This is a genomic window from Pseudomonas sp. O39 (genome assembly GCF_045447295.1).
Lineage (GTDB): Bacteria > Pseudomonadota > Gammaproteobacteria > Pseudomonadales > Pseudomonadaceae > Aquipseudomonas > Aquipseudomonas antarctica_A.
This window is the reverse complement of the sequence record NZ_JBJGXV010000035.1, coordinates 1-46,802: the sequence shown is the minus strand read 5'-3', so window position 1 is coordinate 46,802 and position 46,802 is coordinate 1. Positions and strand designations below refer to the sequence as shown.

Below are 46,802 nucleotides of genomic sequence, written 5' to 3'. Positions count from 1 at the left end.
ATTAGCCGGGGTATCGACCACAACAGTGCCAACCGACTCGCCAGCCTTGATGGTAATCACCGAGCCATTGCTCAAGGTGACAGTTACCGGAGTCTGCGCAGGATTGGTCAACGTAGCGGTGTAGGTGATCTGCCCACCTTCGGTCACGTTTTGACCTGCGGTCAGCGTAACGGTAGTGGTATCGATGGTATCGGTAATCTGAGTAACGGCCGGATTAGGGTCGAGGGTCAGTACCAGGTTGTTGCCGCCGGTGGTGCCGGTGACGTTGACGGTGATCTGGCTTGCGTCGATGTAGGGGCTGTCATTCGGTGCCAGCGGTACGTTGACGGTGCCGGTCAGCTGGCCGGCGTTGATCGTGATCACCGCGCCATTGGACAAGGTGATGCTCAGGTCGCTGGATGGCGCCTGGGTCACGGTGGCGGTGTAGGTCAGTACGCCGCCGCCTTCGGTGATGGTTGGGGTCGCGCTCAGGCTCAGCGTCGAGGCCTGCAAGGCCAGGTTGCCCGTATTGGCGGCGGCCTGGGCGCCCGTGAGTTGGGTCAGTGTCGAAGCGCCCTGGCCCAGCGGGCCGGTCGGGAAACCGATCGTGGGGTCGACACGGCCAGCGGTTGCATCCAGTACAACGAAACTGTGGCCCCCGCCTGCAGCGCCGTTACCGGCCGCAGTCGCGCCGGCAGCGGTAGCTTCCAGGTCGGTGGTCGGGTCGGCGCCCGCGACGATGGCTTGTTGCAGCTCGGCAACCGACGGCGCAGCGTTTTCAGCGGCAGCAGCCAGGTCGGCGCTGGAGTCCGGCAAATCGGCGCTCCATTGGGTATCACGGCCCAGGTCCAGTGTGCGGCCGTCGGCCAGCTCCAGGCTGACAGCGCCAGACAGGCCGGTGTCTACCTGGTCGCCTGCGAACAGGCGGTCGCCCTCAACGAGGACTCGGCGCGTTCCTTCCGGAGAAATAACGAAAACTTGACCAACAATGCTTTTGACGATGGCAACAACACTGCTCATTAAAATTTTCTCCGGCGTTCCGTTCTGATGAAATCCATGTGGCAGCCCAAGTTAGGGCGCCAGACAGTAGGGGCGTAGTCTATGGTGTTAATGACGTCAAATATTTGGCTATATTTTTTAGCGATCTAGTTTATGCCAAACTATTGACCTTCTGGTCGCCATCCTAAACAATCGCCTCCGTAATGTCACATTGATATTTATGCGGCGAACCGTCCTACATGTGTGAAGCAGTTCCGCTTTTTGAACTTTCCGACGTACGGTCATAACGGTAGCCATTATCCGACGCAGCGAGGCCAATCGCTGTGATTTGAGACAAGAAGTCCTGGGGAATTTTTTAATGCGTCTGCACCTGTTTAAGGCAATACCGTTCGTCCTCGCCGCCAGTTTTGTACAAGCCCAAACATTGCCCCAGGCCATGCAGCAGGCGCTGGATGTGCACCCGGAAATTCAAGCCGGTGTAAATAGTCGTATCGCCGCCGATTACCAATTGCGCGCCGCCCAAGGTGGTTACCTGCCGCGCGTTGACCTGAACGCCGGTTACGGCCGTGAAGGCACCGATAACTCCACCACCCGTGCCGCCAACGGCCCAAACGGCAACCACTGGGACACGCTCAATCGCGGCGAATCCAGCCTGCGCCTGCAACAAATGATTTTTGACGGTTTCGCCACCTCCAGCGAAGTCGGGCGTCAACAAGCCAACGTTAATTCTCGTGCTTACTCTTTGCTGGGTACCTCCGAGCGCACCGGGTTGACCGTTGCCCAGGTGTACCTGGATGTGCTGACCCGTCGCGAGTTCGTGCGCCTGGCTGAAGAAAATCTGCGCAACCACGAACGCATCTACGACCAGATCAAATTGCGCACCCAGCGCGGCGTTGGCAACGGCGCCGACCAGGACCAGGCCGAAGCGCGCCTGGCCCAGGCCCGCAACAACCTGATCACCGAGCAGACCAACCTGGCCGACTCGCAGGTCAACTACCTCAGTGCCGTCGGCCAGATGCCCGACCAGCTCGAACGCCCGGCCCCGTTCATGGCCATGCTGCCGGCAGACCTGAATGAAGCGCGCCGCCAGATGCTCGACAACAGCCCGATCCTGCGTTCGGCCGAGTCGGACATTTCCGCCGCCGAGAGCCAGTACGAAGCCGCTAAATCCACGTTCTACCCGCGTTTTGATGCCGAGCTCGGCACCAACGCCGACAACAACGTGTCCGGCGACGCCAGCCACAACAACGGCTGGGAAGCCATGGTGCGCATGCGCTTCAACCTGTTCGCCGGTGGCAGCAACAAGGCTGACCTGCAATCCAAGTCGTACCAGGCCAGCCAGGCACTGGATATCCGCAACAACGCCTTGCGCCAACTCAATGAAGAACTGGGCCTGGCCTGGAACGCCTTGAACAATGCGAATGCGCAGTTGCCGGTAGCCCAGCAATACGTGGATCACAGCACCCGGGTGCGCACGTCCTACCAGCAGCAGTTTAGTCTGGGCCAACGTACCCTGCTGGATTTGCTCGACAGTGAGAACGAATTGTTCACCGCTTCCCGTCGCTTGGAAGAGATCAAGAACATTCAGTTATTTACTCAATATCGAATCAAGGCGACCATGGGCGAATTGCTCAAAAGCCAGGGAGTGGTCGCACCGATGGCCTCCGTCGTGCAAAACGACGTGAAGCCTAAAGTCCAACTGCCTGGGATGAATTGAGTCACCCCAATAGCCCCATCTGTTAGTCGAGAGTGCAGCGCGTGGAATCCGAAGTCAGTCGAGTTCATCTCAGTCATGATCCACGCACGCTGCACGACGATCCGTTACTGGACGGGTTGTTGGCGCTCTGTGCCCTGCATCAAAAACCCGCCAGCGCAGCCATGCTCACCACCGGCCTGCCGCTGCCTTCGCAGCGGTTGAGCGCTGAGCTGCTGCCTCGCGCCGCCGCGCGTGCCGGGCTGCAGGGGCGGTTGCTGCAACGCAAGCTCGAACAGATTCCGACAATTGCACTGCCAGCGCTGCTGCTGCTCAAAGACGGTCGCAGTACGGTGCTGGTCGGCTGGCAAGGCGAAGACGAAGCGCGGATCCTGCTCAGCGAAAGCGACGGCGGTGAAGTGCTGATCAAGCGTGAGCAGTTGGCGGACGACTACATCGGCAAGGTCTTCTTCGCCCAGCCTCAGCACAAATTCGACGTCAACCACGGCTCCCTGATTCCCCGGGCGCGTTCGTGGTTCCGTGACACCCTCATGCGCTCACGCTGGCTCTACACCGATGCCATCGCTGCGAGCTTCCTGATCAACATCATCGCCATGGCCGCGCCGCTGTTTGTGATGAATGTGTACGACCGCGTCGTGCCGAACCAGGCCACTGCCACCCTGTGGGTGCTGGCCGTGGGCATCTGCGGCGCTTACCTGTTCGACCTGATCCTCAAAAGCCTGCGCAGCCTGTGCCTGGACCTGGCCGGTAAAAAGACCGACTTGATCATCTCGGCCACGCTGTTCGAGCGCATCGTCGGCATGTCCATGAAGTACCGCCCGGCGCGGGTCGGCAGCTTTGCGCAGAACATCCATGAGTTTCAGAGCCTGCGCGATTTCCTCGCGTCGCTGACCCTCACCAGCCTGATCGACCTGCCGTTCACGCTGCTGATTTTCCTGGTGATCGCCATCCTCGGCGGCCACCTGGTGTGGATTCCGGTGCTGGCGTTCCCGCTTGCCCTGGGCATTGGCTACGCCCTGCAAAAACCGTTGGTGGCGACCATGGAACGAACCATGGCCCTGGCCGCCGAGCGCCAGTCGAGCCTGATCGAAACCCTCGCCGGGCTCGACGCGGTCAAGGTCAACAACGCCGAAAGCGAGCGCCAGTACGGCTGGGAGCAAACCATTGGCACCCTGAGCCGGCTTGAGCTGCGCGTGAAGTTGCTGTCGGGCCTGTCGATGAACATGACCCTGCTGATCCAGCAACTGGCTGGCGTGATCATGATTGTGTTCGGCGTGTACCAGATCATCGACGGCAACCTCAGCATGGGCGGCCTGATTGCCTGCTACATGCTCAGCGGCCGCGCCTTGAGCCCTCTGGCCTCGCTCTCCGGCCTGCTGACCCGTTACCAGCAAGCCAAGGTCACCATGACCTCGGTGGACCAGATGATGGAGCTGCCCCAGGAGCGCAATTTCGAAGAGCGCCCGATGAGCCGTCGCACCCTGCAAGGTGCCATCGAGTGTCGGGGCCTGAACTTTACCTACCCGAACCAACAGAACGCTGCGCTGAAAAACATCAACCTGGTGATCAAGCCGGGCGAGAAAATCGGCATCATCGGCCGCAGTGGTTCAGGTAAAAGCTCCCTCGCCAAACTGATCGTCGGTCTTTATCAGCCGGACTCCGGCGCGTTGCTGGTGGACGGCGTCGACGTGCGCCAGATCGATGTGAGCGAACTGCGCCACAACATCGGCTACGTCGCCCAAGATATCCAATTGCTGGCCGGCACCCTGCGTGACAACCTGGTGTCCGGTGCGCGTTATGTAGAAGATGAAATGGTCCTGCAAGCCGCGGAGCTGGCCGGCGTGCACGAATTCGCGCGTCTGCACCCCCAGGGCTATGAGCTGCAAGTCGGCGAGCGTGGGCAGAACCTGTCCGGCGGCCAGCGTCAGAACGTCGCCCTGGCTCGCGCATTGTTGCTCAACCCGCCCATCCTGCTGCTGGACGAACCCACCAGCGCCATGGATAACACCGGTGAAGAACGCTTGAAGCAACGCCTGCAAGCCGTGGTGCAAAACAAGACCGTGGTGCTGGTCACCCACCGTGCCTCACTGCTCTCTCTGGTGGACCGCCTGTTGGTCGTCGACCGTGGGCAGATCCTCGCGGATGGCCCGAAAGCCGTGGTTATGGAAGCGTTGAAAAAGGGGCAGATCAGTGTTGCTTAACTCCATCAAAAGCGCGGTCGGCCGCTATTTCAAAGGCTCCGACTCCCTGCGCAACCAGCCCCTGCCCGAGGTCAACAAAGCCCTGATCGAAGATGCACCGCGGGTTATCCGCCTGACCATCTGGGCGATCATCGCGTTCTTTGTATTTCTGGTGGTATGGGCGGGGTTCTCCAGCATCGACGAAGTCACCCGTGGCGACGGCAAGGCGATTCCGTCGTCCAAGCTGCAGAAAATCCAGAACCTGGAAGGCGGCATCGTCTCCGAGTTATATGTGAAAGAAGGCCAGATCGTAGAGGCTGGCGCACCGTTGATTCGCCTCGATGACACGCGGTTTGTCTCCAATGCCGGTGAAACCGAAGCCTTGCGCCTGGCCATGCAACTGCGTGTCGAGCGTCTGAGCGCGCAGGTGGATGATCGCCCGCTGAACATCCCTGACGAGGTACTCAAGGCCGCCCCAAGCCAGGCCGCCAACGAGCGCTCCTTGTATGAAAGCCGCCGCCAGCAGTTGAAGGACGAAGTGGGTGGCTTGCAGGAGCAATTGGTGCAGCGCCAGCAGGAACTGCGCGAATTTACCTCCAAACAAGGCCAGTACCGCAGCCAGTTGTCCCTGCAACGCCAGGAAATCAACATGTCCGAGCCCTTGGTGGCGCAGGGTGCGGTGTCGCCGGTTGAAGTCTTGCGCCTCAAGCGCGCCGAAATGGAAACCCGCGGTCAGCTCGACGCCACCACCCTGGCGATTCCCCGCGCCGAATCGGCGATCAAGGAAGTGCAGCGCAAGATCGACGAAACCCGTGGCAAATTCCGCAGTGAAGCGCTGACCCAGCTCAACGAAGCCCGCACCGAACTGAACAAGGCCGAATCCACTGGCCGCGCCCTCGAAGACCGTGTCAGCCGTACGCTGGTCACCTCGCCAGTGCGCGGTATCGTCAAGCAGTTACTGGTCAACACCGTGGGCGGCGTGATCCAGCCGGGCAGCGACATGGTCGAAATCGTGCCGCTCAACGACACCCTGCTGGTGGAAGCCAAGATCCGCCCGCAAGACATTGCTTTCCTGCACCCGGGGCAAGAAGCGATCGTTAAATTCACCGCTTATGACTACACCATCTACGGCGGCCTGAAGGCCAAGCTGGAACGCATTGGTGCCGATACCATCACCGATGAAGACAAAAAAACCACTTACTACATGATCACCTTGCGCACCGACCGCAGCCACTTGGGCACCGATGAGAAGCCGCTGCTGATCATCCCCGGCATGGTCGCGTCGGTGGACATCATCACCGGCAAGAAAAGCATCCTGAGCTACCTGCTCAAGCCGATCATCAAGGCGCGGGCCGAGGCGTTGCACGAGCGGTAATCTCTATCGCCTGCCAGGGCCTCATCGCAGGCAAGCCAGCTCCCACATGTTGATTTGTGAACACATTCAAATGTGGGAGCTGGCTTGCCTGCGATGGCGCCATCAGCTTCACTGCAGATCCCAACCCTAATGCATATCGATATTCGCTAACGGTATTTAAGCGTCCGTTCTTATATCTATAAAGTCACTCCCCTGTCCGACCGGGAGTGCCCTCATGTCCGCCACCTCTACTGTTCCAACAGCGACCTCTACCGCCCAATCTTTCGAGATTCGCCCGTTCCCCGGTAGTGTCGGCGCCGAGATCATCGGCCTGGATTTATCCCGCCCGGTCAACCACGAGGACTTCGCGCGCATTCATCGCGCTCACCTCGACCACCATGTGGTGGTCTTCCGCGACCAGCGAATCACCCCCGAACAACAGATCGCCTTCAGCCGTCGCTTCGGTGTGCTGCAGATCCACGTGCTCAAACAGTTCCTGCTGGCCAACCACCCGGAAATCCTGATCGTCTCCAATATCATCGAAAACGGCCAATCCATCGGCCTGGGCGACGCGGGTAAATTCTGGCATTCGGACCTGTCGTACAAAGAGCTGCCCAGCCTGGGCTCGATGCTGCACGCCCAGGAGCTGCCCTCCGAGGGCGGCGACACGTTATTCGCCGACATGCACAAAGCCTGGGACCAATTGCCCGAGCACCTGCGCAAAGCCGTGGAGGGGCGCAGCGCTGCGCACTCCTACACGGCGCGTTACAGCGAGACCAAATTCGAAGGCAACTGGCGCCCGGCCCTGACGCCCGAGCAACTGGCCCAAGTGGCGGAAGTGGTGCACCCGATTGTGCGTACCCACCCGGAAAACGGGCGCAAAGCGCTGTTCGTCAGCGAAGGTTTCACCACCCGCATCGTCGGTCTGCCGGAAGACGAAAGCCGCGATCTGTTGGCCCAGCTCTACGCCCACAGCGTGCTGCCGCAAAATATCTACCGCCACCAGTGGCAGCCCCACGACCTGGTGTTCTGGGATAACCGCTCGCTGATCCACCTGGCCGCGGGTTGCCCCAGCTATCTGCGCCGCAAGCTGTTTCGCACCACCATCCAGGGCGACGCGCCTTTCTGAAGCTTATTCCCGGCAAGAGAGTTGAAATGAACGCGCCCCTGCAAGGCCACGCGGCCAGCAACCTGAATACCGCCATCGAACCCCTGTTGGCGGTGGATAACGTCAGCCTTGAATACCGCACCCCCGAACGCGTGGTGCGGGCCACGCACCAGGTCAGTTTCGAGATCGACCCGGCCGACCGTTACGTACTGCTCGGCCCCTCAGGCTGCGGCAAATCCACCTTGCTCAAGTCCATCGCCGGGTTTATCAAGCCCTGCGAAGGCGAGATTCGCCTGTTGGGGCAAAAGATCGATGAGCCCGGCCCGGATCGCATCGTGGTGTTCCAGGAGTTCGACCAACTGCCGCCGTGGAAAACCGTCAAGCAGAACGTGATGTTCCCGCTCCTGGCGTCGAAAACCTTGAAGCGTCGCGAAGCCGAAGAGCGGGCCCTGCATTACCTCGAAAAAGTAGGCCTCAGTGCCTTCGCCGATGCTTACCCGCATACCCTTTCCGGCGGCATGAAAGCCCGCGTGGCCATCGCCCGTGCGCTGGCCATGCAACCGAAAATCCTGCTCATGGATGAACCCTTCGCCGCCCTCGATGCCCTGACACGACGCAAAATGCAGGAAGAGTTGCTGCTGCTGTGGGAAGAGGTGCGCTTCACCCTGTTGTTCGTCACCCACTCCATCGAAGAAGCGTTGGTGGTGGGCAATCGCATCTTGTTGCTGTCGCCGCATCCCGGGCGTGTGCGTGCGGAAATTCACAGCCATCAATATGACCTGCACAGCCTGGGTGGCGCGGCGTTCCAGGCGTCGGCGCGGCGGATTCATCGGCTGCTGTTTGACGAAGCGCCCGAGGCCGAACGTGAGTTGGGTTTCGCTGATATCCGCATCGCCTACTGAAGGGACACCCATGCGCCAGGAATTTGAAGTCACCCTCGAACCGCTGCTCAGCGTCCCCGTGGAGCGCGAGCTCCCCTTGCGTCAACGCCTGTGGCAGCAAGGTTGGCTGCGTAAGGGCCTGATCCTGATCGTGTTGGCGATCCTCTGGGAGGCAGTCGCCCGCTATCAGAACAATGACTTGCTGCTGCCAAGTTTCCTGCAGACCTCGCACGCACTGTTCGACGGCCTGCTCAGTGGTGAGTTGCTCAGCAAAGTGAGTATCTCGCTGGCGGTGCTGATCAAGGGCTACCTGATCGGCATTGTGCTGGCGTTCGCCTTGACCACGCTGGCGGTGTCGACCCAATTGGGACGCGACCTGCTCAGCACACTGACCTCGATGTTCAACCCGCTGCCGGCGATTGCGTTGCTGCCGCTGGCGCTGCTGTGGTTTGGCCTCGGGCAGAACAGCCTGATCTTCGTGCTGGTGCATTCGGTGCTGTGGGCCTTGGCGCTGAATACCTACTCCGGGTTCCTTGGCGTGTCCGAAACCCTGCGCATGGCCGGTCGCAACTATGGCCTCAAGGGCATACGTTTTGTGCTGTTCATCCTGATCCCGGCGGCGCTGCCGTCGATCCTGGCGGGCCTGAAAATCGGCTGGGCGTTTGCCTGGCGTACGCTGATCGCCGCCGAGCTGGTCTTCGGCGCCACCAGCGGCAAGGGCGGCTTGGGCTGGTACATCTTCCAGAACCGGAATGAGCTGTACACCGACAAGGTGTTTGCCGGCTTGGCCGTGGTGATTCTGATCGGCCTGCTCGTGGAAAACCTGGTGTTCGACACCTTCGAGCGGCTGACGGTGAAGCGTTGGGGCATGCAGCGCTGATCCGACTTATCCGTAAGACCGTTCCTGTTCAAATAGGAACGATTGCTCTTTGGCTGCGCTGGCTCCGATAATGCCGGCCACCTCTGACGCCGTCCTGGCGTCAGGCATGCCCGATAAAAGGATTTACGAAGATGCGGTTTATTGTCTTGGCAGCGGCCTTGTTATTGTCCACCCCGGTTCTTGCTGAGTTCGCGCCCGAAGCGATATCCATGGCCAAGCCGCACTACCCGGCAACGTTGACCGCCACCCAGGGGCATGCGCGCATCAGCCTGAATATTCACAGCGACGGTACGGTCAGCGATGTCAAAGCGCTCAGCGCCACCAAGCCGGCTTTCGGCGCCGCTGCAGTGGAAGCAGCCACACAATGGCGCTTCAAATCCTGGGCAGTGACAGCTGATCGGCCATCGGTGATCAAGGCGCAAAACGACATGGTCTTCACGCCTGAACTGCCAACAACCGAAACGGTTCAACTGACCTTTACACAAACCACCTATCAATCCTGCAGTGCGTTGAACGAGGAAGTCAGCCATTTCCGTCGCGACCATCCCACCCGCCCGTTGATCGCCATGAAGAGCTTTGCCATTACCCGAGTGGCGGTGATGTTCCCGGCATTAAGCGGCAAAGACGACTACAACGAAGGCCTGGCCCGCGCCGACGAGCTGGAAAGCGCGTTGCCGGAAATCGTGCGCAAGTGCCAGGCTTATCCCAAGAGAACCTACGCTGAATACCTGCCTCGTAAGTTGAAGCGTTACCTGTAAAGCCTGCTACGATTGCGCCCAACTCACTCCCCATTGGTCACGAGTGCTTGGCATGCAACTACCGGACATGAACCTGCTGGTCGCCCTCGACGCCTTGCTTGACGAAGGCAGTGTGGTGGGTGCCGCGCGGCGCATGAACCTGAGCCCGGCGGCCATGAGCCGCACGCTCACGCGGATTCGCGAGGCCGTGGGCGATCCGATCCTGGTGCGCGCCGGCCGCGGCCTGGTGCCGACGCCCAAGGCGCTGCAATTGCAAAGCCAGGTGCGCAACGTGGTAGAGCAGGCGGCGCTACTGTTTCGCTCGGCCGACCAGGTAGACCTGAGCACATTGCGCCGCCGCTTCAGCGTGAGGGCCAATGACTTTTTTGTCGGCGTGTATGGCGGTCGGCTGTTCGACACCATGGAGCGCATGGCGCCGCTGTGCGAGCTGTGTTTCGTGCCCGAAGGCGATACCGACGACGATGCGCTGCGTGAAGGCCGTCTGGACCTGCGCGTGAGCAACACGCTGCCGTCCAGCCCCGAAGTGAAAGTACAGAATTTGTTTTCCACCACCTTCGTCGGCCTGGCACGAGAAGATCACCCGCTGTTCGACGAAGAAATCACCGCCGCGCGTTTCGCCAGTTATTCCCACATCAGCATCTCGCGGCGTGGCATCGCCCGTGGGCCGATTGATACTGCGCTGAACGCCCAGGGCCTGGAGCGCCGCGTGGCGATGATCGCGCCCGGCTTTCACGGTGCGATGTTCATGCTGCCCGATTCCGACCTGCTGCTGCCGGTGCCCAAGGAAGCCCTCTTGAGTGCCACGCGCCTGAACCTGCCACTGCGCTCATTCCCGCTGCCGATCTCCCTACCGACGCTGGTGTTGGCCCAATCCTGGCACCCGCGTTTTGACAAAGACCCGGCCCATAAGTGGCTGCGTGAGACTATGCGCGAGAGCTGCCATGCCACGTGGCTGGAAGCCCAACCCACTTAAACTGTGGGAGCTGGCTTGCCTGCGATCGCCTCACCTCGGTCTGCCTGACAGACCGAGTTGTCTGCATCGCGGGCAAGCCCGGCTCCCACAGAATTTCGTAGTTCTTAACAGTTGCGTCTGGCGCACTTATAACCTGCCGACAAGTAACTTTTTTGTCATGTATAAGCCTGATTAAACTGCTCGGGTATTTATAATCCCGAGTTACCTGTTCATGACATCCCTCGCTGCCCCCGCCCTCCAGGCTGCAGCCAAACCTACAGCCCTGAACCCGCCCGTATTCGGCCCGCGCATCATCATTGGATTGGTCGGCGTGTTGTTGGCGGTGCTGGTCTCCGGTCTCAACGAGATGGTCACCAAGGTCGCCCTCGCTGATATTCGTGGTGCGCTGTACATCGGCTTTGACGAAGGCACCTGGCTGGTCGCGGCCTACACGGCCACCTCCGTCGCGGCCATGGCCTTTGCGCCCTGGTGTTCGGTGACGTTTTCCCTGCGCCGCTTCACGCTGTGCGCCATCGGTTTGTTCACCGTGCTGGGGATCCTGTGCCCGTTTGCGCCGAATTACGAAAGCCTGTTGGTGCTGCGTACCGTGCAAGGTCTGGCCGGCGGCGCGTTGCCGCCGATGCTGATGACCGTGGCGCTGCGTTTCCTGCCGGCCAACGTCAAGCTGTATGGCCTGGCCGGCTATGCGCTCACGGCTACTTTCGGGCCCAGTCTGGGCACGCCGTTGGCGGCGTTGTGGACCGAATATGTCGGCTGGCAGTGGGCGTTCTGGCAGATCGTGGGGCCGTGCCTGCTGGCGATGGCCGCGGTGGCCTACGGCTTGCCGCAAGACCCGTTGCGCCTGGAGCGTTTCAAGCAGTTCAACTGGCGCGGCCTGCTGCTGGGTTTCCCGGCCATCTGCATGTTGGTGATAGGGCTGTTGCAGGGCAATCGCCTGGACTGGTTCGAGTCCGGCCTGATCACGTTCCTGCTAAGCGGCGGCACGCTGTTGCTGGTGCTGTTTTTGATCAACGAGTGGTCGCAGCCGATTCCGTTCTTCAAGTTGCAGATGCTTGGCCTGCGCAACCTGGCGTTTGCCCTGATTGTACTGGCCGGCGTGCTGATGGTGCTCACCTCGGTGATCATCATCCCATCGAGTTTCCTCGCCCAGGTCCAGGGTTACCGGCCGCTGCAAACCGCGCCGGTAATGTTGCTGATGGCGTTGCCGCAGTTGATCGCGCTACCGCTGGTGGCGGCGCTGTGCAACCTGCGTTGGGTCGATTGCCGGTGGGTGCTGGGGATCGGTTTGAGCATGCTGGTGCTGTGCTGTGTGGGCAGCGCACACCTGACCTCGGAGTGGATTCGCGACGATTTCTACGGCCTGTACCTGCTGCAAATTTTCGGTCAGCCGATGGCGGTGTTGCCGCTGCTGATGCTTTCGACCGGCAGCATCCAACCCATGGACGGGCCGTTCGCCTCGGCGTGGTTCAACACCGTCAAAGGCCTCGCCGCCGTGGTCGCCACTGCCGTGATCGACGTGCTGACCACCCAGCGTTTGCACTTCCACTCGACGATGTTGGTGGACCGACTGGGCAACTCACCGCTGGCCGACGGCGATGCGGCGGGCCTGGCGCACCGCCTGCACCAACAGGCCGTGGTACTGACCTCCTCGGACCTCTATTACGTCATGGCCGGTGTCGCGGTGGCGTTGATCCTGCTGATTTTCTGGATGCCCACGCGGATCTTTCCGCCTCGCGCACCGACCTAGCCTCAAGGACTTCTCATGAAACGCAAAGACAAAATTGCCGTCGCCGTTATTGCCGTGTTTGCCGTCGGCGTGTTGGTTTATCTGGTCGCGCCGGGCCTGTTGGGCAGCAAGCGCCAGACCACCAACGACGCTTTCGTCGCCGCCGACTTTACCCTGGTCGCACCGCGTGTGGCCGGCTTCATCAAGGAAGTGCTGGTGGAAGACAACCAGCGCGTAAAAGCCGGCCAATTGTTGGCGCTGATCGATGACCGCGATTTTCGCGCTGCCGCCCAGGCGGCGGATGCCGATACGCTGGTCGCCCGGGCCCAGCTGAAAAACGCCACGGCGACCCTGGAGCGACAAAGTTCGGTGATTGCCCAGGCCCAGGCTACCGTGTCGGCTGACCGCGCAGAAGTGGCCTTCGCCGAGCATGAACTGAACCGCTACAACCACCTCGCCGGCGTGGGGGCGGGCACGGTGCAGAACGCGCAGCAAGCCAAGACCCGCATCGACCAGGCCACCGCGCGCCTGGCCAGTGCCACGGCGGTGTTGGCGGCCGAACGCAAGCAAGTGGAAATCCTCACCGCCCAGCGTGATGCGGCCGAAGGCGGACTCAAACGTGCCCAGGCCGCGCTGGAAATGGCCAGCTATCAGCTGTCCTACACGCGCATCGTTGCGCCGGTGGATGGCATGGTCGGTGAGCGTGCGGTGCGGGTCGGCGCCTATGTGACGCCAGGCAGCAAGATCCTCGCGGTAGTGCCATTGGCCGAGGCCTATGTGGTGGCTAATTTCCAGGAGACTCAACTGTCGCATATGCACGCTGGCCAAGCTGTGCAGGTGCGCGTCGACAGCCTCGACGGCGAGTTGCTCAACGGCCACCTGGAAAGCCTGGCACCCGCCACCGGCGTGACGTTTGCTTCGGTCAAGCCGGACAATGCCACCGGCAACTTCACCAAGGTGGTGCAGCGCATTCCGGTGAAGATCATCCTCGAGCCGAACCAACCGCTGACCGAGCGCCTGCGCGTCGGCATGTCGGTGGAGGCCAGTGTCGACACCCAGTCGGTCGCGCAACCGCGTGAGGTGGCCCAGCAATGAAGCCATTTGCCTGGCTCACCTTGAGCCTGATCAGCCTGAGCGCTTGCACCGTCGGCCCGGATTTCCAGCGGCCCCAAGGTCCGCAAGTCACGCAGTGGAGCGAGCCCCAGGGGCGTCAGGCTGCCAGTCGCGCCGTCACCGATCCCTTGCAGGAGCGCTGGTGGGACGTGTTTCACGATGAGCAACTCTCGGCCCTCACACGCAGGGCGCTCACCGATAACCTCGACCTCAAACTGGCCAGCAGCCGCCTGCAACAAAGCCGCGCCGTGCGCCAGGTGACCACCGCCGAGCGTTACCCCGAGGTCAGCGCCAAGGGTGATTACCTGCGCCAACGCAACAGTGGCAAAGGCTTGAACGACCCGTCTGGTGAGAGTGGCCGGTCGGCTTACAACCAGTGGGACATGGGCTTCTCTGCGGCCTGGGAGCTGGACTTCTGGGGCCGGGTCAAACGTGAAACCGAAGCCGCCGACGCCACCCTGCAAGTCGCGGAAAATGATCGCCGCGCCGTGCTTTTATCGGTACTCGCCGAGACCGCTCAGGACTACATCCAACTGCGCGGTGTGCAGAACACCCGTGCCGTCACCGAGCAAAACCTCGACGTGGCCCGGCACAGCCTCAAGCTCTCGCAACTGCGCTTGGCCGACGGTGTGGCGACAGACCTTGACGTGGCCGAAGCCGCCGCCCAGGTCGCTGCCATTGAAGCGCGCCTGCCGGATTTGCAGCAGCGCCAGGACCAGCTGATCAACGCGCTGAGCCTGTTGATGGGCGAGCCGCCGCAAGCGCTGCACGCACAATTGTCCAAAGACGCCGCCGTACCGCAAACCCAGCGCCAGATCGCGATCGGCCTGCCTTCGGAGTTGGCCGAACGCCGCCCCGATATCCGTCAGGCCGAGGCGCGCTTGCACGCCGCCACCGCCAACATTGGCGTGGCCAAAGGCGATTTCTACCCGCGTATCACCCTGTCCGGCAGCCTCGGTTCCCAAGCGCTGCAGTTATCGGATTTCGGTTCGTGGGGCTCCCGAGCGTTCGCCTTCGGTCCGCAGTTCAGCCTGCCGCTGTTCAACGGCGGGCGCCTGCAAGGCATGTTGAACCTGCGTGAAGCCCAGCAACAGGAAGCGGCCCTGGCGTATCAGCAAACCGTGTTGCGCGCCTGGCATGAAATTGACGACCAATTGACTCGCTACAACGCCACGCAACTGCGCCGCGACAGCCTCGCCGAAGCGGTGCGCCAGAACCAGATAGCACTGAGCACCGCGCAACAGCAGTACGTCGAAGGTGTAGTGGATTTCGTCAACGTGCTCACGGTGCAAAGCGCGCTGCTGGCGACGCAGGAACAGTGGGTTGAAAGCTCCACGGGCGTGTCGTTGGCGATGGTGGGGTTGTACAAGGCGTTGGGTGGCGGTTGGGAATCCGTCTACCCCGAAACAGCCTCCCTTCCTGCAGGTTGAATACCTCTCCATGTGGGAGCGGGCTTGCCCGCGATGAGGGCGAATCATTCAACACCACGTTGACTGGACTGACGCTATCGCGGGCAAGCCCACAGGGAGTACTGCGTGATCACGGGTTCTGCAAAAACACCACATACCCGCGAAACCACTCACTGCCCTTCAAATATCCCGGCTCTTCCCACGCCCCACCCTGAATCAACCCCACCTTGAATGGCAGCCCCAGCCGGTTCATTCGGGGCAAATACGCCGCGTAATCCGGGATGCTGTGGCGCCCTTGATAGGTCTGCACCACCACCTCATCCACCACGCCCTTGAGCTGGGCGATGGCGGTCGGGTCGGCGTTGCTGCCCCAGTCCATCAGGCCGGTGATGCTGAGAAGCAGGTCGGCGGGCAGGCGCTGGCGCAGGTCGCGCAGGAAGTGTGTGTATTCGTGCAGGTATTGGGTACGGGCGTCGAAATCAATCTGGATACCGACCACCGGGTTGCCCGCCTCGCGCCAGCGTTGCACCTGGCCGAGCAGCTGGGTGTAGACCTGTTCCGGCCAGTGCAGGGTGTGGGCGCGGTACACCACCCAGACGTCGCCTCGGGTGATGCGCGGGACGCTGATGCCTTGGGCGATAAACTGCACGCCAAGCTGGGGCGCGCGGCGGGTGGAGTTGATTTGGCCCTGGAGGATGTACAGGGTTTTTGCCTGTTTGAGTACCGGCTGCGGCGTGACGCCGCTCCACAGCCAGAAGGCGTCATAGTCGCGGGCGTCGACAGCGCCAAAGGCCGGGCTTGCCAGCAACAGCAAGCCTAGCCACAGGTGTTTCACCAGTAATACTTCAGGGACTCGGCCCACTCAGTGTCGGCAAACCCGGTCTTCAGCTGGCGGAACCAATCTTTGCGCACGGACTTGTCGACATCTACACCGCCGCAGTTGTTATAGCCAGCCCGCGCATAGCAGTTGATCGCACGGAACAGCGCGTAGGCCTTGTCGTTATGCGGCGCCTTGGGGTTGGCGATGACCTGCCGGTAGCCGTCGAGTCGCGAGAAGGTCTCGCCTTTGAACAGCGAGGCCGTGCTGCCCAGGCTGCCGGCGGCGCGCGCCTGGTCCAGCGGCATGCCGTCCAGATTGTTGCGCAGGATGAACTCACCCAGGCAATTCAGGCCCTTGGGGTTTTTCGGATCGGCCTGCAGGGCGCTCGCGATTTGCGCAATGCTCGGGCAGGTGTAGCCGGACTCCGCTTTATCGCCGCTCCACTGGAACAACCGCAGCGATCGACCGTCGGTGTAGACATAACCCAGGCTGGTGCCGAGCTTGTTCTCTGGCACCGGGGTCGCCAATTGTTTGAGGTCTTCGGCGAACGTGGCGTACTGGCCGCGCATCAGGTCTTTGTACAGCAACACAAACTGCGCGGTTTCACGCTCGGCCGGGTCACTGGCCTGGGTGATCTGCTGGCGCAGCAAATCCTGGCCTGCGATGTTGCGCAGCAAGATGTAGCGCACCTGTTTGAAGCTGATTGGCGAGTCGGTCGCGAACACGTTGGCCAGTTGCCCGCTGCGCTCGTAATTCATCGCCAGGGCCAGTTCCAACTGGTCGCGCTGCAAGGGCTGCTTGGCCAGAGGCAACAGTTTCAGCCACAGGGCTTCGGCGCTTTTCCAGTCATTCTTGGCTTCCAGGGCCAGGCCGCGCAGGGTCTGCTGGCTGAAAGCCAGGTAGCCGAGGTTGGCGGGTACGTCCTGAGGCAGCAGTTTCAAGGTGTTGTCGGGTTGATGCTCGACGTACAGCGCAAACGCCGCTTGCACGTAGTCGTACAGCGCTGGCTCCTCGGCGAAGATCGGCTTCTGTGCGGCCAATGCTTCGCGGGTCAGTTTGGGCGGGTTACCGGCACGCATCCACATCAAGTCGTTGAGGGCCAGCATCAGCGGGTTCGCCGCAGGTTTGTTGATGGCGCTCAGCAGCTTGTTGTCGGTTTCCTGCACCAGGTCGTCCAACGACACGTTGCGCTGCTCGGTGCTCAATTGCGCGGCCAGGTCATTCGCCAGCTTGTCGGTATCGCCCGCCAGCCAATGCACTCGGCGCAACAGGCCTTGGGCGGAAGCAGCGTATTCGCCCTGTGGATAAGTTTTCAGGTACAGGTTGAAGCGGGTATCCGCATCGGCCAACACGGACTTATCCACATGCTCCAATTGCGGCATGCCGTATTCGTCGAAGGCGTTTTCCTGGGCCTGGTTCAACTCGGTACGGGCGATCATGTAGAGCGCCGTTTCCTTGACCCAGGGCAGGTTGCCGGTGGCGGCGGCGACAAAGCCGCGTTGCGCGTCGCCAAAACGGCCGCTGTAAAAATCGCCAGCGGCTTGAAGGTATGTGCGCAGCTCGCGGCCTGCGGCTGACTGGATTTGCTCCGGGTCACCCAGGCTTGCACCCTCCCAGGTACAGGCGCCCAGCAGACTCAGACGGCCTGTGATCAAAAGCCGGCGTTCCGCTTCAGGCAGATCGGCGTTGACCACTTGGCTGATAAACGCCGTGGCGCTGCTTTCGTCGTTGCTGCGGCAGCGACTGCCTTCGCCGGTCAGGAACGCGTCACCCGCCGCTTGGTCGTGTTCACGCTGAATACCCAGAGGTGCGAGCAGCTCATCGAGTTTGCTGGGCGTGGGCACCGCCTTGGGTTTTTCGACGGCTGCGTCGGTCATTGGGGTGAGGCGATACACCGGGAACGGCACCGGGCCGAAGCCTTCCTCAAGGTCGGTTTCGCTCAGTGCATTCGGCGTCAGGGGCGCGACTTGCTTGTCTGCCAGCAACAGGCGCAGGTTGACCCGGCTGTCATTGCCCGGGCTCAGGAATGGCAGGTTGCTGCACCCTTCAAGGCTGTCGCGCGAGACCCGCCAATCGGGGTAACACGAGTCATCGCCGCTGGCCTGGGCTTGGGATGAAAGGCCGGTGAGCAATGCCAGGGCCAGAGGTGACAGAAAACCGATGCGCATGAGCGAGTCCTTGATCCTGAGTCCTTTGAGGGGCTAATCATAGCGTGATCCGACAAATGCTTCGGTGAAGGCCTACACAAATCAAAGATTTGTCCGATTCCAGCAGCGAATCGGAGGCTTTTGTCCTAGAGTGGCGGGTGTTTGCATACGTGCAGTTTTTGCCTTGTTAACGGGCAGTGGCAGGGGAATCGAGGTGCGACGGTCTGTGGTAGAGCAAGACGACAAGGTTGGGTCATTACCCGTGTTTAATCGCCTCTTGCAGGTTGGGCAAGGCGCTACCTGGATTAGCCGGCTGTGGTGGGTGCCTATCCTCGCGCTGGCGGTGGGTCTGCGTTTTTACAACCTGACGGCGTCAGCCATCTGGGGTGACGAGGCTTCGAGCCTGTTGCTCAGCGAATACGCTGCGGGCGATCTTTGGTTTCACGCCGCCCATGATGTGCACCCGCCGCTGTATTTTTTCCTGCTGCGCGGCTGGATCGAGCTGTTTGGTGACGGGATCTTGTCCTTGCGCGGTATGAGTGCGATCCCCGGCGTGGTTGCGGTGGGCCTGGGGCTCTGGCTGACACGGCAACTGTCCACCCGGCGCGCGGCTGTGCTGGCGGGAATCCTGCTGGCGCTGCTGCCGACGGCGGTGCGCTACAGCCAGGAAGTGCGCATGTATTCGCTGCTGGGCGTGTGGCTGTTGGGCGCTACGCTGGCGTTGGTGTATTGGGTGCGGCAACCCGAGCGCACGCGATACTTGGTGGCTTATGCGCTGCTGATGACGGCCGGTTTCTACACCCATTATTTCACCGCGCTATGCGTGGTGGTGCACTGGGTCTACCTGGGGCTGTTGGGTGCCCCTCAGCTCTCGGGCCGGCGCTTAATCACACGCCCCGCGTGGTGGGCGGTTAATAGTGTGATCGTGTTGTTGTACCTGCCCTGGCTGCCAAATCTGCTGGATCTGGTGCAGCACGTTGATCAACTCAAGGTAGGCGGGGACATTGGCTGGGAAGACCCGGTCAACCTGTCGTCGTTGCCGTCCATGATCTGGCAGCTTTTGCTCCAGGACGAAGGCGTTGGTTTCTGGCCACCGCTGTTCTGGCTGTTCCCGTCAATGCTGGTCGCAGTGATTGTGGTGACTGTCTGGCGAGACCGCGAACGCTACCGACCGGCCAGCCTTTTGGCACTGTTTTTCCTGCTGCCGCTGCTGTTGGTATACGGGGTGTCGTTTATTTCCCCCGTGTTTATCGAGCGCTACCTCACGGTGTATGCCTTGGGCTTGCCGATCCTCGTGGCCTTGGCCATTGACCGTCTGCCCTCGCGCCTGTCACTGCTGGGTGGGGTGTTGTTAGTGCTGTTTGTCGGTGTGGAACTGCTGGGGTTGAAAAACAACTTTACCGTCGATGAACATGACCAATTCAACGTGCCGGTGGAGTTCGTCAACCGCAATTACCAGGAAGACGACCGCATCGTCCTCAGCGACATGTTGTGGTACCTCCCCTACGTGTATTACGACCAGACCGATGCCCAGTTGCAGCTCTACACCCCACCCAAGCCCGACGGTACGTCGACCCGGCCGAATGCCTATGGCTTCGGCACTCTGGTGGACCAGGACGGTGGGCGCATTTACCTCGACCGGCTGACGGCACTGCCCGCCGATACGCGTCGCGTATGGTTGATCAGCAGCAACGAAGCGCCGGATGATTTTGCGCCACTGCCTGAAGGCTGGCGCGAGCTGACCCGCCACGATGGTGGCGGCGCCAGGGCTCGGTTGTTCGTGCTGTGCAACGTAGCGCCGCCGCAACCCGAGGGTTGCCACTAGACTCAGTTGACACGTCTTTATCTGGAGTTCGCCATGGAATTGCCGGTGCACAGCTTGCCGACACTGTTCAAACAGCTTGGGCTGCCGGATGACCCGGTCAGTATTGAGAAGTTTGTGGCCGTGCATTCGCCGCTCAAGCCTGAACTGCATCTGGCGGATGCGTTTTTCTGGACGCCCAGCCAGAGCGCGTTTTTACGCGAGGAAATTCTGGACGATGCGGATTGGGCAGAGGTGGTGGATGAGTTGAATGTGTTGTTGCGTAAAGGGCGCGGGCTATAAAAAACCTTTCCCTCCCGGTGGAGGAAATCCAGCGCCGCCTCAATGCTCAGGCCGAACGGCAGGCCGGATGCCAACGCTGATCCAACTGTGGGAGCGAGCTTGCCCGCGATAGCGCTGTGACAGTCGCCATCTGCATTGACTGAACCACTGTCATCGCGGGCAAGCCCGCTCCCACTGGTAGTCGTCGGTGCTGAAGACATCGCAATCGTGTCGCTGAAAACCCGACGCTCGCGCTCAAACCCGCTTTACTTACCTTCACCTTCTCGCCACCCATCCATAAATTTGTTTCAAAACTTGACGGTTTTGAATGCATCCACCATATTGATAGTTAGCAAACTAACTGTATGCGAACAATCCAGTGCCTCAAACCCTCGAACAACTCCAGATGAACCTCAGCAGCAGCATGGTGGTGGGCGCCCGTAACTGGCGCAAAATCTGCCAGACCACGCTGGTGAGCTACGGTATTTCCGAAGCCTGCGCCGTGCCGCTCTTGATGATCGGCCGCTTGGGCGACGGTGTGCACCAGGTAAAAGTCGCCCAGGCGTCCGGGATGGAAAGCCCGTCGCTGGTGCGCCTGCTCGACCAACTGTGCAGTGGCGGTTACGTGTGCCGTACCGAAGACGTGCACGACCGCCGCGCCAAGGCCTTGAGCCTTACCGAGCGTGGCCGTGAGCTGGTGCAGGCGGTGGAAGTGCAACTGGTTCGGTTGCGTAAGGACGTGTTGGCAGATATCGCCCACGGCGATCTTGAGGCCGCGCTGCGCGTACTGCGCGCGTTTGAAGCGGCTGAGGTTGCAACGCCTTGAACGGATTTTTTGCCGGTTTCCCGCCGGCCCGCGACTGGTTCTATGGTGTGCGTACGTTTGCGGCGTCGATGATCGCCCTGTACATCGCCATGCTCATGCAAATGCCGCGTCCGTATTGGGCGATGGCCACCGTGTATATCGTCTCCAGCCCGTTTGTCGGCCCTACCAGCTCCAAGGCGTTGTATCGCGCTATCGGCACCTTTATGGGCGCCGCAGCGGCGGTGATTTTTGTGCCGATGTTTGTGCAGTCGCCGTATGTGCTGGTGGTGGTGATTGCGTTGTGGACGGGCATTTTGCTGTTCCTGTCCATGCACCTGCGTACCGCGAACAACTACGCGTTGATGTTGGCCGGCTACACCTTGCCGCTGATTGCCTTGCCGGTGGTGGATAACCCGCTGGCGGTGTGGGATGTGGCCGAGGCGCGTACCGAAGAGATTTTCCTCGGCATCGCTGTAGCCGCCGTAGTCGGCGCAATGTTCTGGCCGCGGCGCCTGATGCCGGTGTTTGATGGCTCGGTGGCCAAGTGGTTTGCCGACGCTCAGGTCTATAGCCAGCGCTTTCTGACGCGCAACGTGGCGCCTGAAGAAATCAGCACCTTGCGCGGCGGCATGGTCGCCACCTTCAACACCCTGGAATTGATGATCGGCCAGTTGCCCCACGAGGGCGCGCGGCCGCAGACGGTGCGTAATACCAAGGAACTGCGCGGGCGCATGATTCACCTGCTGCCGGTGATCGATGCTCTGGACGATGCGATCTACGCCATCGAACACCGCGCCCCGGAGTTTCTTGATCAGTTCACACCCTTGCTGCAAGCGGCCAGCGCCTGTCTGGACAGCACCACCGACGAGGCGCCCCTGGAGCGTTGGCGCGTACTGCGCGACAAGATCGACGCCGCCCAACCCCAGGGCGAAGCACTGGACGACCGCCACACGCTGCTGTTTTCCAACGCGCTGTATCGCCTCGGCGAATGGGTCGATCTGTGGCAAGACTGCCGCAGCCTGCAAGCCGCCATCCAGTGCGAAAGCCAGGACACCTGGCGCGCCGTCTACCGCCATTGGCGCCTGGGTCGGCTCAAGCCATTTCTCGATCATGGCCTGATGTTCTATTCAGCGTTTTCCACCGTCACTGCGATCATCGTCGCCTCGGTGCTGTGGATTCTGCTGGGCTGGCCCGACGGCGGCAGCGCAGTGATTCTGGCCGCCGTGGCGTGCAGCTTTTTCGCCTCGATGGACGACCCGGCGCCGCAGATATATCGGTTCTTTTTCTGGACCGCGATGTCGGTGCTGTTCGCCAGCCTGTATCTGTTTCTGGTGCTGCCCAACCTGCACGATTTCCCGATGCTGGTGCTGGCGTTTGCGGTGCCGTTTATCTGCATCGGCACGCTCACGGTGCAGCCACGGTTTTACTTGGGCATGCTGCTGACGCTGGTCAACACCTCATCGTTCATCAGCATTCAGGGCGCCTACGACGCGGACTTCCTGAACTTCGCCAACGTCAACCTGGCCGGGCCGGTGGGCCTGTTGTTTGCCTTTGTGTGGACGCTGATCGCACGGCCGTTCGGCGCCGAACTGGCGGCCAAGCGCCTGACCCGTTTCAGCTGGCGCGACATTGTCAGCCTGACCGAGCCCGCAACCCTGGCCGAGCACCGGCACATGGCCGTGCAAATGCTTGACCGCCTGATGCAGCACCTGCCGCGCCTGGCCCTCATCGGCCAGGACACCGGCAGTGCCCTGCGCGATTTGCGTGTGGCGCTGAACCTGCTCGACCTGTTGGCCTATTCGCCACGCATCTACGGCGTGCCACGGGTGTTGCTCAACCAGGTGGTCGAAGGCGTCGGCGGTTACTTCAAGGCCTGCCTCAAGGCCGGTGAACGCTTGCCCGCGCCCGGTGGTCTGCTGATGACCCTCGACCGCACACGCCGCGCCCTCAATGGCCAGGGCCTGCAAAATGAAGAAGACACCCGCCTGCATCTGTTGCACGCGTTGGCTGGCCTGCGCTTGTCGTTGCTGCCTGGCGTGGAATTTATTGACGGCACCGAGCGGGAAGCGCCGTTACCTGATGGAGCGCCTTTATGATCGGTGATCTGGATATCAGCGGGGTGTTCCTGCCCACGCTGTTGGTGCTGATGGGCATTACGTATGTGTTGTTTCTGGTGGTGCACGGGCTGTTGACGCGCATTCACTTCTATCGCCTGGTCTGGCACCGGGCATTGTTCAATGTGGGGCTCTACGCGCTGTTGCTGGGCGCGGTGGACTCACTCAGTCGATACCTGATGACATGAAAAAACCTTTTTTGACCATCGGCCGTGTCGTCCTCACGCTGTTGATCGTGACGTTCGCGGTCGTCGTTGTGTGGCGCATGGTCATGTACTACATGTTTGCGCCCTGGACCCGTGACGGGCATATCCGTGCCGACATTGTGCAGATCGCCCCGGACGTCTCCGGGTTGATCCAGCAGGTGGACGTGCGCGATAACCAGTTGGTAGCCAAGGGCCAAGTGCTGTTCGCCGTTGACCAGGACCGCTTCAAGCTGGCCCTGCGCCAAGCCCAGGCCGCCGTGGCTGACCGCCAGGAAACACTGGCCCAGGCCCAGCGCGAAAACAAACGTAACCGTGGCCTCGGCAATTTGGTGCCGAGTGAGCAATTGGAGGAAAGCCAGTCCCGCGTGGCCCGCGCCCAATCGGCCCTGGCCGAGGCGCAAGTGACCGTGGACGCCGCCCAGCTCAACCTCGACCGCTCGGTGATCCGCAGCCCCGTCGACGGCTACGTCAACGACCGTGCGCCGCGTGCGCAGGAGTTCGTCACGGCCGGGCGCCCGGTGCTCTCGGTGGTGGACAGCAATTCCTTCCACATCGACGGCTATTTCGAAGAGACCAAGCTCGACGGCATTCACGTCGGTATGCCGGTGGATATCCGCGTGATCGGCGACAATGCCCGCCTGCAGGGCCATGTGCAGAGCATCGTCGCCGGTATTGAAGACCGTGACCGCACCAGCGGCTCCAACCTGCTGCCCAACGTCAACCCGGCGTTCAGTTGGGTGCGCCTGGCCCAGCGGATTCCGGTGCGGATCGCCTTTGATGATGTGCCGGCGGACTTTCGCATGATCGCCGGGCGCACGGCCACGGTGTCGATCATCGATGACCGGAGCGCTGCCAAAGACCGCGCGCAGCAGGGAGAACAACCATGAAACCGGCGGCGTTGCTGGCCACGGCCAGCTTGGGTTTGCTGCTGTCGGCGTGCCAGGTGGTAGGCCCGGACTACAAATTGCCGCAAACCTCGGCGATCAACCGGGGCGACCTGCAAGGGCAGATTGCGGGCGAAGGCAGCAACGTCGTGTCGGCCCCGGTGCCGGCTGACTGGTGGAAACTGTACAAAGACCCGCGCCTGGATGAGCTGGTGCGCCAGGCCATGGCCTCCAACACCGACCTGCGCGTGGCCGCTGCCAACCTGCAACGCGCACGCTACCAGACGCAACAGGCTGAATCCGCCGGTGGTTGGAGCGCCGGGGTCAAGGCCGAAGCCCAGCGCCTGCAGGAATCCGGTGAAGCCTTTTTGCTGACGGAAAAAGTCCCGGTAGGGAATATCGGCAGCGTTGGTATCAGCACCTCGTATCAGTTCGATCTGTTCGGCACCTTGCAACGTGGCATTGAAAGCGCCCAGGCCAGCGCCGACGCGGCGCAGGCGGCTGCCGATGTCGCGCGAATTACCCTGGTGGCAGACGTGGTGCGGTCCTACACCCAAGTGTGCGCAGCCAACGAAGAGCTGGCGATTGCCAACCAATCCCTCGACCTGCAAGGTCAGAGCACCAAGCTGACCCAACGCTTGCGCGACGCCGGGCGCGGCGATGAAACCCAGGTGACCCGCTCGCAGACCCAATACAAATCCTTGCGCGCCGACATGCCGCGCTATGAAGCGTCGCGCCAGGCGGGCTTGTTCCGCTTGTCGATGCTGCTCGCCAAGCCGGTGAACCAACTGCCGGCAGGCACCAACACCTGCGCCGAGCTGCCGCACATCGCCCAACTGCTGCCGGTGGGCGACGGTGCCGCGTTGCTAAAACGCCGCCCGGACGTGCGCCAGGCCGAACGCCAACTGGCCGCCGCCACTGCGCGTATCGGCGTGGCCACCGGCGCGTTGTACCCGGACATCAGCATTGGGGCCACGGTAGGCACCGTCGGTCTTCTCGATGACCTGGGCACGCCGGCCACTAACCGTTGGGGCTTTGGCCCGCTGATCAGTTGGTCAGTGCCGACCAACGGTGCCCGTGCACGTATTCACGAAGCAGAAGCCGCGACCCAGGGCGCCCTGGCGCACTTCGACGGGGTGGTGCTCAACGCCATCCGCGAAACCCAGACCGGCCTTGCGCAATACACCGCGCAGTTGCAACGCCGCGATGCGCTGGCCGATGCCGGTGAGTCCGCCAAAGAGGCATCGGAGCAGACGCACCGCTTCTTCCAGGCCGGCCGCGCGTCGTTCCTGGCCGACCTGCAAGCCACCCGCACCTACACGGATGTACGCGCGCAGCTGGCGGCGGCGAACACCCAGGTTGCCATGAGCCAGATCGATCTATTCCTGGCGTTGGGCGGTGGTTGGGAAAGCGGACGAACGCAAGCGTCACAATCCGGCAAACCCTGAGCTAAAAGCTATGCTTTGACAGGTGAGTCGCCATGCGCTTCGCATGAGGGCCGACTTACCTGTCACTGCTCGCGTTTGCTCATGGGGATTCCAATAATGAAAAACCCTTATGCTCCCGCTTTTTGGTGCGTGTTCTTCGCACTGGTGCTGTTATCGGCCGCCTATTTCTACGGCGTCATGCTCGCCCACCAAATCGACAAGGCCATGGTCTTTCTCGACAGTGCCTGCCTGGTGATCGGCACGTTGTCCATTGGTGTGGTGGCGTGGGCGTCTTATCAAAATCAACGGGTGAAGAAGAAGCTGCTTGAGCAAGGCAAGACCCGTGTGGCGATCTGGGACACCAAGGTTGCGCTACGCCGCGTTGAAACCGTGTTCGACCGTTATTTCTGGGGCAGCTATTGGCAGCCCGGCCGTACTTTCCAGGAGGTCATGGGCGAACTGACCGGCACCCCCCTGGAAAAAAGCCTCGAAGCCCTGAAAAAACAATGCGTGCTGCTCGATCAGCAGGTCGCTGATGGTAGGCATTGGCTGAATAACGCACGGGAATTGTCCGATGTGGCCAACGCCATGGCCCGCGAACGTTACCAGTTGGACTTCTGCGACCCCAAGGCCGACACCCCCGGCAATGCCGTCATACACCGCGAGTTTGAGGTGTTGGTGTACACCTGGACCGCCCGTTTGAAGAGTTTCGATCACCAACTCGATGAAGTCGAATTGGAGTACTCGTGAACCAACTACTGACCTGACCCCTCTGAAAAGCTGGGCCGTTCGCGGCCGCCAGTGCTAATCTTCCCCCCGTTTCGGCGGGCTTGAGCCAACCCCCTCGGGGTTCAAGGAAGACAGCCCACTTCTCACAGGATTTGATCAGGTCACTTCATGAATAAGCCAGCAGTTGTTCTTTTGGGTTTTGTTGTCGCCGTCGGCGTCGTCAGTGCAGGCGGCGCCTGGTACACCGGTAAGCAGCTGGAGCCGGTGCTGCAAACCGCGATCCAGAACGCCAACAAGGAACTGCAAACCTCCATGGCCGGCGTCGATGGCACCGTGAACCTGGAGCTGGTCTCCCTGGATCGTGGCCTGTTCAGCAGCACCGCCCATTACCGTCTCAAGGGCCAAGGCAGCGTCTTCGGCGAAGAAAATCCGAACCCTGAGCTGCTGTTTGTCGACCATATCGAACACGGCCCGCTGCCGTTTTCCCGCCTGGTGTCGCTGAAATGGTTGCCGGTCATGGCCACCAGTCACTACGCGCTGGAAAAAAACGCCACCACCGAAAAGTGGTTCGCCGCCAGCAAAGACGTGTCGCCGCTCAAAGGCGTGGCCAATATCGGCTACAACCGTTCGGTCAACGGCAACGTCGAGTTGCTGCCTCTGGAGTTCAAGGACGACAAGTCCTCGGTGAGTTTCTCCGGCGCCAACCTGGACTTCGATAGCACTGCCGAGGGCCAGAAGGTCAAGGCCGACGGCTACATGAACAGCCTTAAGGTCACCGCAATCGATGCCAACGGTGCGCCGTTTGAAGCCGAACTGGCTGGCCTGACCGTGGCCAGTAAGCTGGAAAAATCCACTTTCGGTTTTTACACCGGGCAAAACACCGTTGAGCTGACCGACACTAAGGTCACCTTCGGCCCGCAGAAAGCGGTGCTGACCCTCAAGGGCTTCGAGCAAAAAGACACCAGCCAGACCAAGGACAACAACCTGGCCGGCCGCGTCGACTACAAAATCGACGAAATCGGTTACCAGGGCAAACCTGTCGGCTCGGCGGCCATGGCCTTGAGCATGAAGAACGTCGACATCCCGGCGATGCTGGTGCTGACCAAGCTTTACCAGGACAAGATGCAACCGGTGCAAGCCGCTGCCGCTGCCGGCCAGCCCGTGCCTGAGCTGCAACTGACCGAAGCCGAGCAGACCCTGGCAGAGGCGAACGTCAACCAGGTGCTGGCCGCCAAGCCGCAACTGGCGGTGGAAAACCTGTCGCTGAAAACCACCCATGGCGAAAGCAAATTCAGCCTGGTGCTGGACCTGACCAAGCCTGCGTCCATGGAACTGCCGCCGGTTGAGCTGGGCAAACAAGTCATCGCCATGCTGGACGCCAACCTGACCCTGTCCAAGCCAATGGTTGGCGATGTTGCCGCCCTACAAGCCGAAGTGGGCGGTGTGACCGACCCTAAAGCCATCGAGCAGCAATCGCAGATGGCTGCCGACATGGTCAGCGGCATGGCGGTCGGCACGCAACTGGCGACCCTGGTGGGCACCGACGTGGTCTCCAAACTGCACTACGCCAACAATGAAGTGATGTTCAACGGCCAGAAGATGACCGTTGAGCAATTCATTGGTTTTGTCATGGCCAAAATGGGTGCGGTCAGCGGCGCGCAGTAAGATTTCTTACATCAGTAAGAAATAAATAATGTGGGGGCGGAAGGGCTCGCGACAGGGGTCAAACGACCGGCGTTGATGCCGGTTGACACCTTATCGTCGCGGGCAAGTCCGCCCCCACATTCATATTTCCGGCAGGCCCTGCAATTCTGAACAATTGTTCTGAATTGGCCTTCTGCCTACGTTCCTAAGGGATAGTTCCTACAGGAAAGCTAGGCCGGGTCACTAGACGTCGGCACCCTGATGCGTTTTGCTCAGGACCACCTATCGTTACAGCTTTCCTTGTGTAAGGAAGCTCACGATATGCTGCGAAACCTACCCATCAGTGCTTCAGGCCGGTTGCGACTGCTCATCGGGGCCGCCTTGTGCAGCCAACTGCTGATGCCCAGCCTCGCGTTGGCCGATCCGGCCTACGATGCCCTGATCATCCAGGCGCGTAACGGCAACTTCACGCCCGCCCTTACCCAATTGCGCCAACTGCCTGCCGAACGCCAGACACCCGGCCAGATCAGTGATCACCTGGTGATTGCCGGTTGGGCAGGTCAAGACACCGAAGTGCTCAAGGTGTACGAGGCTCAGGGCAAAAATCGTAACCTCACCACCCAAGCCCTTGCCACGGTCGCGCGCACGTATCGCAATCAAAAGCAGTGGCCGCAGGCCTTGGCGGTTTATCAGCAGGCATTGCTGCGTGAACCGAAAAATATCGACCTGCAACTGGGCCAGGCCCTGACCCAGGCCGACGGTGGCCAAGCTACCGAGGCGGTGCAACGCTTGCGCGCGCTGGTGGCGGCGCAACCCGATGATCCGAACCGCCGCATGGCTCTGGGCTATGCACTGACGCGCGCGGGCTTGAACTACGACGCGCTGTTCGAATTCGACCAAGCCTTCATCCGCGCCGGTGATAAGCCCGAAGTGGTCCGCGAATACATCGTCGCCCTGCAAAAGGCTCGCTTGCCGGAGCCCGCTCTGCGCCTGTCGGCCAAACATCCGGGCGTGCTGGACGCGGTCACCCAGCGCCGCCTGGAAGGCGACCTCGCCGCCGAGCGTGTGCGCATGGCCGAGTTCGCCACGCGTACCGAAAAAGAACGCTACGTGGTCGCCGACCGCGCCCTCAATGATTACGACACACTGCTCGCGCGCTGGACCCCGGACGCCAGCGCCCATGACGACGTGGTGCGCTGGCGCATCGACCGCCTGGGCGCCCTCAAGGCGCGGGCACGCACCGCCGATGTGATACGCGAGTACGAAACCCTCACTGGTGAAGGCGTGCAATTGCCGACCTACGCCGTGCGTTGGGTCGCCGCGTCTTACCTCGACCAGCGCCAGCCGGAAAAAGCCGAGCCGTTGTATCGCAGTGTGCTGACTGCGCCGGATGCCGACCCTGGCGATCACGTTGAAGACAGCACTGCGTTGTTCTACGCCCTGCTCGAAAGCGACAAAGTGATGGAAGCGCGCGACGTCGCCAACAGCCTGGCCACCACTCAGAAACCTCGCGTCGAACTCAAGGGCTTGCCCATCGGCAACCCCAACGACAGTTGGATGGACGCGCAACAGCTGGCGGCCCAGGCCGGCACCTACGGAGGTGACCTGCCGGGCAGTGAAACCGGCCTTGAGGCACTGGTGCAAAAAGCCCCGGGTAACGTCGGCCTGCGCCTGGCCCAGGCTGACATGTACCGCGCCCGTGATTGGCCACGCCGGGCCGAAGGCGCCCTCAAGGAAACCGAAACCCAGGTCCCGCGTGATATCGGCCTGGAAGTGTCCCAGGCCTACACCGCCATGGACCTTCAGGAATGGCGCCAAATGGACGCGCTGACCGATGACGTGCTGGCCCGTAACCCGGACAGCCGCCAGGTGCAGCGCCTCAGCCGTCTGCGCGATGTGCACGACATGGCTGAACTGCGCGTTGAGGCCTACACCGGTAAAAGCTATGGCGGGGGCAATAACGGCGACGTCGGCGCGGTCGCCGGTAGCCGTGATTGGGGCATCGAAAGCGTGCTCTACAGCCCGCCCATCGACGAAGACTGGCGCGTCTTCGCCGGAGCCGGTTATGCCACCGCCGACTTTACCGAAGGTACCGGCCAGCACCGCTGGCAGCGCGTCGGCGTGGAGCAGCGTACCCGCGACATGACCCTGCAAGCCGAAGTCTCCAACCACTCCTACGGCTATGGCTCCAAACAAGGCGCAAGCGTGTCGATTGCCCGCGATATCAACGACAACTGGCAGTACGGCGGCAGCCTCGGCTACCTCCTGGCCAGCACGCCGCTGCGGGCCTTGAATGCCGATGTCACGGCCAACGGCGGCAGCGGGTTTATCCGCTGGCGTGCGAATGAAAGCCGCGAATGGAAACTGTCCCTCAGCCCGTCCCGTTTCAGCGACGGCAACAACCGGCTCGAAGCGTTGCTGACCGGGCGCGAGGGCATCTACAGCTCGCCGCACGTGCAAGTGGACTTGGGCCTGGAGGTCGGCGCCAGCCGCAACTCGAAGGAAGACGTGGTGTATTTCAACCCGAAATCGGACTTCAGCGTGTTGCCCACCGTCACGGTCAACCATGTGCTCTATCACCGCTACGAGACCCAGTGGAGTCAGCAGTTCCAGGTCGGTGCAGGTACGTACAGCCAGCGGGATTATTCCACCGGTGGCGTTGGTTTGATCGGCTACGGCCAACGCGTTCGCTGGAACGACGTACTCGAAGCCGGCGCCAACCTGAGCCTGATCAGCCGACCTTACGACGGCGTTCGCGAACGCGATCTGCGCCTGCTCGTCGACCTCATTTACCGTTTCTAAAAGAGCCTGACCATGACTGTCCTCAGCCGTTGCTTGTTGGTCCTGGGTGTATTGCTGGCCGGTGCCTGCGCCCAGCAACCCGCGCCCTATACTCCCCCCGCCGAGCGGCCGATACCGGCACGCGAAGCGCCGTGGCCGAAAAACCACTTCCTGGGCATCGCCTACCACGACGTCGAAGATCGCGACCCTGATCAGGCCGTGGTGGCGGTGCGCACCGAGCGTTTGATCGACCAGTTGGCCTGGCTGCGCGAAAACGGTTACCAGGCGGTCAGTGTCGACCAGATCCTGGCGGCACGCAGTGGTGGGCGTGAGCTGCCGCCCAAAGCCATCATGCTCAGCTTCGACGATGGTTACTCAAGCTTCTATACCCGTGTGATGCCGATTTTGCGCGCCTATAACTGGCCAGTAATCCTGGCGCCGGTCGGGTATTGGATCGACACGCCCTTGAACAAACCGGTGGATTTTGCCGGCACGCCGCGCGCCCGTTCCGACTTCCTGACCTGGGAGCAAGTGCGCGAAGTTTCCAAATCGAACCTGGTGGAAATCGCCGCCCATACCGACGCCAGCCACATGGGCATTCTGGCCAACCCGCAGGGCAACCTGGAGCCGGCCGCCGCGACACGTCGATACGATGCCGCCACCGGCAAATACGAAACCGAAGCGCAGTTCCAGGCGCGGATGCGCGCCGACGTAACCGCCATTTCCAACAAACTGCGGGCCGTTACCGGCAAGGCTCCGCGCGTGTGGGTGTGGCCTTACGGCGCGGCCGATGGCACTTCGTTGGCCGTGGTGGGTGAACAGGGCTACCAGATGGCCCTGACTCTGGACGATGGCCTCGACGACCTCGCCAACCTCAAGAGCAGCCCGCGTTTCCTGGTGGCATCCGACCCGGATGGCGAGCACTACGCCAATGCGATTGTCGGCACCCAGGCCAAGACCTCGATGCGCGTGCTGCACGTCGACCTGGATAATGTCTATGACCCCGACCCGGCCCAAGAGGCGCGCAACCTCGACCAGTTGATCCAGCGCGTAGTCGACATGGGCGCCAGCACCGTGTTCCTGCAAGCCTTCGCCGACCCCAAGGGCGATGGCCTGGTGCACTCGCTGTACTTCCCCAACCGCCACCTGCCGGTGCGCCGCGACCTGTTCAACCGCGTGACCTGGCAACTGCGCACCCGTGGCCACGTGAACATCTTCGCCTGGATGCCGGTGCTGAGCTTTGCCCTCGACCCGGCGTTGCCACGCGTTACCCGTTGGGACCCGCAGACCGGCCAGGTCGGCATCGACCCCGACCAGTACAAGCGCCTGTCACCGTTTGATCCCAAGGTGCGCCAGCAGATCGGCGAGATCTACGAAGACCTGGCGCGCAACACCGCCATCGATGGCGTGCTGTTCCACGACGACGCACTCTTCTCGGACTTCGAAGACGCCAGCCCGGCCGCGCTCAAAGCCTATGCCGCCAACGGCCTGCCGAGCAGCATTGGCGCATTGCGCGCCGACCCGGCCGTGATGCAGCGCTGGACGCGCTTCAAGAGCCGCTACCTGATCGACTTCACCCAGGAGCTGGCCGGTAAAGTCCGCGCCATTCGCGGGCCGCAGGTGCAGACCGCGCGCAACATCTTCGCCGAGCCGATGCTCAACCCTGGCAGCGAAGCCTGGTTCGCGCAGAACCTCGATGACTTCCTCCAGACCTACGACTGGACCGCGCCGATGGCCATGCCGCTGATGGAAGGCGAGACGCTGAAGAACTCCAATGCCTGGCTGGAAAAGCTGGTGGCCACGGTCAAGGCACGTCCCGACGCCTTGCAGCGCACCGTGTTCGAATTGCAAGCGAAAGACTGGCGGACCAAAGAGGCGCCCGATATCAGCGGCGCGCAGATGGCTGAATGGATGGGGGTGCTCAAACGCCAGGGGGTCAGGAGCTTTGGCTACTACCCGGATAACTTCCTGGAAAACTCACCGGACCTGAAGACAGTACGTCCGGCCCTTTCCAACCAATGGAACCCTTGACCATGTTCGACAGAATCCTGGCTTTATTCGTGTTGGCGTTGGTATTGGGCGTGCCCCTTGGCCTGATTTTCCTGGTCACCGGGCAGTTCCTGATGGACTTCGTGTTTTTCTACCCGTTGTTCATGTCGGCACTGTGGATCGCCGGCGGCCTGTATTTCTGGCTGCACTGGGAGCGTCACTGGCCGTGGAAGGAAGACACGCCGGCGCCAACCCTGGCCGGCAACCCGCTGATCTCGATCATCATCCCTTGCTACAACGAGGGCGATAACGCCGCCGACACCATTCATGCGGCCCTGAACCAGCTATACCCGAATATCGAAGTCATCGCCGTCAACGACGGCTCCAAGGACAACACCGCCGCGGTGCTCGACGCCCTGGCCTTGCAACACCCACGCCTGCGGGTGCTACACCTCGCGCAGAACCAGGGCAAGGCGGTGGCCCTGCGCATGGGCGCCGTGGCCGCGCGCAGTGAGTACCTGGTGTGCATCGACGGCGATGCCTTGCTCGATAAAAACGCGGCGGCGTATATGGTCGCGCCGATGCTCGACAACCCGCGCCTGGGCGCCGTGACCGGCAACCCACGCATCCGCACGCGCTCAACCTTGATCGGCCGGGTGCAGGTGGGCGAGTTCTCTTCGATCATCGGTTTGATCAAGCGTACCCAGCGCGTGTTCGGCCGGATCTTCACGGTGTCCGGTGTGGTGGTGGCGTTTCGCAAGAAAGCCCTGGACCGCATCGACTACTGGAGCACCGACATGATCACCGAGGACATCGATGTCAGTTGGAAGCTGCAACTCGACCACTGGGCGATCTTCTACGAGCCCCGCGCCCTGTGCTGGATCCTGATGCCCGAAACCGTCGGCGGCCTGTGGAAGCAACGCCTGCGCTGGGCCCAGGGCGGTGCCGAGGTGCTGTTCAAGAACATCCGTGGCATCTGGCAATGGCGCCATCGCTACCTGTGGCCGCTGCTGTTCGAATACTGCCTGTCCACCGGTTGGGCCTTCACCTTCCTGCTCTCGGTGATTTTCTGGGGCGTGGGCAAATTCGTGGTGCTGCCACAGGCGATCGCCGTCGACTCCCTGGTGCCACCGGCCTTTACCGGCCTGGTGCTGGCGATGGTCTGCCTGCTGCAGTTTGCGGTGAGCATCCTGATCGACCGGCGCTATGAGAAAGACCTGTGGAAAAGCCTGTTCTGGACCGTGTGGTACCCGATGGTGTTCTGGCTGATCAGCTTGCTCACCACCCTGGTCAGCTTTCCCAAGGTGCTGTTTAACCAGCATCAGAAGCGTGCGCGTTGGGTCAGCCCGGATCGCGGCATCAAACCCAGTGAAGAGGAGGCGTGATCATGAAACTGGTCAGAACTCGCCAGAACACCCTGATGTGGATCATCGATGTGCTGCTCACGCTATTGGCGTGGGGCGGGCTGGTTTGGCTGTTGGCGCGCGGGATTACTGCGATGCTGGAAACCCATGGCGGCCCACGCATCGAAGCGCCGATTTTTGCCGCGCTCAACACCTTGCAGATCTACCTGTGGATCGCCTTGTTCAATGCGTTGATTCTGATCAGTTGGGCGCGCTATCAACAACGTCGCGGGCGCAAGTTCGCCCAGCGTCGCGCCGAGGCGAATGCGCTCAGCGACAAGAGCCTGAGTGAAAGTTTCAACCTGGGCGACGGCCACCTGGAGCAGTTTCGCAAGCCGGGTGTGCTGGTGATCCACAATGACGAAGACGGCGGTGTGGAGGACGTGAAGGCCCATGTTTCGCGCGACGTGGAGCGCCCGGGCCTGAGCCTGGTGCCCGGCGCAGAAAAAGACAAAGGCGCGGGCTAGAAATTCCAAAGCACCCAAGACCCATGTGGGAGCTGGCTTGCCTGCGATAGCGGTGGGCCAACAACCACTAAATACCTGACACGCCGCCATCGCAGGCAAGCCAGCTCCCACATTCCACCGGCGTCGCTTGGAATTCCGATAAATGGGATCCAATTCACAAAACTCCCGCGAACTTTTTTGTATTCCCCCGCACTAAGCTAACTCGGAAAGCAGTTGATGGCTAAATAATGGCCGCTTGTCACTTCTTTGCCGAATGACTATCAAAACAGTTGCCGCTTGTCGGAATAAAAAGTTTCAACGACAGGCTCAAGCTCTTTTTGATAATTCTTTATTGTTATTAATCAAAGTGTTGCCTAACTAATGTTGGCGAATGTGCAACTGCCCCAGTTTCTTGGGCTAGCGCGAGTTCGATGTTAGTTTGCCGCCCCTTGATTTTCGATGGATCGAACATGTCTTTGTTATTGCCACGGACTCGGTATTTGCTGTGCACTTTCCTGCTCACCTGCTTGAGCCTGAACACTGCCACGGCCGCTCCCACGCCAGGGGATCAGGACTTGATCCGCGACCGGCAAAACCGTCTGCTCGAAGAGCAAAGCCGTCGCCTGCAAGAACTGCAGGACTTGCCCGGCAAAGAGGCCAAGCCCCAGGCACCGGCCACGCCTGCCGACACCCGTTGCTTCCCGATCAAAGACATCGAACTCAAAGGCGCCGAAAGCCTGCCCGCCGGCGACCGTACGCTCTTGCTCAAACCCTATGTCGGCCAATGCCTGGGCGTCTCGCAGCTCAATGAACTGCTCAAGGTCATCACCGACTATTACATCGCCAAAGGTCGCGTCACCAGCCGCGCCTATTTGCCACAACAAGACCTCGGCAGCGGCCACCTGCAAGTGCTGGTGGTCGAGGGCAAACTCGAAGCGTTGCGCAGCGCCGAAGGCAGCACCGTGACCGACCGCGAACTGGCCATGGCGTTTCCCGGCAAGGTTGGTGAGGCGCTGAACCTGCGTGAAGTCGAGCAACTGGTGGACCAGCTCAACCGCCTGCCGTCCAAGCAAGCGCAAATGGAACTGACCCCCGGCAGCCAGGTTGGCGGCAGCGACGTGGTGGTCAAGAACACCCCACAGAAGCCTTGGCGCGCCAGCCTGTCGCGCAATAACGACGGGCAACGCAGCACCGGCGAACAGCAATGGGGCGCGGGCCTGGAGTGGGACAGCCCGCTCGGCCTGGCCGACCAACTGGTGCTGCGCGGCGGCCACGACGCCATCAGCGACCACCAGAAAACCTCGAAAAACACCATGCTCTACTACAACGTGCCGTGGGGCTGGTGGAACTTCACGTACACCTACAGCGAGAGCGATTACCGCGCCCTCGGCCATACCGACACCTTCAAGTTCAAACAGTCGGGCGACAACCAGAACCACCAACTGCGCGCCGAACGCGTGATCCACCGCGATGACGTCAGCAAGACCTCGGTCAACGTGGGTGTGGCTCACCTGCGCACCAACAACTACGTCAACGACGCCCACCTCGAAGTCAGCAGTAATCGCATCAGCGAACTACAGTTTGGCATCAACCACGGCCGGCGCATCGGCAGTGCTTTCGTCAACGTCGACCTGGGTGTGCAGAACGGCATCGGCGCCTTTGACGCCCAGCGCGACGACCAGCATCGCGATCAGTACGGCAACCTCACGCCCACCCCGGATTACCGCAAATACACCGCCACCGTCAGCTATTTGCAGCCGTTTCGTCTGTGGGGCGAGTCGTTCAGCTTCACCAGCCTGGCCACCGGGCAACGCAGTGAAGACGTGCTGTTCTCGCCGCAACGCATCAGCCTTGGCGGCTCGTCGTCGGTACGCGGTTTCAAGGATCAGCAGCTGTCCGGCGACAGCGGTGGCTACTGGCGCAATGAAGTGCGCTGGGCCCGCCCGGTCACCCTGGAATGGCTACGCCCGGCCTTCGCCGAATACGGCACCAGCCTCGGTTACGACCAGGGCGTGATCCGCAACGACCGTTACAACGGCGACAACCACGGCCGCGTCTCGAGCAACTCCGTGGAACTGTTCGCCCGTGGCAAATACGTCAGCACCAGCGTGACGTTTGCCCACTCGTTAGAAAGACCGGGAGTCGTGACGGAGCGCGAAGCGCCGATCTACTTCCGCATGGATTTCTTCCTGTAATTCAACGCCCAGCTGCAACGAGAATTTGACCATGGATGTTCGCCACTTTGCCTTTTTGGCCCGCCAACCTTCTGCTGCCCTGAAGCGCCGCGACGCGTTCTTCGGCCTGCCCAAGCGCGGCCTGGTGCTGATCCTGGTCAACGCGCTGTTCTGGCAGCCGTTGCTGGCCCAGGCCGAAGGCATTGTGGTGAGCAACCCGGCCACTAGCGTCGGCCAGGCTGGCAACGGCGTGCCGGTGGTGAACATCGCCGCGCCCAATGGCAGTGGCTTGTCCCACAACCAGTTCAAGGACTACAACGTCGGCCCCAACGGCGTGATCCTCAACAACGCCACCGGCGCGGTGCAGAACACCCAGCTCGGCGGCTACATCGTCGGCAACCCGAACCTCAAGGGCGGCGCCGCCAGCGTCATCCTCAACGAAGTCAACGGCGGCAGCCCGAGCCAGTTGCGCGGTTATACCGAAGTGGCGGGCCAGTCGGCCAAAGTCATCGTCGCCAACCCGTACGGCATTACGTGCAGCGGCTGCGGCTTTATCAACACCCCCAACGTGACCCTGACCACCGGTAAACCGGTGCTCGACGCGAGCGGCCAGTTGCAGCGCTACCAGGTTGACGGCGGCGCCGTGACCATCGACGGCGAAGGCTTGAATGCCAGCAACGTCGATCGCTTCGAAATCATCACCCGTACCGCCAAGATCAACGCACAGATCAACGCCCGTGAACTGGCGGTGATCGCCGGGCGCAACGACGTTGATGCAAAAACCCTCAACGCCACCCCGCGCGCCGACGACGGCAGCACCAAACCCGAGCTGGCCATCGACTCCACCGCGCTGGGCGGCATGTACGCCGGCGCGATCAAGCTGGTGGGCACCGAAGCCGGTGTGGGCGTGAAGCTCGACGGCACGCTGGCGGCCAGTGGCGGCGATATCCAGCTCGATGCCAATGGGCATTTGAGCATGGCGCAAGCTGCCGCCAGCGGTGCGGTCAACGTCAACGCCGCAAGCCTGGACGCCAAAGGGCCGGTATATGCCGGTACAGCCCTGAACGTGAACACCCAGGGCGATCTCACCAACCGCCAAAGCCTGGCCGCCCGTGACCGCATTGCGCTGTCCGCCGGTGGCACCTTGACCAACGGCGACATCATCGAAGCCGGCGTCAACACCGATAACACCCGCAACGCAGCAGGCGATGTGAGCCTGCGCGGCAAGGCCGTCAACAACACCGGCGCGAGTGTCATCGCCAGCCGCACGTTGAGCGTGGATGCCCAAGCCCTGAATAACCAAGGCGGCACACTGGGCGCCAAACAGCGCACCCAGATAACCGCCGCCTCGGTCGACAACCAGAACAAAGGTCGCATCCTCAGCAATAATGGCTTGGCTATTACCGCAGATCGCCTGCAGAACACCCAAGGTGGGCTGGTCACCAGCGACGGGCCGCTGACGGCGGTGGTCGGTGAATTGCACAACCAGGGCGGTGAAGTCTCAAGCCTCGACACCGCAGCGCTGACGGTCGCCACCCTCGACAACGTTGCGGGCCTGATCACGGCGGGCAAGGCCTTGAGCCTCAACGTCGGCAGCCTCAACAACCAGGGCGGCCTGGTCACCAGCCAGGGCGTCGTCAACGTGGCCGGTAACAGCCTCGACAACCGCCAGAAAGGCTTGGTCGCCGGTATCGGCGGTGTGCAGGCCAATCTCGTCAGCATCGACAACCGCAACGGCGAGCTGTCCAGCCGTTCGGGCGTGCTGGTCACGGCTACACAACTGGATAACAGCGATGGCGGGCTGGTGGTTGCCGGTGGCGGCGCAGCCCTGAATATCGATCAGTTGCTCAACCGCAACCAGGGCCTGATCAGCAGCGAAGGGCTGCTGAGCATCTCGGCGCGCACCCTGGCCAACAACGCCGGTACGCTGTCCAGCGCCGGCCCGCTGACCCTCAGCACCCTTGGCGCGCTGGACAACCGAGGCGGGCGCCTGGTCACCGACAGCAGCCTGATCCTCAACGCCGCCAGCGTCGACAATAGCCAGAACGGCACCCTGAGCGCGCGCCAGGCCCTGTCCCTCGGCACCGCCGACCTGAACAACCAGCAAGGCGGCCAGATCACCAGCGCCGAGGCCCTGACCCTGGACCTCAACCGGGGCGAGTTCAACAACCAGAACGGCCTGATCAACGCACCGCTGTTGATGCTCAACAACCTCAAGAACGTGCATAACCAGGGCGGCGAGATTTCCAGCAACCAGGCGTTCACACTCACCGCCGACAACCTCGACAACAGCCGCGGCAAATTGCTGAGCAACGCCGCGCTGACCCTGCGCATCGGCCAGGCCCTGGCCAACGTCAAAGGCATGATTGCCGCCGCCTCGGTCGATGCGCAGGCCACCGACCTCGACAACAGCGGTGGCACGCTCACCAGCCGTGGCGACACCGTACTCAACGTGGCTGGCCGCCTCGCCAACCGCGACCAGGGCCTGCTCAACGCGAGCAACGCCTTGACGCTCAACAGCGCCGAGCTGGACAACCAGAACGGCTCACTGCTGGGCAGCGCGATTGCCCTGGACTTCGGCACTGCCACTGGCGACCTGAACAACACCGGTGGCCTGATCACCACCGCCGGCAACCTGACCATCAACCACCTGCGCGACCTCAGCAACCAGGGCGGCGAACTCTCCAGCGCGCAAACCCTGAACCTCAGCGGTCGCACGTTGAACAACAGCAACGGCAAGCTGATCAGCAATAACCTGCTGGTGCTCAATGCTCAAAACCTGATCAACCAGAACGGCCTGATGTCCGGCTGGCAGGGCCTGACCGTCAGCGGCGCGAACCTCGACAACCGCAACAGCGGCACCTTGTCGAGCCGTTACGGCGACCTCAATGCCACGCTGACCGCCAGCCTGCTCAACAGCGCGGGCGGTGCACTGGTCAGTCAAAAGGCGCTGTACGTCAGCGCCGGCGAATTGGACAACAGCAACAAAGGCGTTCTCTCCAGCGCATCGGGCCAGCGCCTCACCGTGGGCGGTTTGCTGAACAACGCCCAAGGCGGCGTGATCGACAGCGGCGCAGCCTTGACCCTGAATGCGCAAAACCTGGACAACAGCGCCGGCAGCATCAGCGGCGGCACCGCCACCAGCCTCGACCTGTTGGCGACGCTGACCAACACCAATGGCAAGTTGGCCAGCGGCGGCCCGCTGCTGATCAGCCGCGCGGCGCAGATCAACAACCAGGGCGGCCAGATCGCCAGCCAAGGTTTGTTGACCCTGCTGACCGGCGGCCTGGACAACCGCAACCGTGGCACGCTGGCCGCCAACGACCGCTTGAGCCTCACCGCCAGCGGCCTGGTGCAGAACGGCAACGATGGCTTGATCTACAGCCAGAACGCCGACCTCAACCTCACGGCCAACCGCGTGGACAATGGCAAAGGCACCGTGCAAAGCCAGGGCGGCATGAGCGTCGACGTGGCCGACACGCTGGATAACCAGAGCGGCAAACTGATCGCCCAGGCGGGCGACCTGAGTGTCAACGCAGCCAGCCTCGACAACCGTGGCGGCACCCTCGCCAGCCTCAAGGCCGCACTGCAAACCCAAGTGGTCGGCGTGCTGCGCAACGGTTACGACCTCAACAACAACCGCCAGGGCGGCGTGATGCAGGGGCAAAGCCTCAACCTGCAAGCCGGCGCTGTGGATAACTATGGCGGGCGCATCGCGGCGCAGGGCGGCAACGCGCTGGTCACGACCGGCAATTTCGACAACCGCAACGGCGGGCTCTATGCCAAAGGCCTGATGCGTGTGGTCGGGCATGACTTTGATAACAGCGGCGACAACGACGGCCAGATTGCCGGCCAACAAGTCGACCTGGACCTGAGCGGGGCGCTCAACAACCGCCTGGGCATCATCGAAAGCGAAACCACCCTCAAGGTGCGCGCCGCCAGCCTCGATAACCAGACCGGGCGCCTGCGTGCGCTGGGCACGGCGGGCACCACCGAATTTGCCATCGGCGGCTTGTTCGACAACCGCAACGGTGTGGTGGAAACCGCCAACAACGACCTGACCCTCAACGCCGGCAGCTTCCAGAACCTGGGCGGCAATGTACTGCACGTGGGCACCGGCAATTTCGGCATTGCACCCGCCAACCTCAACGACGTGGGCGGCAGCCTGGTCACCCGTGGCGACTTGACCATCACCCAGGGCAACTGGACCAACAGCAGCGTGATCCAGGCCGGGCAACTCACCGTTAACGTCGACAGCCTCGACCAGACCGCCACCGGCCAACTGCTCGGCGCGCGACGCTTTATCGGCAATGGCGCCAACTGGACCACCCACGGCCTGATCGCCAGCGACGGCACACTCGACCTGACCTTGAGCGGCGCATTGAACAGTACCGGGCGCATCAGCAGCCTGGGCAACCTCAACCTCAGCGCGGCCCAAGCCACCCTCAGCGACACGGCCAGCATTGCCGGCGGCGGCGTCACCACCGCCAACATCGCCGGCACGCTCAACAACCGTGGGCGCCTCACCGCCGCTACCGACCTGGTGGTCAACGCGGGCACACTCAACAACTACGCGACCCTGGGCAGTGGCCAGCGACTGGTCGCCACCACCGGCGCCTTGCTCAATGACCACGGCCTGATCTTCAGCGGCGGCGACATGAGCCTGCGTGTCGATGCGCTGAACAACAGCTACGCCGACCTCTACAGCATGGGCAACCTGAGCGTCGACCGCGATGGCAAGGGCGGCCTGGCCAGCAGCATCCTCAACAGTTCGTCGACGATCCAGAGTGACGGCAACCTCAGCCTGTCCGCCAATTCGATCAAAAATGAACGGGCGGTACTCACCGTCAACGACGCAGGTGTCTACACCGCCTCCGCCACCCTAGGCACGTGCATCGAGTACGTCAACGCCGGTGACTGCCACGCCGGTGGCACACCGCGCAACTACGTGTGGGAACTGGTGACCCGCGACAAACTGGAAGTGACCGCCGCCAGCGCCGGTTCGAGCATCACCTCGGGCGGTAACATGACCCTGGCGGGCGGCGACCTGCTCAACAGCAGCAGCTCGATTGCGGCCGGTGGCAACTTCACCGCGCGCCTGAACAACCTGGTCAACACCGGCATCGAAACCGGCGAAACCGAGACCTACCGGCTCTTTACCTCCGCCCGCACCAAACACCCGGAAGGCTGGTTCAGCGCCGCCGCTGCACTCACCAACAAATACTGGTACCAAAGCGCTGGCTACAACCCCAATGACCTCGGCGGCCTGGAAGCCACCGTGGCCAACTTCGTCGGTCTGATGGAGAAAGAGAACACCCAGTTCGGCAAAGTCACCAAAATCGCCAGTGACGACCAACGTTACGCTGCGGTGATTCAGGCCGCCGGCGCGGTAGACGTCAAGGCGCAAGCCGGTATCGACAACAGCGTGGTGCGCCTGGGCTACAACTACATCGGTGCGGGCGCCAAAACCACTACCGGCGCCACCGGTGCCAGTGGCGCAGCCGGTTACTCCACCCGCGTCACCCTCAACCAGCAACTGCCGCCAGACCTCGCCCAACAGCAGATCAACCCGTTGAGCCTGCCCGGCTTCACCTTGCCTACTGGCCAAGGCGGGCTGTTCCGCCTCAGTGGCGAAAGCGCCAGCGCGCCGGCCACTACTGGCCCGCAAGGCTGGACCCTGGGCGGCGGCAGCGTCGACCGCACGCCGGTGACCGGCCCGGTCGTACCCGGCAGCGGCACCTCGGCCGACGGCGTGGTGATCAACCGCGTGCAAGGCCTGCCAGACAGCCAGTTCGTCTCCAACCCACAGAAATACCTGATCGAAACCAACCCGCTGCTGACCAACCTCAGCCAGTTTTTAAGCTCTGATTACATGCTGTCCAAACTGGGCTTCGACCCGGACCAGGCACAAAAGCGCCTGGGTGACGGCCTGTATGAACAGCGCCTGATCCAGCAAGCGGTCATCGCCCGTACCGGCCAGCGCTTCATTGATGGCCAGACCAGCGACGCCTCGATGTTCAAGTACCTGATGGACAACGCCATCGGCACCAAGCAGGCACTTAACCTGGCCGTAGGCGTGAGCCTCACCGCCGAGCAAGTCGCGGCCCTGACCCACGACATCGTGTGGATGGAAAACGCCACCGTCGCCGGCCAGCAAGTGCTGGTGCCCGTGCTCTACCTGGCCCAGGCCAACAACCGCCTGGCGCCCAACGGCGCACTCATCACCGGCAGCGACCTTAACCTGGTCAGCGGCACCGACCTCAACAACGTCGGCACCCTGCGCGCCACCAACAACCTGGCGGCCAGCGCCGGGCGCAACATGGTCAACAGCGGCCTCGTGCAAGCGGGCAACCGCCTCGACCTGCTCGCCGGCAACAACCTCACCAACCGCGCCGGCGGCATCATCGCCGGGCGCGACGTCAGCGTCAGCGCAGTGAATGGCGATGTGCTCAACGAACGCACCGTCACCAGCCACCAAAGCAGCAGCGGCTACCGCACCGAACGCACCGACTTCGTCGACAACGCCGCCCGCATCGAAGCCGCCAACACCCTCACCCTGCAAGCCGGGCGCGACGTCAACAGCACCGGCGGCGCCTTCAAAAGCGGCGCCGACCTGGGTGTTCAAGCCGGGCGCGATGTGAACCTGGCCACCGCCGAACAGCGCAATGCCAACACCGTCAGCACCTACATGCGCAGCAGCAGCGCAAACCAGTACGGCACCGTGATCGAAGCCGGGCGCGACTTCCAGGTGGTGGCTGCGCGGGATATCAGCGCCATCGGCAGCCAGCTCAATGCCACGCGTGATCTGGCGCTGGTGGCCAAGGGCAATGTGAACCTGGCGTCGGCGGCGAATGAACAGCATTCGGCGTTTAATTCCAAGAAGGTCACCAGCCAGGAAGACCACGTCCAGCAAGTGGGCACATCGTTGGTGGCCGGTGAGAACCTCTCCCTGAGTGCCGGCAACGACCTCGTCGTCAGCGCCAGCCGTGCGAGTGCCAGCAAGGAAGCCTACCTGTACGCAGGCAATGACCTGGCGCTGAACGCCGCGCAAGACAGCGACTACAGCTATTACCGCAAAACCAAAACCAGCAAAGGGTTGCTGTCCAGCAGCCAGAAAACGCGCATCGACAGCAGTAACCAGATCAGCCAGCAGGGCTCTTCCATCAGCGCTGATACCGTGGTCGTGCGTGCTGGCCGTGACATCGGCACTACCGCCAGCGACGTGGTTTCCACCAACGCCACCAGCCTGATTGCCGGTCGCAATGTGGTGATTGATGGGGCGACGGAAACCTTTGAACAAAGCCATTCGTCCTCGACCAAAAAATCGGGCTTGATGAGCAGCGGCGGCATCGGCGTGACGTTGGGTTCAAGCAGCAACCAGAACACCTTCACCAGCAGCACCGAGACCACCCGGGCCAGCAACATCGGCAGTGTGTTGGGCAGCGTGGATATTCAGGCTGGCAAAGACCTGACCATTCGCGGCTCTGACGTGGTTGCCGGTAAGGACATCAGCCTGGTTGGGCAAAATGTCAGCATCCTGGCTTCCGAGAACAACAACCGCAGCGAGCAGACCTCCAAGAGCAAAACCAGTGGTTTGACCCTGGCGTTGTCCGGCACCGTGGGTAGCGCGGTGGACTCCGCTTATAAGACCGCCAAGCAAGCCAAGAACGAGGACGACGGCCGCCTCTCGGCGCTGCAGGGTGTGAAGGCAGGGTTGACGGGCGTGCAGGCGTGGCAAGCGGCGCAGCAGAATGGCGGCATGACCGGTGCTAACGCTTCGCAATTTGTGGGGATCAGCATCTCCCTGGGTTCGCAAAAATCCGATTCCAAACAGACCCAGGAGCAGACACTCAGCCAGGGCAGCAGCCTGACGGCCGGCAACAACCTCACCATCGTGGCGGACGGCAACGGTACGCCTGGGGCCGCAGGTGATATCCATGTTCAAGGCAGCAAGCTTCAGGCCGGTAATGAGATGCGGCTGGCGGCGGAGCGCGATATTCGCCTGGAAGCTGCGGCGAATAACCAAAAACTTGATGGCAAAAATAGCAGCAGTGGTGGTGCGGTAGGTATCAGCCTAGGCGTGGGTTCCGAAGGCGGCGGCCTGAGCATTTTCGCCAATGCCAACAAAGGCACCGGTAACGAGAAGGGCACCGGCACCACCTGGACGGAAACAACCCTGGATGCGGGCAAACAGGTCAGCCTGATCAGCGGCCGAGACACCGCCCTGAAGGGCGCGCAGGTCAGCGCAGACAAAATTACCGCTACTGTGGGCCGCGACCTTACGCTGCAAAGTCTGCAAGACACCGATAACTACAAGTCCAAGCAGACGGACGTGAGTGGGGGCGTCAGCTTCGCCATCATCGGCACCGGTGGCAGTGCAAACCTGAGCATCAGTAAAAGCAAGATCGACTCCAAATACCAGAGTGTGCAGGAGCAAACCGGCCTGTTCGGCGGTAAGGGCGGCTACCAGATTGACGTAGGCAACCACACGCAACTCGATGGTAGCGTGATCGGCAGCACAGCCACGCCGGACAAAAACCGCCTGAGCACCGGCACGCTGGGATGGAGCGTTTTAAAGAACAAGGCTGAGTACACAAGCCAGTTGCAGAGCGCCAGTGTGAGCAGCGGTAGCGGCAGCGATGGCGCCAATGCGTTCATCAGCAATATGCCCTCCGGCAGCTTGATCGCATTCAATCACGGCGACAGTGACAGCGGCACCACCTCATCGGCCATTTCCAACGGTACCCTCGACATCCGCGACCCTGCCAAACAGCAGCAGGACGTTGCAACGCTGAGCCACGATGTTGAACACGCCAACGGCAGCATCAGCCCGATCTTTGATAAGGAAAAAGAGCAGAAGCGCCTGCGCCAGGTGCAGTTGATTGCGGATATTGGTACTCAGGCAGTAGACATTGTGCACACACAAGGCGAGCTCAACGCCAAAGAAGCGGGTCGCAAAGAGCTCGCCGCCAAAGGCAATGATCAGCCGACGAAGGAGCAGATCGCTGCCAGCGATGCCTACAAAAAAGTCATGGCTGACTACGGCGTGGGCGGTGACTATCCGCGTGTAGCGCAGGCGGTTACAGCGGCATTGCAAGGGCTGGTTGGGGGCGATATCGGTTCAGCCATTGCGGGCGCATCAGCACCGTACTTGGCGCAAGTCATCAGGAAAACCACCGGAGATAACGCTGCACTCAACACCATGGCGCACGCCGTACTCGGTGCAGTGATAGCGCAGGCCCAGGGCAACTCGGCTTTGGCGGGCGGTGCCGGGGCTGCGACGGGCGAGTTGATCGCCCACCAACTCTACCCAGGCACGGCAACGGCGGATCTTACGCAGGAGCAGAGAGAGACGGTTTCAGCGTTGTCTGGTTTGGCCGCAGGGCTGGCGGGTGGGATTGCTGGCGGTGACCTGAGCGGAGCAGTGACGGGTGCGCAGGCGGGGACTAATGCTGTTCAGAACAACCTGCTGTCGAACACCTACGGTGTTGATCGGTTGGATGAAAAGAGTCTGGCACTTTATGAAAAGCTTAAAGCCGCTGGAATCGGAAGCATTGATGAACTGCAGAAGCGGTTTACAGGGTGTGCTGGCAACGGTGAGTGTGAGCGCGGTATTCGCAATGAATATCGACAGCAGGAGAAAAAGGCTGGCGAAACACTTGTAGAGCTCTATAAAGCCGGCAAATTGAGTCAGGAAGAATTCGGTGTCCTGGTCACGGACTATTCCATCGCCATGATGGAGGGCGTTAAGAAAGGACAGCTGAGTACCGACTCTGCAGGCTATGGCGATATTTATTCCCTGTCCGGAATCGATTGGACTCCGCTGGGTATGATCAGCAATCCCTATGTGGACGCAATAAAAAACAGTGGGCAAATTGCGGAGTGGAGAAGACAGGGGTTAAGCGACGAAAAAATCAATGAGCTTGCCCTTAAGAGTGGTGTGGTCGACTCGGTTTTAGCGCCGGTGGATGTAGCTGGCGTTTTGAATCTCGTGGACAATGGCGCCTCCAAGGAAGATGTTCTACGATTTGCTGCAGCTATGGCGTTGGGTAGGCTTGCGAAAGGTGGTGCAAAAG

The 46,802-nt window shown here is 61.7% G+C and carries 29 protein-coding genes; 26 read left to right on the top strand and 3 right to left on the bottom strand.

Going from position 1 to position 46,802, the window contains the following annotated elements; translation table 11 throughout:
- The coding region (locus ACI77D_RS28095; protein WP_407017958.1) for a retention module-containing protein at positions 1-999 on the bottom strand (999 nt) is incomplete at its 3' end.
- Between the two features lie 337 nt (positions 1,000-1,336).
- Between ACI77D_RS28095 and ACI77D_RS28090 the strand changes: the two genes are divergently transcribed.
- The 11 genes from ACI77D_RS28090 to ACI77D_RS28040 all read left to right on the top strand — a co-directional run bounded on the left by ACI77D_RS28090 (position 1,337) and on the right by ACI77D_RS28040 (position 15,095).
- A complete protein-coding gene (locus ACI77D_RS28090; RefSeq protein WP_064450091.1) occupies positions 1,337-2,695 on the top strand; it encodes a TolC family outer membrane protein in 1,359 nt (452 codons plus the stop codon).
- 41 nt (positions 2,696-2,736) lie between these two features.
- Positions 2,737-4,893, top strand: coding sequence for a type I secretion system permease/ATPase (locus ACI77D_RS28085; RefSeq protein WP_064454832.1), 2,157 nt, complete (start codon positions 2,737-2,739; stop codon positions 4,891-4,893).
- Positions 4,883-6,247, top strand: a complete 1,365-nt coding sequence (locus tag ACI77D_RS28080; RefSeq protein WP_064450092.1) for an HlyD family type I secretion periplasmic adaptor subunit — start codon at positions 4,883-4,885, stop codon at positions 6,245-6,247. Before ACI77D_RS28085 ends, ACI77D_RS28080 begins: the two co-directional genes overlap by 11 nt.
- A gap of 214 nt (positions 6,248-6,461) precedes the next feature.
- Positions 6,462-7,355: a TauD/TfdA family dioxygenase gene (locus ACI77D_RS28075; protein WP_259763251.1), complete on the top strand. Its 894-nt coding sequence runs from the start codon at positions 6,462-6,464 to the stop codon at positions 7,353-7,355.
- A 26-nt stretch (positions 7,356-7,381) separates the two neighbouring features.
- Positions 7,382-8,236 (top strand): ABC transporter ATP-binding protein, encoded by an 855-nt coding sequence (locus ACI77D_RS28070; RefSeq protein WP_407017957.1) that lies wholly within the window; start codon positions 7,382-7,384, stop codon positions 8,234-8,236.
- A 10-nt stretch (positions 8,237-8,246) separates the two neighbouring features.
- A complete protein-coding gene (locus ACI77D_RS28065; protein WP_262666687.1) occupies positions 8,247-9,095 on the top strand; it encodes an ABC transporter permease in 849 nt (282 codons plus the stop codon).
- Positions 9,096-9,226: 131 nt separating this feature from the next.
- A complete protein-coding gene (locus ACI77D_RS28060) occupies positions 9,227-9,853 on the top strand; it encodes a TonB family protein (protein ID WP_407017956.1) in 627 nt (208 codons plus the stop codon).
- A gap of 52 nt (positions 9,854-9,905) precedes the next feature.
- A complete protein-coding gene (locus ACI77D_RS28055) occupies positions 9,906-10,826 on the top strand; it encodes a LysR family transcriptional regulator (protein ID WP_064450097.1) in 921 nt (306 codons plus the stop codon).
- 211 nt (positions 10,827-11,037) lie between these two features.
- Complete coding sequence (locus ACI77D_RS28050; protein WP_407017955.1) at positions 11,038-12,573, top strand: MFS transporter; 1,536 nt, start codon at positions 11,038-11,040, stop codon at positions 12,571-12,573.
- 15 nt (positions 12,574-12,588) lie between these two features.
- On the top strand, positions 12,589-13,647 hold the full coding sequence (locus ACI77D_RS28045) for an HlyD family secretion protein (RefSeq protein WP_407017954.1): 1,059 nt from the start codon (positions 12,589-12,591) through the stop codon (positions 13,645-13,647).
- On the top strand, positions 13,644-15,095 hold the full coding sequence (locus ACI77D_RS28040) for an efflux transporter outer membrane subunit (RefSeq protein ID WP_407017953.1): 1,452 nt from the start codon (positions 13,644-13,646) through the stop codon (positions 15,093-15,095). The genes ACI77D_RS28045 and ACI77D_RS28040 overlap by 4 nt, the downstream gene beginning before the upstream one ends.
- A 109-nt stretch (positions 15,096-15,204) precedes the next feature.
- On the opposite strand, the gene ACI77D_RS28035 is transcribed toward ACI77D_RS28040, so the two are convergent.
- Positions 15,205-15,909, bottom strand: coding sequence for a DUF3142 domain-containing protein (locus ACI77D_RS28035; RefSeq protein ID WP_407017952.1), 705 nt, complete (start codon positions 15,907-15,909; stop codon positions 15,205-15,207).
- Positions 15,906-18,062 carry an outer membrane assembly lipoprotein YfiO gene (locus tag ACI77D_RS28030; RefSeq protein ID WP_407017951.1) on the bottom strand — a complete coding sequence of 719 codons (2,157 nt, stop codon included), beginning with the start codon at positions 18,060-18,062 and terminating at the stop codon, positions 15,906-15,908. Before ACI77D_RS28030 ends, ACI77D_RS28035 begins: the two co-directional genes overlap by 4 nt.
- A 193-nt stretch (positions 18,063-18,255) precedes the next feature.
- Between ACI77D_RS28030 and ACI77D_RS28025 the strand changes: the two genes are divergently transcribed.
- From ACI77D_RS28025 to ACI77D_RS27955, 15 genes are all read left to right on the top strand, one after another.
- Entirely contained in the window at positions 18,256-19,866 is a 1,611-nt protein-coding gene (locus ACI77D_RS28025) for a glycosyltransferase family 39 protein (protein WP_407017950.1), read from the top strand.
- A 33-nt stretch (positions 19,867-19,899) separates the two neighbouring features.
- Positions 19,900-20,145, top strand: coding sequence for a DUF2789 domain-containing protein (locus tag ACI77D_RS28020; protein WP_407017949.1), 246 nt, complete (start codon positions 19,900-19,902; stop codon positions 20,143-20,145).
- A 385-nt stretch (positions 20,146-20,530) separates the two neighbouring features.
- Positions 20,531-20,950: a MarR family winged helix-turn-helix transcriptional regulator gene (locus tag ACI77D_RS28015; protein WP_064450112.1), complete on the top strand. Its 420-nt coding sequence runs from the start codon at positions 20,531-20,533 to the stop codon at positions 20,948-20,950.
- Positions 20,947-23,025, top strand: coding sequence for an FUSC family protein (locus tag ACI77D_RS28010; protein WP_407017948.1), 2,079 nt, complete (start codon positions 20,947-20,949; stop codon positions 23,023-23,025). Before ACI77D_RS28015 ends, ACI77D_RS28010 begins: the two co-directional genes overlap by 4 nt.
- Entirely contained in the window at positions 23,022-23,231 is a 210-nt protein-coding gene (locus ACI77D_RS28005) for a DUF1656 domain-containing protein (RefSeq protein WP_016969155.1), read from the top strand. Before ACI77D_RS28010 ends, ACI77D_RS28005 begins: the two co-directional genes overlap by 4 nt.
- Entirely contained in the window at positions 23,228-24,136 is a 909-nt protein-coding gene (locus tag ACI77D_RS28000; protein WP_407017947.1) for an efflux RND transporter periplasmic adaptor subunit, read from the top strand. The genes ACI77D_RS28005 and ACI77D_RS28000 overlap by 4 nt, the downstream gene beginning before the upstream one ends.
- Positions 24,133-25,581 carry an efflux transporter outer membrane subunit gene (locus ACI77D_RS27995; RefSeq protein ID WP_407017946.1) on the top strand — a complete coding sequence of 483 codons (1,449 nt, stop codon included), beginning with the start codon at positions 24,133-24,135 and terminating at the stop codon, positions 25,579-25,581. The genes ACI77D_RS28000 and ACI77D_RS27995 overlap by 4 nt, the downstream gene beginning before the upstream one ends.
- A gap of 96 nt (positions 25,582-25,677) precedes the next feature.
- Positions 25,678-26,310 carry a hypothetical protein gene (locus ACI77D_RS27990; RefSeq protein WP_064450116.1) on the top strand — a complete coding sequence of 211 codons (633 nt, stop codon included), beginning with the start codon at positions 25,678-25,680 and terminating at the stop codon, positions 26,308-26,310.
- A 147-nt stretch (positions 26,311-26,457) separates the two neighbouring features.
- The gene (locus ACI77D_RS27985) at positions 26,458-27,954 is read left to right on the top strand and encodes a YdgA family protein (protein WP_407017945.1); all 1,497 of its coding nucleotides are present in this window, start codon (positions 26,458-26,460) and stop codon (positions 27,952-27,954) included.
- A 300-nt stretch (positions 27,955-28,254) separates the two neighbouring features.
- Positions 28,255-30,735 carry a poly-beta-1,6 N-acetyl-D-glucosamine export porin PgaA gene (gene pgaA, locus ACI77D_RS27980; RefSeq protein WP_407017944.1) on the top strand — a complete coding sequence of 827 codons (2,481 nt, stop codon included), beginning with the start codon at positions 28,255-28,257 and terminating at the stop codon, positions 30,733-30,735.
- A gap of 12 nt (positions 30,736-30,747) precedes the next feature.
- Positions 30,748-32,745 carry a poly-beta-1,6-N-acetyl-D-glucosamine N-deacetylase PgaB gene (pgaB, locus tag ACI77D_RS27975; RefSeq protein WP_262666707.1) on the top strand — a complete coding sequence of 666 codons (1,998 nt, stop codon included), beginning with the start codon at positions 30,748-30,750 and terminating at the stop codon, positions 32,743-32,745.
- A gap of 2 nt (positions 32,746-32,747) precedes the next feature.
- Entirely contained in the window at positions 32,748-34,088 is a 1,341-nt protein-coding gene (gene pgaC, locus ACI77D_RS27970; protein WP_064450120.1) for a poly-beta-1,6-N-acetyl-D-glucosamine synthase, read from the top strand.
- A gap of 2 nt (positions 34,089-34,090) precedes the next feature.
- Complete coding sequence (gene pgaD / locus ACI77D_RS27965; RefSeq protein ID WP_064450121.1) at positions 34,091-34,573, top strand: poly-beta-1,6-N-acetyl-D-glucosamine biosynthesis protein PgaD; 483 nt, start codon at positions 34,091-34,093, stop codon at positions 34,571-34,573.
- A 449-nt stretch (positions 34,574-35,022) separates the two neighbouring features.
- Entirely contained in the window at positions 35,023-36,747 is a 1,725-nt protein-coding gene (locus tag ACI77D_RS27960; protein WP_407017943.1) for a ShlB/FhaC/HecB family hemolysin secretion/activation protein, read from the top strand.
- A gap of 31 nt (positions 36,748-36,778) precedes the next feature.
- A partial coding sequence (locus tag ACI77D_RS27955; RefSeq protein ID WP_407017942.1) for a hemagglutinin repeat-containing protein occupies positions 36,779-46,802 on the top strand: 10,024 nt, incomplete at its 3' end.

Excerpts from the sequence above, each read along its gene's own strand:
- ACI77D_RS28090 (WP_064450091.1), top strand. The coding sequence starts at position 1,337 with ATGCGTCTGCACCTGTTTAAGGCAATACCGTTCGTCCTCGCCGCCAGT.
- ACI77D_RS28075 (WP_259763251.1), top strand. The coding sequence starts at position 6,462 with ATGTCCGCCACCTCTACTGTTCCAACAGCGACCTCTACCGCCCAATCT.
- ACI77D_RS28070 (WP_407017957.1), top strand. The coding sequence starts at position 7,382 with ATGAACGCGCCCCTGCAAGGCCACGCGGCCAGCAACCTGAATACCGCC.
- ACI77D_RS28065 (WP_262666687.1), top strand. The coding sequence starts at position 8,247 with ATGCGCCAGGAATTTGAAGTCACCCTCGAACCGCTGCTCAGCGTCCCC.
- ACI77D_RS28060 (WP_407017956.1), top strand. The coding sequence starts at position 9,227 with ATGCGGTTTATTGTCTTGGCAGCGGCCTTGTTATTGTCCACCCCGGTT.
- ACI77D_RS28055 (WP_064450097.1), top strand. The coding sequence starts at position 9,906 with ATGCAACTACCGGACATGAACCTGCTGGTCGCCCTCGACGCCTTGCTT.
- ACI77D_RS28050 (WP_407017955.1), top strand. The coding sequence starts at position 11,038 with ATGACATCCCTCGCTGCCCCCGCCCTCCAGGCTGCAGCCAAACCTACA.
- ACI77D_RS28045 (WP_407017954.1), top strand. The coding sequence starts at position 12,589 with ATGAAACGCAAAGACAAAATTGCCGTCGCCGTTATTGCCGTGTTTGCC.
- ACI77D_RS28040 (WP_407017953.1), top strand. The coding sequence starts at position 13,644 with ATGAAGCCATTTGCCTGGCTCACCTTGAGCCTGATCAGCCTGAGCGCT.
- ACI77D_RS28030 (WP_407017951.1), bottom strand. The coding sequence starts at position 18,062 with ATGCGCATCGGTTTTCTGTCACCTCTGGCCCTGGCATTGCTCACCGGC.
- ACI77D_RS28020 (WP_407017949.1), top strand. The coding sequence starts at position 19,900 with ATGGAATTGCCGGTGCACAGCTTGCCGACACTGTTCAAACAGCTTGGG.
- ACI77D_RS28015 (WP_064450112.1), top strand. The coding sequence starts at position 20,531 with ATGAACCTCAGCAGCAGCATGGTGGTGGGCGCCCGTAACTGGCGCAAA.
- ACI77D_RS28005 (WP_016969155.1), top strand. The coding sequence starts at position 23,022 with ATGATCGGTGATCTGGATATCAGCGGGGTGTTCCTGCCCACGCTGTTG.
- ACI77D_RS28000 (WP_407017947.1), top strand. The coding sequence starts at position 23,228 with ATGAAAAAACCTTTTTTGACCATCGGCCGTGTCGTCCTCACGCTGTTG.
- ACI77D_RS27995 (WP_407017946.1), top strand. The coding sequence starts at position 24,133 with ATGAAACCGGCGGCGTTGCTGGCCACGGCCAGCTTGGGTTTGCTGCTG.
- ACI77D_RS27990 (WP_064450116.1), top strand. The coding sequence starts at position 25,678 with ATGAAAAACCCTTATGCTCCCGCTTTTTGGTGCGTGTTCTTCGCACTG.
- ACI77D_RS27985 (WP_407017945.1), top strand. The coding sequence starts at position 26,458 with ATGAATAAGCCAGCAGTTGTTCTTTTGGGTTTTGTTGTCGCCGTCGGC.
- pgaA (WP_407017944.1), top strand. The coding sequence starts at position 28,255 with ATGCTGCGAAACCTACCCATCAGTGCTTCAGGCCGGTTGCGACTGCTC.
- pgaB (WP_262666707.1), top strand. The coding sequence starts at position 30,748 with ATGACTGTCCTCAGCCGTTGCTTGTTGGTCCTGGGTGTATTGCTGGCC.
- pgaC (WP_064450120.1), top strand. The coding sequence starts at position 32,748 with ATGTTCGACAGAATCCTGGCTTTATTCGTGTTGGCGTTGGTATTGGGC.
- pgaD (WP_064450121.1), top strand. The coding sequence starts at position 34,091 with ATGAAACTGGTCAGAACTCGCCAGAACACCCTGATGTGGATCATCGAT.
- ACI77D_RS27960 (WP_407017943.1), top strand. The coding sequence starts at position 35,023 with ATGTCTTTGTTATTGCCACGGACTCGGTATTTGCTGTGCACTTTCCTG.